At 52.8% G+C, this 57,671-nt stretch carries 50 protein-coding genes (1 of these 50 running past the window's edge); 22 read left to right on the top strand and 28 right to left on the bottom strand.

Annotated features, from left to right (window positions below; genetic code table 11):
- The 6 genes from tsgA to ACLJXE_RS03055 all read left to right on the top strand — a co-directional run.
- Positions 1 to 36, top strand: partial view of an MFS transporter TsgA gene (gene tsgA / locus ACLJXE_RS03030; RefSeq protein ID WP_286629809.1) — the 3' portion only. 1,146 nt of this gene lie to the left of the window's left edge; the window shows 36 of its 1,182 coding nt (coding positions 1,147-1,182); the start codon falls outside the window, past its left edge; it ends in the stop codon at positions 34 to 36.
- Between the two features lie 273 nt (positions 37 to 309).
- Complete coding sequence (nirB, locus tag ACLJXE_RS03035; RefSeq protein WP_286629810.1) at positions 310 to 2,853, top strand: NADPH-nitrite reductase large subunit; 2,544 nt, start codon at positions 310 to 312, stop codon at positions 2,851 to 2,853.
- On the top strand, positions 2,850 to 3,176 hold the full coding sequence (nirD, locus tag ACLJXE_RS03040; protein ID WP_286629811.1) for a nitrite reductase small subunit NirD: 327 nt from the start codon (positions 2,850 to 2,852) through the stop codon (positions 3,174 to 3,176). Before nirB ends, nirD begins: the two co-directional genes overlap by 4 nt.
- Before the next feature lie 142 nt (positions 3,177 to 3,318).
- A complete protein-coding gene (gene nirC / locus ACLJXE_RS03045) occupies positions 3,319 to 4,128 on the top strand; it encodes a nitrite transporter NirC (RefSeq protein WP_410750047.1) in 810 nt (269 codons plus the stop codon).
- Between the two features lie 12 nt (positions 4,129 to 4,140).
- Complete coding sequence (cysG, locus tag ACLJXE_RS03050; RefSeq protein ID WP_410750048.1) at positions 4,141 to 5,514, top strand: siroheme synthase CysG; 1,374 nt, start codon at positions 4,141 to 4,143, stop codon at positions 5,512 to 5,514.
- Between the two features lie 278 nt (positions 5,515 to 5,792).
- A complete protein-coding gene (locus tag ACLJXE_RS03055; protein WP_410750049.1) occupies positions 5,793 to 5,963 on the top strand; it encodes a YhfL family protein in 171 nt (56 codons plus the stop codon).
- Between the two features lie 60 nt (positions 5,964 to 6,023).
- On the opposite strand, the gene ACLJXE_RS03060 is transcribed toward ACLJXE_RS03055, so the two are convergent.
- The 20 genes from ACLJXE_RS03060 to ACLJXE_RS03155 form a co-directional block, all read right to left on the bottom strand.
- Positions 6,024 to 7,124, bottom strand: coding sequence for an aminotransferase class I/II-fold pyridoxal phosphate-dependent enzyme (locus tag ACLJXE_RS03060; RefSeq protein WP_410750050.1), 1,101 nt, complete (start codon positions 7,122 to 7,124; stop codon positions 6,024 to 6,026).
- A 13-nt stretch (positions 7,125 to 7,137) separates the two neighbouring features.
- Positions 7,138 to 8,442, bottom strand: coding sequence for a YhfT family protein (locus tag ACLJXE_RS03065; RefSeq protein ID WP_410750051.1), 1,305 nt, complete (start codon positions 8,440 to 8,442; stop codon positions 7,138 to 7,140).
- Between the two features lie 11 nt (positions 8,443 to 8,453).
- Positions 8,454 to 8,807: a DUF2620 domain-containing protein gene (locus ACLJXE_RS03070; protein ID WP_410750052.1), complete on the bottom strand. Its 354-nt coding sequence runs from the start codon at positions 8,805 to 8,807 to the stop codon at positions 8,454 to 8,456.
- Positions 8,808 to 8,817: 10 nt separating this feature from the next.
- Positions 8,818 to 9,696: a phosphotriesterase-related protein gene (locus ACLJXE_RS03075; RefSeq protein ID WP_410750053.1), complete on the bottom strand. Its 879-nt coding sequence runs from the start codon at positions 9,694 to 9,696 to the stop codon at positions 8,818 to 8,820.
- Positions 9,693 to 10,919, bottom strand: coding sequence for a phosphopentomutase (locus ACLJXE_RS03080; RefSeq protein ID WP_410750054.1), 1,227 nt, complete (start codon positions 10,917 to 10,919; stop codon positions 9,693 to 9,695). The genes ACLJXE_RS03075 and ACLJXE_RS03080 overlap by 4 nt, the downstream gene beginning before the upstream one ends.
- Complete coding sequence (locus ACLJXE_RS03085) at positions 10,919 to 12,082, bottom strand: YhfX family PLP-dependent enzyme (protein ID WP_410750055.1); 1,164 nt, start codon at positions 12,080 to 12,082, stop codon at positions 10,919 to 10,921. Before ACLJXE_RS03085 ends, ACLJXE_RS03080 begins: the two co-directional genes overlap by 1 nt.
- Positions 12,083 to 12,165: 83 nt before the next feature.
- Positions 12,166 to 12,528 carry a PRD domain-containing protein gene (locus ACLJXE_RS03090; RefSeq protein ID WP_410750056.1) on the bottom strand — a complete coding sequence of 121 codons (363 nt, stop codon included), beginning with the start codon at positions 12,526 to 12,528 and terminating at the stop codon, positions 12,166 to 12,168.
- A gap of 15 nt (positions 12,529 to 12,543) precedes the next feature.
- Positions 12,544 to 13,449, bottom strand: a complete 906-nt coding sequence (yhfZ, locus tag ACLJXE_RS03095) for a GntR family transcriptional regulator YhfZ (protein ID WP_410750057.1) — start codon at positions 13,447 to 13,449, stop codon at positions 12,544 to 12,546.
- A gap of 161 nt (positions 13,450 to 13,610) precedes the next feature.
- Entirely contained in the window at positions 13,611 to 14,615 is a 1,005-nt protein-coding gene (gene trpS / locus ACLJXE_RS03100) for a tryptophan--tRNA ligase (RefSeq protein WP_410750058.1), read from the bottom strand.
- Positions 14,608 to 15,366, bottom strand: coding sequence for a phosphoglycolate phosphatase (gene gph, locus ACLJXE_RS03105; RefSeq protein ID WP_410750059.1), 759 nt, complete (start codon positions 15,364 to 15,366; stop codon positions 14,608 to 14,610). Before gph ends, trpS begins: the two co-directional genes overlap by 8 nt.
- Complete coding sequence (gene rpe, locus ACLJXE_RS03110) at positions 15,359 to 16,036, bottom strand: ribulose-phosphate 3-epimerase (protein WP_271454324.1); 678 nt, start codon at positions 16,034 to 16,036, stop codon at positions 15,359 to 15,361. The genes gph and rpe overlap by 8 nt, the downstream gene beginning before the upstream one ends.
- 17 nt (positions 16,037 to 16,053) lie before the next feature.
- The gene (gene dam, locus ACLJXE_RS03115) at positions 16,054 to 16,890 is read right to left on the bottom strand and encodes an adenine-specific DNA-methyltransferase (RefSeq protein ID WP_286629817.1); all 837 of its coding nucleotides are present in this window, start codon (positions 16,888 to 16,890) and stop codon (positions 16,054 to 16,056) included.
- A 117-nt stretch (positions 16,891 to 17,007) separates the two neighbouring features.
- Positions 17,008 to 18,312, bottom strand: a complete 1,305-nt coding sequence (damX, locus tag ACLJXE_RS03120) for a cell division protein DamX (protein WP_410750060.1) — start codon at positions 18,310 to 18,312, stop codon at positions 17,008 to 17,010.
- 96 nt (positions 18,313 to 18,408) lie between these two features.
- The gene (aroB, locus tag ACLJXE_RS03125; protein WP_410750061.1) at positions 18,409 to 19,497 is read right to left on the bottom strand and encodes a 3-dehydroquinate synthase; all 1,089 of its coding nucleotides are present in this window, start codon (positions 19,495 to 19,497) and stop codon (positions 18,409 to 18,411) included.
- A 57-nt stretch (positions 19,498 to 19,554) separates the two neighbouring features.
- Entirely contained in the window at positions 19,555 to 20,076 is a 522-nt protein-coding gene (gene aroK / locus ACLJXE_RS03130; protein WP_003023552.1) for a shikimate kinase AroK, read from the bottom strand.
- 404 nt (positions 20,077 to 20,480) lie between these two features.
- Complete coding sequence (gene hofQ / locus ACLJXE_RS03135; RefSeq protein WP_410750062.1) at positions 20,481 to 21,719, bottom strand: DNA uptake porin HofQ; 1,239 nt, start codon at positions 21,717 to 21,719, stop codon at positions 20,481 to 20,483.
- The gene (locus tag ACLJXE_RS03140) at positions 21,631 to 22,035 is read right to left on the bottom strand and encodes a HofP DNA utilization family protein (RefSeq protein ID WP_410750063.1); all 405 of its coding nucleotides are present in this window, start codon (positions 22,033 to 22,035) and stop codon (positions 21,631 to 21,633) included. The genes hofQ and ACLJXE_RS03140 overlap by 89 nt, the downstream gene beginning before the upstream one ends.
- Positions 22,025 to 22,423: a hypothetical protein gene (locus ACLJXE_RS03145; protein WP_410750064.1), complete on the bottom strand. Its 399-nt coding sequence runs from the start codon at positions 22,421 to 22,423 to the stop codon at positions 22,025 to 22,027. The genes ACLJXE_RS03140 and ACLJXE_RS03145 overlap by 11 nt, the downstream gene beginning before the upstream one ends.
- Positions 22,424 to 22,475: 52 nt before the next feature.
- A complete protein-coding gene (locus tag ACLJXE_RS03150) occupies positions 22,476 to 23,015 on the bottom strand; it encodes a PilN domain-containing protein (protein WP_410750065.1) in 540 nt (179 codons plus the stop codon).
- Positions 23,015 to 23,794 carry a DNA utilization protein HofM gene (locus ACLJXE_RS03155; RefSeq protein WP_410750066.1) on the bottom strand — a complete coding sequence of 260 codons (780 nt, stop codon included), beginning with the start codon at positions 23,792 to 23,794 and terminating at the stop codon, positions 23,015 to 23,017. The genes ACLJXE_RS03150 and ACLJXE_RS03155 overlap by 1 nt, the downstream gene beginning before the upstream one ends.
- A 120-nt stretch (positions 23,795 to 23,914) precedes the next feature.
- Here ACLJXE_RS03155 and mrcA point away from each other — a divergent pair, with 120 nt between their 5' ends.
- Entirely contained in the window at positions 23,915 to 26,467 is a 2,553-nt protein-coding gene (mrcA, locus tag ACLJXE_RS03160; protein ID WP_271441396.1) for a peptidoglycan glycosyltransferase/peptidoglycan DD-transpeptidase MrcA, read from the top strand.
- Between the two features lie 63 nt (positions 26,468 to 26,530).
- On the opposite strand, the gene nudE is transcribed toward mrcA, so the two are convergent.
- Positions 26,531 to 27,091 carry an ADP compounds hydrolase NudE gene (gene nudE / locus ACLJXE_RS03165; protein WP_410750251.1) on the bottom strand — a complete coding sequence of 187 codons (561 nt, stop codon included), beginning with the start codon at positions 27,089 to 27,091 and terminating at the stop codon, positions 26,531 to 26,533.
- Between the two features lie 322 nt (positions 27,092 to 27,413).
- On the opposite strand from nudE, the gene igaA reads away from it, so the two are divergent.
- From igaA to hslO, 4 genes are all read left to right on the top strand, one after another.
- Positions 27,414 to 29,549, top strand: a complete 2,136-nt coding sequence (gene igaA / locus ACLJXE_RS03170; RefSeq protein WP_286629826.1) for an intracellular growth attenuator protein IgaA — start codon at positions 27,414 to 27,416, stop codon at positions 29,547 to 29,549.
- A 62-nt stretch (positions 29,550 to 29,611) separates the two neighbouring features.
- Positions 29,612 to 30,280, top strand: coding sequence for a GMP/IMP nucleotidase (yrfG, locus tag ACLJXE_RS03175; RefSeq protein ID WP_048213552.1), 669 nt, complete (start codon positions 29,612 to 29,614; stop codon positions 30,278 to 30,280).
- Between the two features lie 10 nt (positions 30,281 to 30,290).
- On the top strand, positions 30,291 to 30,692 hold the full coding sequence (gene hslR / locus ACLJXE_RS03180) for a ribosome-associated heat shock protein Hsp15 (RefSeq protein WP_271441393.1): 402 nt from the start codon (positions 30,291 to 30,293) through the stop codon (positions 30,690 to 30,692).
- 24 nt (positions 30,693 to 30,716) lie between these two features.
- Positions 30,717 to 31,595 carry an Hsp33 family molecular chaperone HslO gene (hslO, locus tag ACLJXE_RS03185; RefSeq protein WP_286629828.1) on the top strand — a complete coding sequence of 293 codons (879 nt, stop codon included), beginning with the start codon at positions 30,717 to 30,719 and terminating at the stop codon, positions 31,593 to 31,595.
- Between the two features lie 45 nt (positions 31,596 to 31,640).
- Here the strand turns inward: hslO and ACLJXE_RS03190 are convergent, their stop codons facing one another.
- Positions 31,641 to 33,359 (bottom strand): DUF4153 domain-containing protein, encoded by a 1,719-nt coding sequence (locus tag ACLJXE_RS03190; RefSeq protein WP_410750067.1) that lies wholly within the window; start codon positions 33,357 to 33,359, stop codon positions 31,641 to 31,643.
- A 378-nt stretch (positions 33,360 to 33,737) separates the two neighbouring features.
- Between ACLJXE_RS03190 and pckA the strand changes: the two genes are divergently transcribed.
- Positions 33,738 to 35,360, top strand: coding sequence for a phosphoenolpyruvate carboxykinase (ATP) (gene pckA, locus ACLJXE_RS03195; protein ID WP_286629830.1), 1,623 nt, complete (start codon positions 33,738 to 33,740; stop codon positions 35,358 to 35,360).
- Between the two features lie 64 nt (positions 35,361 to 35,424).
- Here the strand turns inward: pckA and envZ are convergent, their stop codons facing one another.
- The gene (gene envZ, locus ACLJXE_RS03200) at positions 35,425 to 36,777 is read right to left on the bottom strand and encodes a two-component system sensor histidine kinase EnvZ (RefSeq protein WP_410750068.1); all 1,353 of its coding nucleotides are present in this window, start codon (positions 36,775 to 36,777) and stop codon (positions 35,425 to 35,427) included.
- The gene (gene ompR / locus ACLJXE_RS03205) at positions 36,774 to 37,493 is read right to left on the bottom strand and encodes a two-component system response regulator OmpR (protein WP_001157751.1); all 720 of its coding nucleotides are present in this window, start codon (positions 37,491 to 37,493) and stop codon (positions 36,774 to 36,776) included. The genes envZ and ompR overlap by 4 nt, the downstream gene beginning before the upstream one ends.
- Before the next feature lie 225 nt (positions 37,494 to 37,718).
- On the opposite strand from ompR, the gene greB reads away from it, so the two are divergent.
- The 6 genes from greB (at position 37,719) to ACLJXE_RS03235 (ending at position 45,052) form a co-directional block, all read left to right on the top strand.
- A complete protein-coding gene (greB, locus tag ACLJXE_RS03210; RefSeq protein ID WP_410750069.1) occupies positions 37,719 to 38,192 on the top strand; it encodes a transcription elongation factor GreB in 474 nt (157 codons plus the stop codon).
- A 98-nt stretch (positions 38,193 to 38,290) separates the two neighbouring features.
- Entirely contained in the window at positions 38,291 to 40,621 is a 2,331-nt protein-coding gene (locus tag ACLJXE_RS03215) for a Tex family protein (RefSeq protein ID WP_410750070.1), read from the top strand.
- A gap of 430 nt (positions 40,622 to 41,051) precedes the next feature.
- Positions 41,052 to 41,279, top strand: a complete 228-nt coding sequence (gene feoA / locus ACLJXE_RS03220) for a ferrous iron transporter A (protein ID WP_003023519.1) — start codon at positions 41,052 to 41,054, stop codon at positions 41,277 to 41,279.
- An 18-nt stretch (positions 41,280 to 41,297) separates the two neighbouring features.
- On the top strand, positions 41,298 to 43,616 hold the full coding sequence (gene feoB, locus ACLJXE_RS03225) for a Fe(2+) transporter permease subunit FeoB (RefSeq protein ID WP_410750071.1): 2,319 nt from the start codon (positions 41,298 to 41,300) through the stop codon (positions 43,614 to 43,616).
- Positions 43,617 to 43,627: 11 nt separating this feature from the next.
- On the top strand, positions 43,628 to 43,864 hold the full coding sequence (feoC, locus tag ACLJXE_RS03230; RefSeq protein WP_003023516.1) for a [Fe-S]-dependent transcriptional repressor FeoC: 237 nt from the start codon (positions 43,628 to 43,630) through the stop codon (positions 43,862 to 43,864).
- 237 nt (positions 43,865 to 44,101) lie between these two features.
- Positions 44,102 to 45,052 carry an Rpn family recombination-promoting nuclease/putative transposase gene (locus ACLJXE_RS03235; protein ID WP_410750072.1) on the top strand — a complete coding sequence of 317 codons (951 nt, stop codon included), beginning with the start codon at positions 44,102 to 44,104 and terminating at the stop codon, positions 45,050 to 45,052.
- Between the two features lie 44 nt (positions 45,053 to 45,096).
- Here the strand turns inward: ACLJXE_RS03235 and bioH are convergent, their stop codons facing one another.
- On the bottom strand, positions 45,097 to 45,867 hold the full coding sequence (gene bioH / locus ACLJXE_RS03240) for a pimeloyl-ACP methyl ester esterase BioH (protein ID WP_410750073.1): 771 nt from the start codon (positions 45,865 to 45,867) through the stop codon (positions 45,097 to 45,099).
- A gap of 37 nt (positions 45,868 to 45,904) precedes the next feature.
- Between bioH and gntX the strand changes: the two genes are divergently transcribed.
- From gntX to gntT, 3 genes are all read left to right on the top strand, one after another.
- Positions 45,905 to 46,588, top strand: a complete 684-nt coding sequence (gntX, locus tag ACLJXE_RS03245; RefSeq protein WP_286629838.1) for a DNA utilization protein GntX — start codon at positions 45,905 to 45,907, stop codon at positions 46,586 to 46,588.
- A gap of 58 nt (positions 46,589 to 46,646) precedes the next feature.
- Positions 46,647 to 47,222 (top strand): Fe-S biogenesis protein NfuA, encoded by a 576-nt coding sequence (gene nfuA / locus ACLJXE_RS03250; protein ID WP_286629839.1) that lies wholly within the window; start codon positions 46,647 to 46,649, stop codon positions 47,220 to 47,222.
- 388 nt (positions 47,223 to 47,610) lie between these two features.
- Positions 47,611 to 48,927 carry a gluconate transporter gene (gene gntT, locus ACLJXE_RS03255; protein WP_410750074.1) on the top strand — a complete coding sequence of 439 codons (1,317 nt, stop codon included), beginning with the start codon at positions 47,611 to 47,613 and terminating at the stop codon, positions 48,925 to 48,927.
- Between the two features lie 45 nt (positions 48,928 to 48,972).
- Here gntT and malQ read toward each other — a convergent pair whose 3' ends face one another.
- A complete protein-coding gene (malQ, locus tag ACLJXE_RS03260) occupies positions 48,973 to 51,060 on the bottom strand; it encodes a 4-alpha-glucanotransferase (RefSeq protein ID WP_410750075.1) in 2,088 nt (695 codons plus the stop codon).
- Positions 51,061 to 51,069: 9 nt separating this feature from the next.
- Complete coding sequence (gene malP, locus ACLJXE_RS03265; protein ID WP_410750076.1) at positions 51,070 to 53,463, bottom strand: maltodextrin phosphorylase; 2,394 nt, start codon at positions 53,461 to 53,463, stop codon at positions 51,070 to 51,072.
- Between the two features lie 627 nt (positions 53,464 to 54,090).
- Here malP and malT point away from each other — a divergent pair.
- Positions 54,091 to 56,796 (top strand): HTH-type transcriptional regulator MalT, encoded by a 2,706-nt coding sequence (gene malT / locus ACLJXE_RS03270; protein WP_410750077.1) that lies wholly within the window; start codon positions 54,091 to 54,093, stop codon positions 56,794 to 56,796.
- Between the two features lie 41 nt (positions 56,797 to 56,837).
- Here the strand turns inward: malT and ACLJXE_RS03275 are convergent, their stop codons facing one another.
- Positions 56,838 to 57,596 (bottom strand): DeoR/GlpR family transcriptional regulator, encoded by a 759-nt coding sequence (locus tag ACLJXE_RS03275; RefSeq protein WP_003023499.1) that lies wholly within the window; start codon positions 57,594 to 57,596, stop codon positions 56,838 to 56,840.
- Positions 57,597 to 57,671 lie beyond the last annotated feature (75 nt).

Below are 57,671 nucleotides of genomic sequence, written 5' to 3' on the forward strand. Positions count from 1 at the left end.
CGTCATCGCCAGCATGGAACTTCCGCTGCCCACTAAATATGAATGCCGGATAAGGTGCAGCCGCCATCCGGCATATTCTCACTCCCTCTTCATCCGCTGGCGATGTCGGCCAAAACACACTAAACCCCCTTAATTTGTATGCTAATTGTACAAATATGAAAAGCCTGTCAATTCCGTCACTTATAAAAATGCTGACAAATCAGTTATATACCTCTTAAGGAGTATATAAGGCCGAATTTGATTTGTATCAATAAGCGCGGTTGCTGAATCGTTAAGGTAGGCAGTAATAGAAAAGAAATCGAGGCAAAAATGAGCAAAGTCAGACTCGCTATTATCGGTAATGGTATGGTCGGCCATCGCTTTATTGAGGATCTTCTTGATAAATCCGACGCTGCCAATTTTGATATTACCGTCTTCTGTGAAGAACCCCGCAAAGCGTACGACCGCGTACACCTGTCATCCTACTTCTCTCACCACACCGCTGAAGAACTTTCGCTGGTGCGTGAAGGCTTCTACGAGAAGCACGGCGTTAAGGTGTTAGTTGGCGAACGCGCAATTACCATCAACCGCCAGGAGAAGGTGATCCACTCCAGCGCGGGTCGTACGGTCTATTACGACAAGCTGATCATGGCGACCGGTTCCTATCCGTGGATCCCACCGATTAAAGGTTCCGAAACCCAGGACTGCTTCGTTTACCGTACCATCGAAGATCTCAACGCCATTGAAGCTTGCGCCCGCCGTAGCAAACGCGGTGCCGTCGTCGGTGGTGGCCTGTTAGGTCTGGAAGCCGCCGGAGCGCTGAAAAGCCTGGGCGTGGAAACCCACGTGATTGAATTCGCCCCTATGCTGATGGCTGAACAGCTGGATCATATGGGTGGCGAGCAGTTACGTCGCAAAATTGAAAGCATGGGCGTGCGTGTGCACACCAGCAAGAACACCAAAGAGATTGTCCAGGAAGGCACCGAAGCGCGCAAAACCATGCGTTTTGCCGACGGCAGCGAACTGGAAGTTGATTTCATCGTCTTCTCCACCGGTATTCGTCCACGCGACAAACTGGCAACCCAGTGCGGTCTTGACGTGGCACAGCGCGGCGGAATCGTGATTAACGACGCCTGCCAGACCTCTGACCCGGATATCTATGCGATTGGCGAATGCGCCAGTTGGAACAACCGCGTATATGGTCTGGTCGCGCCGGGTTACAAAATGGCCCAGGTCGCCGTTGACCATATTCTCGGTAGCGAAAATGCCTTCGAAGGCGCGGATCTGAGCGCCAAACTGAAGCTGCTGGGCGTGGATGTTGGCGGTATCGGCGACGCACATGCGCGCACGCCGGGTGCCCGTAGCTACGTTTACCTCGACGAAAGCAAAGAAGTCTACAAACGCCTGATTGTCAGCGAAGATAACAAAACGCTGCTGGGTGCCGTTCTGGTGGGTGACACCAGCGATTACGGCAACCTGCTGCAACTGGTACTTAACGCTATCGAACTGCCGGAAAACCCGGATTCACTGATCCTGCCAGCGCATGCGGGCAGCGGTAAGCCGTCCATCGGTGTGGATAAACTGCCGGACAGCGCGCAGATTTGTTCCTGTTTCGACGTTACCAAAGGCATGCTGGTCGCCGCTATCAACAAAGGTTGTCACACCGTTGCAGCGCTGAAAGCCGAAACCAAAGCCGGTACCGGCTGCGGCGGTTGTATCCCGCTGGTGACGCAGGTCCTGAACGCCGAACTGGCGAAGCAGGGTATCGAAGTCAATAACAACCTGTGTGAACACTTCCCGTATTCGCGTCAGGAACTGTTCCACCTGATCCGCGTAGAAGGCATTAAAACCTTCGAAGAATTGCTGGCTAAACACGGTAAAGGTTACGGCTGCGAAGTATGTAAACCAACCGTCGGCTCCCTGCTTGCCTCCTGCTGGAATGAATACATTCTTAAACCACAGCATACGCCGCTGCAGGATACCAACGACAACTTCCTGGCCAACATCCAGAAAGACGGTACTTACTCCGTCATTCCACGTTCTGCTGGTGGCGAAATCACCCCAGAAGGTCTGGTTGCCGTGGGCCGTATCGCCCGTGAATTTAACCTGTACACCAAGATCACCGGCTCCCAGCGTATTGGGCTGTTCGGCGCACAAAAAGATGACCTGCCGGAAATCTGGCGTCAGTTGATTGAAGCGGGCTTTGAAACCGGTCATGCATATGCGAAAGCGCTGCGTATGGCAAAAACCTGCGTAGGCAGCACGTGGTGCCGTTATGGCGTTGGCGACAGTGTAGGTTTCGGCGTCGAGCTGGAAAACCGCTACAAGGGTATTCGTACACCGCACAAGATGAAGTTTGGTGTTTCTGGCTGTACCCGCGAATGTGCGGAAGCCCAGGGTAAAGACGTCGGTATTATCGCTACCGAGAAAGGCTGGAACCTGTACGTTTGTGGTAACGGCGGGATGAAACCACGCCACGCAGACCTGCTGGCGGCCGATGTTGATCGTGAAACGCTGCTCAAGTACCTTGACCGCTTTATGATGTTCTACATCCGTACGGCGGACAAACTGACCCGTACTGCACCGTGGTTAGATAACCTGGAAGGCGGTATCGAGTACCTGAAGTCAGTCATCATCGATGACAAACTGGGCCTCAACCAGCATCTGGAAGAAGAGATGGCCCGTCTGCGTGAAGCCGTCGTGTGCGAGTGGACAGAAACGGTCAACACGCCGTCCGCACAGGTTCGTTTCAAACACTTTATCAACAGCGATAAACGCGATCCGAATGTTCAGGTTGTACCTGAGCGCGAACAACATCGTCCGGCCACGCCGTATGAGCGTATCCCGGTCACTCTGGTGGAGGAAAACGCATGAGCCAGTGGGAAAACATCTGCAAAATCGATGACATTCTACCTGCGACAGGCGTCTGCGCCCTGTTAGGTACTGAGCAGGTTGCTATTTTCCGCCCGTATCACAGCGATCAGGTGTTTGCGATCAGCAATATCGACCCATTCTTTGAGTCCAGTGTGCTGTCGCGTGGGTTGATTGCTGAACATCAGGGTGAGCTGTGGGTCGCCAGCCCGCTGAAAAAACAGCGCTTTCGTTTAAGCGACGGCTTGTGCATGGAAGATGAACAGTTCTCCGTGAAACATTACGAAGCGCGAGTAAAAGACGGCATGGTGCAACTGCGCGGTTAATGACTTTTGGGGAGGCGCAACACCTCCCCTTTTTTGACGTATTTGTAGTTCTTTTATTGGTAGGCCTGATAGGGCATTTATGCCTTATCCGGCCTACGGTTACGATTTCTTTTTATTTTTGTACTTCAAGGATAATCAACACATGTTCACAGACACTATTAACAAGTGTGCGGCTAACGCTGCGCGCATCGCACGCCTGTCGGCAAATAACCCCATCGGATTCTGGGTCAGCTCAGCAATGGCAGGGGCCTACGTCGGGCTCGGTATCATTCTTATTTTCACGCTCGGTAATTTACTCGATCCGTCCGTACGTCCTCTGGTAATGGGTGCAACCTTTGGTATTGCCTTAACGCTGGTTATTATTGCCGGTTCTGAACTGTTCACCGGGCACACGATGTTTCTCACGCTCGGCGTTAAAGCCGGCACCATCAGCCACGGTCAAATGTGGGCGATTCTGCCGCAAACCTGGCTCGGCAACCTCGTGGGCTCTGTATTTGTCGCTCTGCTATACAGTTGGGGCGGTGGCAGTCTGTTGCCGGTAGACACCAGCATCGTGCATACGGTCGCGCTGGCGAAAACCACCGCACCTGCAACAGTACTGTTCTTTAAAGGCGCCCTGTGTAACTGGTTGGTTTGTCTGGCAATCTGGATGGCAATCCGCACCGAAGGCGCGGCGAAGTTCCTCGCAATCTGGTGGTGCCTGCTGGCGTTTATCGCTTCTGGCTATGAACACTCCGTGGCCAATATGACGCTGTTTGCCCTTTCCTGGTTCGGTCATCACAGCGAGGCCTATACCCTGACCGGAATCGGTCACAATCTGTTGTGGGTAACACTCGGTAATACTTTGTCCGGTGTCGTATTCATGGGGTTGGGTTATTGGTATGCTACGCCAAAATCGGAGCGACCAGCTCCGGCAAAAATCAACCAGCCTGAGGCTGCTGCCAATAATTAAGGGGTATTTGTCGTGGATCATTTGCCTATATTTTGTCAACTACGTGACCGCGACTGCTTGATCGTCGGCGGTGGTGATGTCGCAGAACGCAAAGCGCGGTTACTGCTGGAAGCTGGCGCCCGTTTAACGGTCAATGCGCTGGCGTTTATTCCGCAGTTCACCGTATGGGCAAATGAAGGCATGCTGACGCTGGTTGAGGGGCCGTTTGACGAAGCTCTGCTCGACACCTGCTGGCTGGCTATTGCCGCCACCGATGACGATGCCGTCAACAAAAGCGTCAGTACCGCCGCTGAGTCACGCCGTATCTTCTGTAACGTGGTCGATGCACCAAAAGCGGCCAGTTTCATCATGCCCTCAATTATCGACCGCTCTCCGCTGATGGTGGCGGTCTCCTCAGGCGGTACATCCCCAGTTCTTGCCCGCCTGCTGCGTGAAAGACTCGAATCCGTGTTGCCGCAGCATCTGGGCCAGGTCGCACAGTATGCCGGGCAGTTGCGTTCCCGGGTGAAAAAGCAGTTTGCCAGCATGGGTGAACGTCGCCGCTTCTGGGAAAAATTGTTTGTTAATGACCGCCTGGCGCAGTCGCTGGCAAACAACGACCAGCAAGCCGTAGAAGAAACCACCGAGCAGATGCTCAGCGAACCGCTGGATCATCGCGGTGAAGTGGTCCTGGTTGGCGCCGGTCCTGGCGATGCCGGGCTGCTGACGCTGAAAGGGCTGCAACAAATCCAGCAGGCCGATGTGGTGGTGTATGACCGCCTGGTTTCTGACGACATCATGAACCTTGTACGCCGCGATGCAGACCGTATCTTCGTAGGTAAGCGCGCGGGTTATCACTGCGTACCGCAGGAAGAGATCAACCAGATCCTGCTGAACGAAGCGCAACAGGGTAAACGCGTGGTGCGCCTGAAAGGCGGCGACCCGTTCATCTTTGGACGCGGTGGCGAAGAGCTGGAAACCCTGTGTCATGCCGGTATTCCATTCTCTGTCGTACCGGGCATTACTGCAGCTTCCGGCTGTTCCGCTTATTCAGGTATCCCACTGACGCATCGTGATTACGCCCAAAGCGTACGCCTGGTTACTGGGCACCTGAAAACCGGCGGTGAACTGGACTGGGAAAACCTGGCGGCAGAGAAACAAACATTGGTGTTCTACATGGGACTGAATCAGGCGGCAACGATTCAGGAAAAACTCATCGAGTTTGGTATGCAAGCCGATATGCCGGTTGCCCTGGTCGAGAATGGTACTGCCGTAACACAGCGCGTCGTCAGTGGTGCGCTGACACAGCTCGGTGAACTGGCAAAACAGGTTGAAAGCCCGGCACTGATTATCGTGGGCCGTGTTGTGGGATTACGCGATAAGCTGAACTGGTTCTCGAATCATTAACTGAGCCCCAGATAATGCCCTGATATTCAGGGCATTTATGTATAGTACAGAAAAACAAAGACAAAATTAACACACTCCATATATCCACCGCAGTAATCCGTCCGTTAATGATTAGAACAAGACTAATTCTATAAGGCTTTAATTCATTGAATATATAATTTACACAAACATTACCATGTCTTATTCCGGACTACTTAGAGCTTTAATTAGTTGATATCTTAGGCTTCGATAAATGGATTTCATCCATTTAAAAATAGATATCTAATAAGGATTTTGACATGTTGAAATTTGCAAAAATCACCATTGTTGCAGGGATTCTGGCAACGCTGACCGCATGTACTGGTCACATCGAAAACACAAAAAACAACTGTAGCTACGATTATTTATTTCATCCGGCAATTTCAATTTCTAAAATTATTGGTGGCTGTGGCCCAGCGGCAAATCAATAATAGAATCGATTGTGCCGATACAAAAAACCGGGAAATTCCCGGTTTTTCACATTCGATATATCACTCTCTATCACTCGTACTTTGTCTTACGCTTTCCCGCAAAATACGCAGCACGGTTTCTTCTCCGCTACGGTTTGGATTAATACGAATCGCGTAATCGCCCAGTAACGGATTCGCTTCACGGAAGGTCCCGGAGAGGCGATAAAACAGCGGCGGGATTTCATATTTCGACTCCGCCCCTACCGGATAAGGTAGCGCGCCGCGCTTATGCGCCTCTTCCAGCACACTGGCGGCAATTGGCTGGTGAAACTCAACAATCAGCACCTTCGACTGGGCATTGGCGATAACCCCTTTTTTCACCTCGGGTATCGCTCCGCTATCGAGCAGACTCAGCAGGCGCTCAGAAACACCAGCCTGCACCGCATGCATCACCGGAGCGAAAACCAGACCGCGGAGTACCTCCAGCGCCTGTGAACCCTGAATCTGACTGCCGCCGGAATAGAGAGTCGCACGAATTCTGGCGATGGCTTCCGCCTTACCAACAACGACCCCAACCCCTTCCGGACCAAAGAGTTTAAAACAGGAAAAGGTGGACAGCGTCGCCCCACATTCACAGCCAATATGCTCAACTTTCATCACCGCGTAGTTATCATCGGTTAATGTCGGTACGTCACACCGTGTAATTTCCGCCAGCACCTCGGCTAAAATATAGCTGTCCTGTGGTTGTTGCCGCGTATGTTGCACCAGCGCAGCATCGGGGTGGTGCTCTGCGATAGCCCGCCTAATCGCCGAAAGATCGTTGAAATCAGCCCTGACCAGCACGATCCCCATCTGCTCGATAAGCACCTGCGTGGTGGGATAAACAGGCGCATCGTGAACCAACAACCTCTGACCAGGTTTAAGCAATGCCGCAAGACCCGCGCGAATAGCCCCGGTACCCGCGCCCTGAACCAGAACCGCCGCCTCAGCATGAAAAACATCGGCCAACACGTTTTCCACGCGCTGCGTTACCCGGGGTTGGTTCAGCCCCGGTACCAGTCCCAAATCGCCGCCAGCCAGAAAATCAGCACCTGGGAAGTGACGACAGAGCGTATCCACCAGCGCAAACTGCTTCTGCTGCGCTTCTGTAAGCGTCAGGCTTTGCAAGGGGAACGTCTTCATTTTTTACACCTCCTCAGGCCGGGACAAACAGCCCGCACCAGTAGAGAATATTCAACAGAATACCGGTGATCATCACTGCGACTACCGGTGCTGCCATCTTCTGTACAGGGCGTCCAATTGATTCGTTAAGGAAATAAATGGCCACCGCAATAGAGAATCCGGTATAGCCTGCCATCTTGATTGCGGCAAAAATCGAGCCGATCAGCAGCGCCATTTCCATCAGCATATTCATCGCATTACGAATATTGTCCGACGCGTTGCGTATTGACGGATAGCGACCCAGCCATTTACCAATAGAGCGCAGCAGCAGCACTTCCGCTGAAATCACTACAGCGCCAAGGATAGCCGCAATCCACGGGTTCGGCGCCAGATAGCCAACCGAATAAACAAAGGTAAAACCGGCTACCGCGTAAACGCCCGTCGCCAGCGCGGTGGTGGCAATCAGCGGCACGAAACCCAGCCCGCGCATAAACTCCGCCAGCGCCGCCTGATTCACCAGCGTTTGCGACTGTTCCGGCGTTATCCCCGCCGAGTAGGCTTTTTCCAGCGTAAAGATTGATACTTCGCTACCTGCAAATATCTTCATACTGGCGACAGCGGCGATCAGCGCACCAACAATGGCGATATATGGCAGATTTTTAATGATTCGTGAGGTTCGTTCCTCAAACACTGATAGCCCACTGGTATCCATCTCCTCATCACCGCGATGGCGTATATCGTGGAAAATAGCAATCGCCAGCAGCATGACCATCCCAATGAAAATCTCGATTGATTCCGGATTTAGGTGTGGGAAGAAACGAACGACAGCCACGCGAGTCATCAACACCACAAAGGCAGCAACCAGGCTGTGCTTCCAGCCAAACTGATAGAAAATCGCCACCAGAGGAAAGAGCGCAAATGCCGCTACCACCGGAGAACTCAACTCCCCGAGGCTACCCAACACATCTACGGGTAATGCCGTCAGTAACTGGTTCACCGGGAGTAGACAGGTCAGGATCAATACGCCCCAGATAGCCCCCAGACCAAACGCCAGCAAGCTATTAACCGCCAGCACGCCGAGAATATCCGTTGGCAGAAACAACAGCCACGCATTAAGCAGCCCAGTTTTCAGAGTGAACGAGATCCCGACGGAGGCAACAAAACCGATGCTCAGACCAAACGCGATACTCCCCGCCTCACGGCGGTTCATATTCCCCTCAATAAGCTGCGGCAGAATAGGACGGATTCCATCATGAAAAACGGCAGCCGACCGATGCGCCAGAAGTGATGTCATGCCGGTCAGACAGGCCACCAGGATAATCTGAATATACAGATCCATAATAGTGCCTTTTATTTCAGATGGTTAACCAGCATCGGGATCGCATGTTCAACATGTTCGACGGAGAGACCAAAAGCCACCTTCCCTTCCGCAATCATTTTTGCGATATGTTCGTCTTTCGCCTTAATGCCCGGCCTGGCGATAGTGCAGCTTTTGTTGTAGCCAATTACCGCGATGGCAATCGACAATGCGGCACCGGCTCCGGTGTTACAAGCGCCAATGTAGTAGTCCAGTTGCCCGGATTTCACCTTCATTGCCGCGTCCATATCGTTGTGAATTGATACTTCAAAGCAGCCTGGAGCAACCGTTTCGATGGTCTTTTTAATCTGCTCACGCTGTAAGCCAGCAACGCCAATCTTTTTCATGGTTCTGTCCTTATTGGAAAAATTGTGAGGGGTTATCACGTAACATCGTGTCCACATCGGCCAGGTCGAATCCTGACTGGCGTAACTGTGGGATAAAAGTCGTTAACAGGTAGTCATAGCCGTTGCCGCCATTACCTTTTAAATGGGAGCGACGGGTAATATCCATTGAGAGCATCACGCGGTTAAGCAACCCGCGATCGCGTAGCGCATGCAGCATGCCAATGCGTTTCTCGTCGGGGTAGTAGCTGTTTTTACCAATGGTGTCGAACTGTACATACGCACCGAGATCGATCATGCGCAGAATATTGTCGAGGTTATCTTTTAAATCGCAGTGGCCGACAACCACGCGCGCAAGCGAAACACCCTGAGTTTTCAGCAACGCCAGTTGCTCCAGCCCCATAGTGCTGAAAGACGTATGCGTCGAGATGGGACGCCCGGTTTCGTTGTGCGCACGCGCGGCGGCGATGAACACCTTCTCTTCAAGCGGGGTGATCACCCCTTCGCTGGAGCCGATCTCCGCGATGATCCCAGCCTTGAGTTCCGTACCATCAATGCCAATGAGGATCTCATCAACCATCTCCTGCGCGAGCTGTTCCACACTTCGGGTCGCCACATGCTCGGGGAAAAACGCATCCTGGTAATAGCCAGTGCAAGCCACCACATTGATCCCCGTATCGCGCATCAGATCGAGCATAAATTGCGGGTTACGTCCCATGTAGCGGTTGGTCATCTCAATAATGTTGCTGACGCCTAATACCCGCAGATCCTTCATCTCCTGACAGATGAGATCGTACTGATCTAACCGGCAGTCGAGGTTCCCCTTAAAACCAGAGAGATCGATATGCAGATGCTCGTGGACATAGGTGTAGCCCGTCGTATCAATGCTCATAAAACATCTCCTGTGAGTCGTAACGCAGAAAGAAAAGAGGTGCCGTTTTGTGGTGGAGGAGCACCGAAAAACTCGCATACCGTCGCACCAACATCCGACAGCGTGGTACGAACACCTAACTGGCCTGGCTCCAGCTCCTGCTGGTACACCAGCACCGGCACAACTTCACGGGTATGATGGCTATGTCCAATAGTTGGATCGTTACCGTGATCGGCCATGACCACCAGGCAATCATGTGGATCCATAGCGGCCAGAAGACGCGAAAGGTTGAGGTCAACAAGCTGCAACCGTTCGGCATAACGTGCGACATCTTCAGCATGTCCGGCGAGATCGGTTTCCTGGATGTTGGTGCAGATGAAAACCGTAGATTCAGCCTGAAACTCCTCCAGGGTGATATCCATAATCTGCTGACTGTCCACCAGGTTTTGCCAGCTACGTCCGTGAGGGTTACTGACGATATCCGCCACTTTGCCAACTAAAACTGTTGGCACCCCGACCTCATGCAGCTTTTGTGGAGCCTGTACCTGTTCATCTACGCCGTAACCCATATGCCTGACCTGAAAACCACTTTCATACGCGCCGGAACGTGGAGCGTTAATGCCGATAAAACGGCCTTCTTTGGTCTCAGCGGCGTCCAGAATGCGCTGGCTGTCATTAAGCAAACCGCCAAATGCGATCACCCGCCCGACCTGTACCTGCTCACGTACTACGCGACCTATTTCCAGCACCTCATCAAATGGGATAGCGGTAAGATTGGCGGTAATGTTATAGACCTGACCTAAATCTGCTTCGAGGTTATCCCCCACAGCTACAGCTGCGTTGACCCACAGAAATGCAAGATCGCCACCACGTCGTTCCACCTGCCAGCCTGCTGTTTTCAGCGCCAGTTCAACACTGTCAATAACCTGACTAAACGGCATCCGCAGCGGCGATTGTGGCCGTGTACCTAAAATTTCCTGATGCCCCATAAAGGTATCGCCACCTTCATGCTGCAACTCCGCAACGCCCCAGACTGCCGATGCCGAAGGTTTCATCACGCCTGGCGTATAGCCCAACGCATTAATTAATCCCAGTTTTTCGAGGGCCGGAAGGTGTAAATGCGGTACTTCAGCAAGGATATGTCCGCACGTGTTCGCCCCGGCATCCTGGGGTCTGACCAGCGTTACGTCTTTCATTGCACCGACACCAAAGCTATCGATCACCAACACCACGAATCGGGCCATTACTCCTCCAGTACATTGCCAAGGCTGTCGTAACGGGCGACAATTTCAGCCGCGCCACGCTGGATACCAGACACCAGCACCACGTCGCTGCGCGTCACGAAGATCTGTGTGCGGAAGCAGAACACTACCGCGCTGCTCACCGGAAATTCGCCTGCCAGAGGCAGGTAGTAATCGATACTGCTGTCATCTACAGGTTTCAGCGTCGCTGCAATAGGGGCGTTACTCTCTGGCGTGAAGACCAGCGCATTTTGCGCATGGCCGCGACGGTAATAACCGCCGCCATAGCAATAACTGTCTCCACGGAATTGATGGGAAACCTCGCTCAGCCAGAGCATTGCAATACGTTCGGGTTGATCACCCTTCTGATTGGAAGGAACGGTTCCGGTCAGCGCATGTCCAGGCTCGGCGTGAGTTACGCCATATTTCGCCAGTAACGGTAGCGATGCGCAGCTACTGGCGGAAGGAGCATTGAGTTGCTCAATCTCAACTTCCGCCGCCGCTAACTGACGCCGGGCCGACACTAGGGTGTGCAGATTTGGCGTCGGTATCGTTTCTGCGGATTTCTCATCCCACAGCAGACAGGGGAAATGGGTTAGCCCACGAAAATGCAGGCCAGGTAAACCACGTATTTCACTCACAACATCGTTCAGACAGGTCAGCGGAAACCCGCTTTCTTGCCCCGGATATAGAAAGTCATCTTTATCGTACACTTTGAGCATGACAGCCTGTTCTCGGCCAGCTTTTACCGCCGCAGCGGAAACCTCACGCGCTTTCTCCAGCGAAAAAAGAGTAATGACGTCAGTACCCTGAGCTACTGCATCACTAACCTCTCGTGAAGGGATCTGTACGAGATGCCCCTGATGCGCTACCGGTAGCCCGGCACGACGCATGACCCGGCCTTCTTTATAATCCACGACCACAATCCCCGCGTAGCCGAGCTGTAATAACTTTTCCGCCAGCCAGGGATTTCGCCCAAACTGCTTGGTCATCAGATACAACGAGATACCGTGCTGTCGAGCCACGTCTAGCAGGCGTTTGCCATTCTCCATCACCTGGTCAACATCGATGACCCAACTGTCCGGAGCGATCTTTCCCTTCTGCCACAAGCTAACGGCAGCGGTAATGAGTGCAGGGTTCTGGCGTTTCAATGCATGTATAAACATCTGTATGCCTCGTTTCTAATCCTTCAGTTAAATATTCATTTTTTTGAATATTTAGGGTGCACTGCGCCGATATTCGATTTATTTCAGACGCCTTCGTGCGCCGCCATCCACAATCCGTACAGGTTCGCCAACAGATATCCCTCTTCATTCGCATGCAGCGTAAGCGCAAACTCTTTCAGCAGCCCATGATGCACCAATAAAATAGTTGGCCAGAGATGTGATTGCGCCATTTCAGCCAGCAGTTGGTCATCCAGGGCTTCTATGACTTCCCCCCGACGGCTACGCATCAATGCGCTCGCCATATGGGTCATCGCCATCGCCCCTTGATCGGTATGGATCGGTAAACACCACTCTTCATCAAGTTGCTTCACAACCTGCAGCATGCCGCTGCAGATATCCTTGTCGATGACGCCCGCTTCACATAGCAGGTTTAACCTTTTTTCCATGACACTCGCCTTAACTTAATAACTGGGTTCCTGCTCGCCATTTGCTACACGTTGCTGGTGGGCAAGCAGTGCTTCTTTGTTGACGACAGCACGGAGCAACTGCTGCATCGGATAATCATCTGTACGGGTCAGCACCACTGCCTCCGTCGCCTGCAGGAATCGCGGATCGTTGGTCAGCGGAGTGGCTTCCAGCCCTAGTACCTCCAGCTCAGCCTCCGCAACCACGTTCCAAATCACCGCATCCACATCCCCTTTCGCAATGCGCTGCAAGCTCTCATGGTAAGGCAGGTCAATCAATTCAACATCGTGACTACCAAAACAGGCTTCGGTCATGATTTTCTGATCCGCCGAGCGGTTATCCAGCCCCACCCGCTTCACGCGCCCGGATTCACCTTTGCGGCAGATGAGCTGGTGTTCACCTACGTAAGTGTGCGGTCCCAGCGCCAGTGCGATGCGAAGCCCATTTTGCGCAAGGTAGCTTTCCGCCGCCAGACGAGAAACTACCGCCATGTCGTAGACGCCATTGCGCAGGCATTCCACGCGAATATCGGCCCCACGCATGTGTGCGTAATAAAATGGGATCCCGTCGAATTGCGCCTTCAGCCCACTCGCCAGCCCTTCATATAAACGGGTATAGGGCAGCGGCATCGCACAGACCACGTTGTTGATATCGACATGCGTTAACAACGTGCGATTATCCATCTCCACCAGGAAACTGCCGTTACGCCCACGACGCTCAATACGGATCGCCCCTGACGATTCCAGTGTTTTTAGCGCGGCCTGTGTTAATCCCACCGACGAGTGGCATTCGCTCGCCAATTCATCAATAGTTTTCAAACGGTTACCACACTTTTCACCGAGCAGGTAACGGGCCAGGGTTGTCAGTACAACCCCTTCTTTCTTGATAAATGTCCGACTCATTATTTATTTTCAGTAAATTGAATATTTATATCTTCATTAAAGTGAAGATATAACGCAATGACGAGATATACAAACGGCGAGGTGCTTCACATTTTTTATTGTTCGAAAGCACAGGCGAAAAAAAACCGGGCGAACCCGGTTCTTGACGACACAGAATGAATTTACGGCTTAGCGACAAAACCAATTGCTTCGTACACCGCTTTCAGCGTTTGTGCAGCACGCGCGCTGGCTTTTTCTGCGCCCTCTTTCATCACTTTCTGCAGGAAGGCTTCATCGTTACGGAAACGGTGGTAGCGTTCCTGGAGTTCAGTCAGCATGCCAGAAACGGCTTCTGCGACTTCCCCCTTCAGATGACCATACATCTTGCCTTCAAAGTGCTGCTCCAGTTCAGGAATGCTCTGACCGGTCACGGCAGAGAGAATATCCAGCAGGTTGGCGACACCCGCTTTATTCTGCACATCGTAGCGTACAACAGGCGGCTCATCGGAATCCGTCATGGCGCGTTTGATCTTCTTCACCACAGATTTCGGATCTTCCAGCAGGCCGATCACGTTATTACGGTTGTCATCCGACTTAGACATTTTCTTCGTCGGCTCCAGCAGGGACATCACGCGCGCACCGGACTTCGGAATAAACGGCTCAGGCACTTTGAAAATGTCACCATACAGTGCGTTAAAACGCTGGGCGACATCACGGCTCAGCTCCAGATGCTGTTTCTGATCTTCCCCTACTGGTACCAGGTTGGTCTGGTACAGCAGAATATCGGCAGCCATCAGTACCGGATAGTCGAACAGACCGGCATTGATGTTTTCAGCGTAACGAGCTGATTTATCTTTGAACTGGGTCATACGACTCAGTTCACCAAAATAGGTGTAGCAGTTCAGCGCCCAGCCTAACTGTGCATGTTCCGGTACGTGGGACTGAACGAAAATGGTGCTTTTTTCAGGATCGATACCGCACGCCAGGTACAGCGCCAGCGTATCCAGAGTTGCTTTACGCAGTTGCTGGGCATCCTGACGAACGGTGATAGCATGTTGGTCAACGATGCAATAGATGCAATGGTAGTCATCCTGCATGCTCACCCACTGACGCAGCGCACCCATATAGTTGCCAATGGTCAATTCACCTGAGGGCTGTGCGCCACTAAAAACGATGGGCTTAGTCATTTTTCAATTCCTGATTTTCGCTATGCGGAAGCCCGAGAGCGGGCAGTAGTTCATTAATACGGTCGGATATGACGTCAGGCTGGCTCAGCGCAATTGACTCACCATAGTTATAGCCATAAGTCAGGCCAACGGATGGGCAGCCAGCGGCTTTTGCCGCCTGAATATCATTACGAGAATCCCCAACAAAGAGCAATTGCTCAGGTCTGATGCCAAGCTTGCTTGCCACCAACAGCAGCGGGTCCGGATGCGGTTTTTTGTTCTGTACGTCATCACCACCGATGACCACACTAAAATATTTGGCAATATCCAGCGCATCAAGTAACGGCGCGACAAACGGCGTCGGTTTATTGGTCACCAGACCCAGCGGCAATCCGTTGGCATGCAGTGCGCCCAACGTGTCGGCTACATCAGGGAACAGGAACGTCCCCTCTTCGGCGACATCGCCGTAATATCTGTCGAACAGCTTGCGCAGAATTCGCACCTGTTCCGCAGTGGGAATATCGTCATCAACAGGCGGTTTGCCCATCGTTTTACGTAAGGTCGCACGCTCCTGACGAGACCAGGCAAGCGCACGTTCCATCAACACATCGGCACCATTACCAATCCAGGTAATGACACGCTCTTCACCCGCTACCGGTAGCTCCAGCGCATACAGCGCCATATCTACCGCGGCGGTTAATCCCGGCGCACTGTCAACCAGCGTGCCGTCGAGGTCAAATGCTACGCCCCGAATGTCCTGAAATTTATCCATGACTTACCTTCGCCAGTTCATTGCGCATTTCATCAATGACTTTTTTGTAGTCTGGTTGATCGAAAATCGCGGAACCCGCGACAAACATATCCGCACCGGCAGCCGCGATTTCACCAATGTTGTTCACCTTGACGCCGCCATCCACTTCCAGACGGATGTCATAACCAGACTCATCAATACGACGACGGACTTCGCGCAGCTTATCCAGCGTTTGCGGGATAAAGGACTGTCCACCAAAACCTGGGTTAACAGACATCAGCAGGATCACATCCAGCTTATCCATGACATAGTCCAGATAGCTCAGCGGCGTAGCCGGGTTGAACACCAGACCCGCTTTACAGCCATTCTCTTTGATCAGTTGCAAAGTGCGATCGACGTGTTCGGAGGCTTCCGGGTGAAAAGTAATGATGCTGGCACCGGCCGCTGCGAAGTCAGGGACAATTCGATCAACTGGCTTCACCATCAGATGCACATCAATAGGGGCGGTGATCCCATATTTGCGCAGCGATTTCAGTACCATCGGGCCGATGGTCAGGTTCGGCACGTAGTGGTTGTCCATGACGTCGAAGTGAACGACATCAGCACCCGCCGTCAGTGCTTTCGCGGTGTCCTCACCCAGGCGGGCAAAATCAGCCGACAGAATTGAGGGGGCAATCAAATACTGTTTCATCCGCTTCTCCTTGAGAATTATTTTTTCGCAGGCGTTGCGACTCCTGGTTTGTATAGTGCCAGCAGTTCGTTCACCTTTTTACGTGTGCCGCCGTTGCTGCTTATACTGCGCCGCACTTTGACCTGAAAATGTTTCGCCGCTCGATACCATTCACGGGTATCCGGCGTGTCATGATTCGAAATTAACACCGGGATCTGCTTACTGACCAGCTTTTCCGCCATCTCGGCCAGATGCGCCTGCTCTTTCGGGCTAAAGCTGTTGGTATGATACGCGGTGAAATTTGCCGTCGCCGAGAGCGGTGCATATGGCGGGTCACAGTAGACCACAGAGTTGGTATCCGCGCGATCCATGCACTCTTCATAGGAGAGGCAATGGAACTCTGCATTTTGCGCTTTTTCGGCAAAATGGTACAACTCGGCTTCCGGGAAGTAGGGTTTTTTATAACGACCAAAGGGGACGTTAAACTCACCGCGCAGGTTATAACGGCATAACCCGTTATAGCCAAAACGGTTGAGATATAAGAACAGCACTGCACGTCGGAACGAGTCCTGGCAGGCATTAAATTCTTCCCGGAGCTGGTAGTACACCTCAGCCTGATTCGTTTCAGGCATAAACAGCTCACGTGAAGCCTGCACATACTCATCGGTACGCGTCTTCACGATGTTATAGAGACTGATCAGGTCGCTGTTGATATCGGCAAGAATATAACGAGAAAAGTCGGTGTTGAGAAACACCGACCCGGCACCCACGAAGGGTTCAATCAGGCACTCACCCTGAGGTAAATGCCGTTTGATATCATCAAGCAGGGGGTATTTCCCCCCTGCCCATTTCAAAAAAGCGCGATTTTTTTTCATGCTGACTAACTAATTACACCTTCTCCGGCTGTGGAGAAAGCTCCGACAGCATCCTGCGCTTTAGTCTTTGTCCCGCAATTGGGCGAAACAGCAAACCATTGCAGAACATATCCTATCTTACTTCAAATCGGCCTGAACCTGGTGCAGCGGTTTTGCCCACGGATTTTTCGCCTGAATGTCGGCGGGTAACGTAGACACTGCACGTTTCGCATCTTCTTTAGACGCATACACGCCCGTCACCAGAACATACCACGGTTGACCGTTACGCGTCGTCTGGTACACCACGTAGTTCTTCAGGTTCTCTTTCTTCGCCCAACCATTCAGGTTGTCGTAGTTAGAGGAACTGCTGAGCTGCAGCGTGTAGTGACTGGATGGCGCTGATTTTAACGCGCCAACATTCCCAGCACTTTTCGCACCACCGGCAACCGGTGTTGCTGTCGTTGGTGCAGGTGTTGCAGTCTGCTGAGCTGGCGCGGTGCTTGCCGTTGCTTTTGGCTCAGTTGACGCTTTCGGTGTAGCGGTTACCACTGGCGCTTTCGTTGTTGTCGTCGGCGCGGTCGCGGTCACAGTCGGTTTCGCCTGAGCGACAGGTTTCGGCTCTGCCGGCGTCGCTCTTACCGTGGTCTGCGGCTTGCTCTTCGGCTCAATAACAGCCTGTTTGCGTTCCTGATGTGCAGCTGCAGTACGTTCTGCTGGCTCAGTCTTCGCAGTCTGACGCCCTGCATTACCATTGCGAACTGGCGCTACGGTAGCAGGTTCAGTTGGCAGCGTAGAGTTGACTACGACGTTGTTAACCTGTGCCTGACCTTGCGGCTGCGTCAGCGCATTGTTCAGATCGCCCTGAACTTCAACGCGCTGCTGACCTTCTGCTGTGGCAGGTGCCTGGCCTTGAGTCGGGGTAGAGGAAATCGGCGGCAGAGAAACATCCTGCTGCGTATTACCAGCGGTCTGCTCAGCACCCGTCGCAGGCATTGTGGTGTTCGCCTGATCCGTCGCATTGCTGCCAGAAAGATCGATGCTCTTCTCACCAGACGCAACCTGCTCGCTGGAAGAGGAAGATGAGGGGGCCTTCAGCGCGGAACCGATACCGACAATCAGCAGCAGCAGTACCAGAACACCCACACCCATCATAATGTACTGACGGGAGGCTGGTTTACTGACCGCTTTTTTACGCTTGCGTGGGCGACGTTCTACACGTTCTTCATCCACAACATCGTCATCAGATTCATAGTCTTCTTCAATGTCCTGCTCTTCATCACGCTCTTTACGTGCCCGCGCAGGACGGCGATCGTCGGCATCCAGATCAACATCATCAAAATTGATTTGTGGCTCATTATCGCGTTCAGACGATTGACGAGAACGACCAGTACGACGATCGCTGGGATCGGGTTTCAGCTCGTCTTCTGGTTTGAATTCATCCATTTAACACCCCACTCAAAGGTTAATGCTTACGACTTTGCACATAACCTGAAGCTAAAAGACTTACGCTTTACAACGCAAGCCTGACCTTTCTTGTTGTTACGCCTGCTGGCAATCAGCAATCGCGTTAAGAACCACCTCATGCGACACTCCGCCGCGTACTTCACTCTTCCCTATTGCCTGCGGAAGTACTAAACGAATCTCTCCCGCCAACACTTTTTTATCTCGCTGCATGTGCGGCAAATAAGCCTGTGCAGACATTTCACGCGGCCCATTCACCGGTAAACCTGCGCGCTGCAACAGCGTAATAATGCGCTGCGTTTCAGCGGAGGTAAACTGGCCCAAACGTTCTGACGTGCGGGCAGCCATTACCATACCTGCTGCGACGGCTTCACCATGTAACCAATTGCCATAACCCATTTCAGCTTCGATAGCATGGCCAAACGTGTGTCCCAGATTCAGTAAAGCACGTAAGCCCATTTCGCGCTCGTCCGCTGCGACAACTTCTGCTTTCAGCTCACAACAACGGCGAATACAGTACGCCATTGCCGGACCATCCAGACGTAATAATGCGTCCAGATTGTCTTCCAGCCAGCTGAAAAATTCACCGTCAAGGATGATGCCGTATTTGATCACTTCCGCCAGGCCCGATGCCAATTCACGCGCAGGAAGCGTTTTCAGGCAGTCGAGATCCACCACCACGGAGGCCGGTTGGTAAAACGCGCCAATCATGTTTTTACCGAGGGGATGGTTTACGGCGGTTTTACCGCCTACGGAGGAGTCAACCTGCGACAGCAGCGTTGTCGGGACTTGAATAAAACGAACACCACGCTGATAGCTGGCTGCTGCAAAACCGGTAAGATCGCCAATCACGCCGCCGCCAAGTGCGACCAGCGTGGTATCACGACCATGCGGTTTTTGCAGTAACGCAGTGAAGACCGTATCCAGAACCGTCAGGCTTTTATACTGCTCGCCATCGGGAAGGATAACGCTATCAACGTTAACACCCGCCTGTTCAAGTACGCCGCGAACCTTATCGAGATAAAGGGGAGCCAGGGTTTCGTTGGTCACCAACATAACCTGATCGCCCGATTTCAGCGGTAAGAATGAAGCTGGCTCATTAAACAAACCAGCCGCGATGGTGATAGGGTAACTACGTTCCCCGAGAGTGACTGTAATCCTCTCCATTACGCGACATCCACCTTAGTTACTTGTACCCGCAGACGAGTGTGTATTCAGCCAGAATTAGTTGCTTTCCAACATATGAATAATCTGGTTTGCTACGACCTTCGCGCTCTGATCGTCGGTGCGAATGGTCACGTCAGCAATCTCTTCATACAGAGGATTGCGTTCGTCAGCCAATGCTTCCAGAACCTCACGCGGCGGCGATTCTACCTGCAGCAGCGGGCGTTTCTTGTCACGTTGAGTACGTGCAAGTTGTTTTTCAATTGTTGTTTCAAGATAGACCACGACGCCACGCGCGGAAAGACGGTTACGTGTTTCACGTGATTTTACAGAGCCACCGCCAGTTGCCAGCACAATACCCTGTTTTTCCGTCAACTCGTTGATGACTTTTTCTTCGCGATCACGGAAGCCGTCTTCACCTTCTACATCGAAGACCCAGCCCACATCAGCTCCGGTTCGTTTCTCAATCTCTTGATCAGAATCGTAAAATTCCATATTGAGTTGTTGAGCTAACTGGCGCCCAATAGTGCTTTTTCCGGCACCCATAGGCCCAACCAGAAAGATATTGCGTTTCTCTGCCATTTTTTCGGTACTACTAAGACTATTCGTTAATGGTAAACCCGCTTCGCAGACACTCGGCGCAGCAGGACATGAACTGAAACCTCATAAGATATTGCGAGAGTCAGACTGAAAATTATCTCAATACTCAAGCGGGTTTGGCAACTGAATAAATCACCAAACCTTACGCATTTCTGGTCGTGGCAGGCATGCTACCCTGCAAACATCTGACCTGACGACGTGTCGTGTAGCCAAATGACGCCAAATAAGCCTATGACACACCACCGGAAAGGCGAAGCGTATTCACTGCTGTATAAGTAAAGAAAAGTCCCGACACTCAAATCGGTACTCCTTGTATGCTAAATACACCCGCACGTCAAATCCCTGAAACGTGTTCATCGCAAAAACAACGGGTTTTCATGCATAAGTTATTCTGTTGAGACCAGTCTGGGCGTGATAAAAACCACTAACTCTCGCCGCTCATCTTCTTTACCATCATGACGAAAAAAATGGCCTAGCAACGGAATGTCGCCGAGTAACGGCACACTGTCAGCTGCTGATTTATTTTTATGTGAAAAAATCCCGCCCAACGCGATCGTTTCACCACTCTTAACCTCCACCAGGGTTTCAATTTCCTGCTTATCGATGGCCAGCACTTCGCCATCCGCTTGCTGTAGCACCTGTCCGGGAACATTCTGGCTAATATGCAGTTTCAGTCTGATCCGCCCTTTCTGCAGTACGGTTGGCGTTACTTCCATCCCCAGCACCGCTTCTTTAAATTCGACAGACGTTGCGCCGCTTTCACCACTGGAGACCTGATACGGGATTTCACTGCCCTGCTTAATACTGGCAGGTTGCAGATGAGAAGCCAGTAATCGGGGACTGGCGATGATATCGAGTTGCTGTTTTTGCTCCAGTGCAGACAACTCAAGCTCCAGCAAACGACCATTAATGCGGCCAATATTAAATCCCACCCGCGATGTTGCAGTTGACACGGAAAGATCGCTGGCCAGCGTGGTGACATTTCCCACCCCCCCTGGCTGCTGTGCATCTACCAGCGACCACTTCACCCCCAGCTCACGCAAACTTTTTTCATTAATCGTGACGATGTGCGCCGCCAGTTCGACCTGTTCTACGGGCAAGTCCATTTGCGCCACCCACTGTTCCAGTATGTTTAGCGCAACCGCGTTGTCACGCAGCAGCAGGCGGTTGGTACGCTTATCGACCGTTATACTTCCTTTAGTACTCAGCAGTTTTTCACCGGCTTTTGCCAACTCAGTGGCATCCGCGTATAGCAAGATTATGTTGCGCTGTTCCAGCGGCAAACCGGCCTGAATCCGCGCTTGTTCACTCTCCAGGCGAGCTGCATTTTCGTTTTGCCAGCGTACAGTATGCACATGCAGAATGTTTCCCTCCTGGCGTAACACCAGTCCAGCGCTTTTTACCACCGTCTGCAATGCCTGTTTCCACGGCACATCCGTCAAATGCAATGACAGCGCACCGCTCACATCCGGTGACACCACCAGATTTTTCTTCTCCTGCACCGCCAGCGCCTGCAGCACCTGTACAACGGGAACATCATCCACCACCAGCGTCACGTTTTGTGCTTTCCCGGCCAGCACGCTGGGTATAACGGTCATCAGCACGATGACTATCCATCGCTTCATTCACCTCTCCTTGTCGTTGCCACTGCCACCGTGATGGCTCACAATCGTTCCCTGTGTCGATAGTTACGCTTTGGGCTGTCACCTGAGATACCCTCCAGATGCTATTCAGAACATCTCGCTGCTCGACCCTCCGCCATGTGTGTTGACCATCCCGAATAAAACCAATTGAGCGTCCTCCCTGGATCACCGCCCCCTGATAACGCCATGCCGACAACTCAGCCATCCGGCAGAGATCCTCTGGAGGCTGAAAGGGATTGCGCATGCCGGTCAGCAGCAGCACGCTAAAACACGCGAACAGCCAGCGCTTAGTCATCATTCTGATGCTCCAGCTGTATCGTCAACAACACATCAGCATCTTCTGCACTAAGAGAAAACTGACTCGTACTCATCCCCTGTTCCGCCAGTCGGGCAAACACCTGTGGGACCGCATCCCACGCAGTTTTCAGTGCCAGTTCGCCTCCCCGTACGGAGGGCTGCCAGTGGATCAGACGTGTAAGAGAGGTTTGATATACCAATGGGGAAAAAGGAACCGGCCTCGCTTCAGTGGGAGAAAAGGGTTTCCCAACCGATGACGCCAACAGATACAAATTGCGCCATTGTTCTTGAATAGCCACGCGTTGGCGGATTAATGCTGCCTGCTGCGCCTTCCGTTGCTGCTCTGCAGGATAAAAGCACAGCAGCGCAGCCGTGATCAGGACCAACATCCAGCAGCCCCAGCACAAAAGTCGAAACCGTGGCGTCTGCGCTAACCAGCTATCACAAAGCGCCTGCATGCATACCGCTCCGTATCAGACGATAGTGAAACTGCCAGCGCCCCTGCGCATCTTGTCGCGTTTCCCCTGGGCTTCCCAATTGAAACCTGGGGTGTTTGCGTAGCTGCGTCTCCAGTCGATGAAGCGCGGCAACGTTCAGCGCCAGCCCTGTCAGCTCCAGCGTATCCTGCTGCCAGGTCATTCCTGTGAACCACGCCTGTTCTGGCAGCAACTCGGCCACTCCTTGTAAAACAGAGTGCCAGCTTCGCATCTGTTCACGCCGTTTTTCTCTTTGTTGCGCCTGCTGCCATTGTTGTTGACGCTGTTGCAGGCGCGGCTTGAGCGCCATCAGGGTTTCAGCCCGCATTTTTTCGGCATCTGCCAACAGTAATTCGACCCGATTATCTACGCGAGAAAGCGCGTAATAACCCAACGCGATACCCACAATAGCCAGTAAAGATCCACTTAATAGCGTTCCCCACCATTGCAGACAGGCATACCGCCGCGACTGGCGCCAGGGCAAAAGATTGATGGTCGCCGTCATCAGTACATTCCTCCCATCGCCAGCCCAAGCGCAACGGCAAAGTTGTGGCTTTCCGTAGGAATCGGTGGCTGGCGGACGGACACCGCATTTAAGGGATCAAAGCCACCGGCTTCACATCGCGCAATATCCGCAGGGTAAAGAGATAATGCCGCAGCAAGCGCGCCGATATCGTCAATTTCCCCCGTCGATTTACGCCCCCATGCCGTGCGACTCGCCCAGAGCCACTGGGTATCGTCGCGCCATGCCAGACACGATTGATGCACGGGTAAATAAGGAATTAATCGCTGCAAGGCGCTGGCATCCGGCGTAATGGCCGTAACCTGTACTTTCAGGGGATGCATCAGTGTCAGGAGTGCCGATATTTCTTTGCTTTGTGCTGCAGTCACGTTGAACGCCGGGCTTAGCGCGTCTTCGCTATAATCAAAATGCAGCGCATCCGGCTCCATATCCAGTTCACGAGCCATTGCCCCGGACAACCATGCCGTTTGCTCTGGTTCGCGCAGGATCATTGCAGGACGGGGCAACTTTTTTTGTAACGTCCTGTTGGCAGGAAAAGAAAGGTGGATATGGTGCCTGTACGGTAGCTCACGGCTCCACGGCTGGAGCACCGCCGCAAGCTGTTCCGGCTCACGAATGTGACCATCGACGACAACCTGATGTGCCAGCGGCATACGCCACCAGCGGTGTAGGACCCAACCGGACGCGTCACGAACGATAGCGACAGCCAGCACGTCATGTTGCTGAATATGCAGACCAATTTCCCATATACGAAAAGCCATTGCTGATGATCTCCTTATCACCCGTTGCTTCAACGGGTATATCAATGCGTCTGGCTTGCCTTTATACTACCGCGCGTTTGTTTATAAACTGCCCAAATGCCACTAAATGGGAAATCTCCAGTGAAGTTCGTAAAGTATTTATTAATCCTTGCAGTATGTTGCATCCTGCTGGGAGCAGGCTCGATCTATGGCCTCTATCGCTATATCGAGCCACAATTACCTGACGTCGCGACGCTAAAAGATGTGCGTCTGCAGATCCCAATGCAGGTTTACAGTGCTGACGGCGAACTCATCGCGCAGTATGGCGAGAAACGTCGAATTCCGGTCACACTGGATCAAATGCCGCCGGTAATGGTTAAAGCCTTTATCGCTACAGAAGACAGCCGATTCTATGAGCACCACGGGGTGGACCCGGTGGGGATCTTCCGTGCAGCCAGCGTCGCATTGTTCTCCGGCCACGCCTCACAAGGGGCAAGTACCATTACCCAGCAGTTGGCAAGAAACTTCTTCCTGAGTCCGGAACGTACGCTGATGCGTAAGATTAAAGAAGTGTTCCTGGCTATCCGTATTGAGCAATTGCTGAGTAAAGACGAGATCCTCGAGCTTTATCTGAACAAGATCTACCTGGGGTATCGCGCCTATGGCGTGGGTGCTGCCGCGCAGGTCTATTTCGGGAAGACAGTTGATCAACTCAGCTTAAGTGAAATCGCGGTGATCGCCGGTTTGCCAAAAGCACCCTCGACCTTCAACCCGCTCTATTCGATGGACCGGGCAACTGCGCGACGTAACGTTGTACTGTCGCGTATGTTGAGCGAAAACTACATTACCCAGGCCCAATACGATCAGGCGCGTAGTGAAGCGATCGATGCCAACTATCACGCGCCGGAAATCGCTTTCTCAGCACCTTATCTGTCTGAGATGGTGCGCCAGGAGATGTATAACCGCTATGGCGAGAAAGCCTATGAAGACGGGTATCGCATCACCACCACCATTACGCGCAAAGTCCAGCAGGCCGCCCAGCAGGCGGTACGTAACAATGTCATGGATTACGACATGCGCCACGGCTACCGCGGCCCATCAAACGTCCTGTGGAAAGTCGGTGAAGCCAGTTGGGATAGCAAGAAAATCACCGATACGCTGAAAGCGCTACCGACCTATGGCCCACTGCTGCCCGCGGTTGTCACCAGCGCCAACCCGCAGGAAGCGACCGCTGCGTTGGCGGATGGAACATCGGTCTCATTACGTATGGAAGGTATGCGCTGGGCGCGTCCTTATCGTTCCGATACACAGCAAGGCCCGACGCCACGTAAAGTCACCGATGTGGTTCAGGCCGGTCAGCAAATCTGGGTACGCCAGGTTGGCGACGCCTGGTGGCTGGCACAAGTGCCGGACGTTAACTCCGCACTGGTTTCGATTAATCCGCAAAACGGCGCAGTGCTGGCACTGGTGGGTGGTTTTGATTTCAACCAGAGCAAATTTAACCGTGCGACCCAGGCATTACGCCAGGTGGGTTCGAACATCAAACCCTTCCTCTATACCGCCGCGATGGATAAAGGCCTGACGCTGGCAAGTATGCTGAATGATGTACCGATTTCCCGTTGGGATGCCGGTGCAGGTTCTGACTGGCAGCCGAAAAACTCACCGCCGCAATATGCTGGCCCTATCCGCTTACGTCAGGGGCTGGGTCAGTCGAAAAACGTGGTGATGGTTCGTGCCATGCGCGCAATGGGGGTGGATTACGCGGCAGAGTATCTGCAACGTTTCGGCTTCCCGGCACAAAACATTGTGCATACTGAATCACTGGCGCTGGGTTCAGCCTCGTTCACTCCGCTGCAGGTTGCTCGCGGTTACGCGGTAATGGCGAACGGCGGATTCCTGGTCGACCCGTATTTCATCAGTAAGATTGAAAGCGATATGGGTGGCGTTATCTTTGAGGCGAAGCCAAAAATTGCCTGCCCGGAATGTGATATCCCGGTGATTTATGGCGATACGCAGAAGTCTAACGTGCTGGAAAACAGTAACGTCGAAGATGTTGCTGTATCTCAGGAACAACAGAACGCCGCCGTGCCAATGCCACAGCTGGAACAAGCTAACCAGGCGCTGGTCGCACAAAGCGGAACGCAAGAATACGCACCACACGTCATCAACACGCCGCTGGCCTTCCTGATCAAGAGCGCATTGAACACCAATATCTTTGGTGAACCAGGCTGGATGGGAACCGGCTGGCGTGCAGGACGTGATTTACAACGCCATGACATCGGCGGGAAAACCGGGACAACCAACAGCTCGAAAGATGCATGGTTCTCCGGCTATGGCCCAGGGGTTGTGACCTCGGTATGGATCGGGTTTGATGATCATCGTCGCGATCTCGGACATACGACGGCATCCGGCGCGATCAAAGACCAAATCTCCGGCTACGAAGGCGGTGCGAAGAGTGCACAACCTGCGTGGGATGCCTACATGAAGAGTGTATTAGAAGGCGTCCCTGAGCAGCCGCTGACACCACCACCGGGTATCGTTACAGTCAATATCGATCGTAGCACCGGGCAACTGGCGAACGGCGGTAACAGCCGTGCAGAGTATTTCATCGAAGGTACTCAGCCAACGCAACAGGCGGTGCATGAGGTGGGGACCACCATTATCGATAATGGTGAAACGCACGAACTGTTCTGATCAAAAAAAGGCGCTTCGGCGCCTTTTTTATTGCGAGCGTATTACCACGCCATCCTGTTCAGCCTACAGCCGCCCTTGCCCTTTCAGCCATTCGCGTACCAGGAACAGCGCACTGACATTACGCGCTTCGTGGAAGTCAGGGTCTTCTAACAGATCCATCAAATGCGCCAGCGGCCAGCGCACCTGTGGCAATGGCTCAGGCTCATCACCTTCCAGCGACTCAGGATAAAGTTCCTCTGCGACCACAATATTCATCTTGCTGGAGAAATAGGAAGGCGCCATGCTGAGTTTTTTCAAAAACGTCAGATCCTTCGCACCGTATCCCACTTCTTCTTTCAGTTCCCGGTTAGCCGCTTCAAACACGCTTTCACCCGGATCGATTAATCCTTTGGAAAAACCAAGCTCGTAGGATTCGGTTCCGACCGCATATTCGCGAATGAGGATCAGGTGGTCATCCACAATCGGCACAATCATTACCGCTTCGCGCGTGGATGGGCGCATACGCTCATAAACACGACGTACGCCGTTGCTGAACTCAAGGTCCACGCTTTCGACTTTAAACAGCCGGGATTGTGCGACGGTTTCCACTTTCAAAATCGTGGGTTTTTGTAATGATTTGCTCATCATGAGGATCTTTGCTGTGAAATCTGGGGTTATTGTGCGATATACAGCACGGTTTCGGCAATGTGAATTGCCGTTTATTTACATTTATGTAACGCACTAAAAGTTAATCCCTATTTCAAATTAAAAGTCAATAGGTTGAAATAACTCCAGGAATTTGCTGATATTCCATTTTTGGTGATTTTGCTATTATTCGCATTTATTGGGCTGTACTTAAAGATGCTCAAGTTCAACTCCACACTTGCCGATAGCCAACCACAGAATCACGAATATTGAACAGGGTGCGACTGACCACGCCTGACAGACTAAGTAAGATGGGGAAAGCATGAGCACCATTCTGATTTTTTTAGCTGCTTTGCTGGCCTGCTCATTGCTTGCAGGGTGGCGATTCAGATCAAAATTCAGACAACAAAAATTACCGTTAAGCAACGTCTTCTCTGACGCGTCTAAGCGTAAACTCACACCCGAAGAACGTGGTGCGGTCGAAAACTATCTCGAAAACCTCAGTCAAATTCAGCAGGTGCCTGGCCCAACAGGTGCCAGTTCGGCACCGATATCGTTAACCCTGAATGCCCAAAGTAATAGCGTCATCGTACTGACGCATTCAATTACGCGCTATGGCATCACCACCGACGATCCGAACAAATGGCGCTACTATCTCGACTCCGTCGAAGTACATTTGCCTCCCTTCTGGGAACAATACATCAATGATGAAAACAGCGTTGAGCTGATCCACACCAATACGCTGCCGCTGGTTATCTCGTTAAACGGTCACACGCTGAAAGAGTATATGCAGGAAGCGCGCGGCTACGCCCTACAGCACACCGCATCGACTCAGGCATCTATTCGTGGTGAAGAAAGCGAGCAGATCGAACTGCTGAATATTCGCCAGGAAACGCATGAAGAATTTGCGCTCAGCCGCCCGACGGGCCTGCGTGAAGCATCGCTAATCGCCATATCGTTCCTGTTATTCTTTTTCTGTTTAATCATGCCAGACGCGTTCGTACCGTGGACCGCCGGTGGGGCGGTGTTGCTGCTGGCTGCGGGTCTGTGGGGCCTGTTTGCACCGCCGTCTAAAACGGCCCTACGAGAAATCCACTGTCTGCGTGGCACTCCACGTCGCTGGGGGCTGTTTGGTGAAAACGATCAGGAGCAAATTAATAATATCTCGCTGGGCATTATTGACCTGATTTATCCACCACACTGGCAGCCTTACATTGCACAGGACCTTGGCCAGCAAACGGATATTGATATCTATCTGGATCGCCATGTTGTCCGCCAGGGGCGTTTTTTATCTTTGCATGACGAGGTGAAAAACTTTCCGTTGCAACACTGGCTACGCAGCGCCGTCATTGCCGGCGGTTCGTTGCTGGTATTGCTAATGCTGCTGTTTTGGGTCCCGTTGGATATGCCGATTAAACTTACGCTTTCCTGGATGAAAGGGGCGCAAACTATCGAGGCCACCAGCGTTAAGCAACTGGAAAAGGCGGGCGTTCGCGTGGGTGACACGCTGCATCTGAGTGGCACGGGGATGTGTAATATCCACACTCAGGGGAGCTGGAACGCACAACCCGCGACACCTTTTATGCCTTTTGATTGTTCGCAGATTCTCTGGAATGACGCGCGCGCCCTACCGCTGCCCGAATCTGACCTGGTCAATAAAGCGACTGCGCTGACCCAAAGTGTTAATCGCCAACTGCACCCCAAACCCGACGATGACTCTCGCGTCAGCTCATCGTTACGCTCAGCCATTCAGAAGTCCGGCATGGTATTGCTGGATGATTTTGGCGATATTGTCCTGAAAACCGCCGATCTGTGTGCCGCCAAAGATGAATGCGTACGCCTGAAAAATGCCCTGGTTAACCTGGGTAACAGTAAGGACTGGAACGCTCTGGTTAAGCGAGCAAACGCCGGGAAACTGGATGGTGTGAATGTGCTGTTGCGCCCGGTCAGCGCCGAATCACTGGATAACCTGGTGAATACCTCTACGGCACCGTTCATTTCACGCGAGACCGCCCGGGCCGCTCAGGCACTGAATAGCCCTGCCCCCGGTGGTTTCCTGATTATCAGTGACGAAGGCAGCGACCTGGTTGATCAGCCCTGGCCGGCGACCTCGCTGTACGACTATCCGCCACAAGAACAATGGAACGCCTTCCAGCGCCTTGCCCAGATGCTTATGCAAACGCCATTTCGTGCTGAAGGGATTGTCACCAACATCTCGACCGACGCCAACGGTACCCGGCACATTGGCCTGCACCGAATCCCGGATCGTTCAGGTTTATGGCGTTATCTTGGCACCACGCTGCTGATGCTCTCCATGCTGGGATGCGCTATCTACAACAGCGTTCAGGCATTCAGACGCTACCAGCGTCATCGTTCCCGCATCACGGAAATTCAGGAATATTACGAGAGTTGCCTGAATCCAACGCTGATTGAAGACCCGGAAAGCCTGATTCGATAACACGCCCGCGCGACGGAATATGCTACCCTGTCGCGCATCTTGTTTTCCTCTGGGGAGTTTCCATGCACATAGATATTGCCTGGCAGGACGTCGACACCGTTCTGCTGGATATGGACGGTACGCTGCTCGATCTGGCATTCGATAACTATTTCTGGCAAAAACTGGTGCCGGAGACCTACGGCGCGCAACAAGGTATCTCTCCCCAGGAAGCCCAGGAATTTATTCGTCAGCAGTATCATGCCGTACAACATACGCTAAACTGGTACTGCCTGGATTACTGGAGCGAACGCCTGGGTCTGGATATATGCGCTATGACAACCGCACAGGGACCACGCGCCGTACTGCGTGAAGATACGGTACCGTTCCTGGATGCCCTGAAAGCCAGCGGCAAACGTCGCATTTTGCTCACCAATGCGCATCCGCATAACCTGGCGGTGAAGCTTCAGCATACCGGTCTGGCCTCACACCTTGATTTATTACTTTCCACCCACACATTTGGTTATCCCAAAGAGGATCAGCGGTTATGGCACGCTGTCGCTGAAGAAACGGGAATGAGTGCAGAGAAGACGTTGTTTATTGACGACAGCGAACCCATTCTCGACGCCGCTGCTCAATTCGGTATTCGTTACTGCCTCGGCGTAACCAATCCCGACTCCGGTACAGCGGAAAAACAGTATGCACGCCATCCGTCACTGAATGACTACCGCCGACTGATCCCCTCACTGATGTGAAGGAGACGCCATGAAAGAGAAGCCCCTTGTCGAAGTCAGGCTGGATAAATGGCTGTGGGCAGCACGCTTTTATAAAACGCGCGCAGTCGCCCGCGAAATGGTTGAAGGCGGTAAGGTGCATTACAACGGGCAGCGCAGCAAGCCGAGTAAGATTGTCGAGCTAAATGCGACCCTCACCCTGCGCCAGGGAAATGACGAACGGACGGTCATTATTAAAGCCATTAGCGAGCAGCGTCGCCCGGCTACGGAAGCCGTTATGCTGTATGAAGAAACCGCGGAAAGCGTGGAAAAACGCGAAAAAATGGCGCTGGCGCGTAAACTTAACGCGTTAACCATGCCGCATCCGGACAGGCGACCGGACAAAAAAGAGCGCCGCGACCTGTTACGATTTAAACACGGCGACAGCGAGTGACTGTCACCTGCAAGAGAGATGATTATGCCGCAACATGACCAATTACATCGTTATCTGTTTGAAAACTTTGCCGTGCGCGGCGAGCTGGTAACCGTTTCGCAAACCCTGCAACAGATCCTCGAAAATCATACTTACCCGCAGCCGGTCAAAACCGTACTGTCGGAGCTGCTGGTTGCCACCAGCCTACTGACCGCGACGCTGAAGTTTGCCGGTGATATCACCGTACAACTGCAAGGCGACGGTCCGTTGAGCCTGGCGGTAATTAACGGCAACAATAACCAGCAAATGCGTGGAGTGGCTCGCATACAGGGCGATATCCCTGAAGATGCCGATCTGAAAACACTGGTTGGCAACGGCTACCTGGTGATCACCATTACACCGGAAGAAGGCGAACGCTATCAGGGCGTGGTCGGTCTGGAAGGTGACACGCTGGCGGCCTGCCTGGAAGATTACTTCATGCGTTCAGAACAACTGCCGACGCGTCTGTTTATCCGTACTGGCGACGTCGACGGTAAACCTGCTGCTGGCGGTATGCTGTTGCAGGTCATGCCAGCGCAAAACGCACAGGCAGATGATTTCGATCACCTTGCAGCACTGACAGAAACCATCAAATCCGAAGAGTTGCTGACGCTGCCAGCCAACGAAGTTCTGTGGCGTTTGTACCACGAAGAAGAAGTCACCCTCTACGATCCGCAGGATGTTGAGTTCAAATGTACCTGTTCACGCGAACGCTGCGCAGGCGCGCTGAAAACGCTGCCGGATGAAGAAGTTGACAGCATTCTGGCAGAAGAAGGTGAGATCGATATGCACTGCGATTATTGCGGTAGCCACTACCTGTTTAACGCCATGGATATTGCAGAGATCCGCAGCAACGCCTCCCCTGCCGATCCGCAGGTACACTAAGTTCTGAGCCCGGCAGGCAGTCCAGTCTGCCGGGCAATATCATGCTTACTCGTCGTAGAACGTCATCTTAAGCCGCTCGCCATTAATGGTGATATCCCGCCAGACTTGGGGAGCCGAATCCAGTTGATGATTCGCCAGCGTCTGCAGCAGTTGATCCTTATTGAATCCCTCCGGTAGCCGGGCTGTTGCAATCAACACCCATTTGTTCTCCTTAACGCCAAAGACCAGACTCTCCCCATCACCAAAAGCATACAATACTTGCTCGGGCTGCCCATCCGCGTTGAGATCCTGATCCACCAACACACACGCATCCTGCTCAATACAGGAGGCGATCCGGTAGCGTTGCCCCTTTAAAAACGTCCAAAACGCGTCATCGGGCTTCTTGCTTCCCGGAGCAATCATCACCTTCGGCGCTAACTGCGTTGCTGTCAGCTCATTTACCGGATCGCGATGCCCCCGCAGAATGGCATTTAAATCACGCCTGCGCTTGCTGTCTTTGTTGAACGCATCGTCTTTTTGTAATGCTTCCAGTGCGGCGCGACCGGGTTTTCCGCTGTGATCCAGCATATACAGACTGACCTGGTCAGCCGTAATTTTCCCGCTGTAGTAGCGCCCCATATGGCTGTTGACGCTAATACGCCAGACATCAATGACCGGCGACGTCAGCAGAATCAACAGGCCCAATGTCAGGAGCGAAACGCCGAGAGTGACCTTTCCCTGAATATCGAGCGGGTTGCCTCCAGCGCGCAAAATACTCACCAGAAAGCCGAGGGACCACACCAGTAATACAAAGACCACCAATGCGCCATACAAACGCTCAGGCGTCCAGCCATACTGATGAATTCTAAGCCACATTGCCCAACCGGCAATCAGCATATAGAAAGGAGCAACAACCAGGGAAACGTTAATCAAATAACGTAATGCACCAGGATAAGGTAACGCCTCTTTGTGCGGCTCGCGCACGATGGCCACCAGCAACAGGAAGATCAGCGTCAACGTGGACATCAAACCAGCCGCTGACACGCGCTGTGAGATAGCGTCCAGTCCGGTGAAAGGCAGGGTCAGCATAAACATCAGCGCTAACAGTGCAACCAGCGGGAGTAAACCTGTGGCGAGGAACGTCAGCAACTTTTGCACCGCAGCAACCAGGCGCGACTGCGTACGCGCCAGCACCACTGCCAGTGCAGTAATCAGGCCAAGCGCCAGATAGACAAACCAGTCAGTCTCAAAGAAAAGCGTGTTGAAGAAAGTGATGCCGACCAGTTGAAACATTTCACTCCACAACAGGAGCACCAGCCAGAACAGGCCGTTGGCCACAAAAGCAATCAGCAACGTCAGCGAATTAAGCCACAGGTAGGTATAAAACTGCGGATAGCGGGCCTGTTCACGACGGGCGTGAAGTTGATATTGAATCCACGGCAAAGCCAGCATCGCCATCAACAGTAAGCGCCAACCGTAGGCAAAAAAAATGTCATCCTGTCGCCATCGGTCACTGCCCGCCACACTCCACTTCAGCCACACACTCATCGCCAGCACAACCACGCAGATCAGCGTCATCCAGCACCATAGCGCGCGTTGCTTAAATGAGACGACAGTCAGCAAAAGCGCTGAGGAGAGTGCAATCGTTACGGGCATCCCATAGAACAGCCAGTCACTGTTCTGCGGCGCGAGATACGCCATCAGCAGATAGCACACACACCCTTGTAGCAGTCCGATAAAGACCATGCCCCAGCGGGTCGTTGGTGAAAGCTCAACACTGTCCATGTCGTTTTCCAGAAAGAAGAGAAAATCTAATTATCGCATCAACTTCACAAATATGAGTATTCGTCAGTCCATTTCGGCCCCCAGCTGCGCGAGGTGAATCGATATTGTTTATGTTTGAGTTACGTTTTTTTCTTACATGAATGCGATTACACTCACAAGATCCCCGCCAAAAACACTCTCCATTAACGTTTTAAGAACATTTTCCACAACAAAAAAAGGTTTCCTGCCATAATATCCACCTCTTTGTGACAGGAGTCGCAGCGTATTCAGTTATCTGTGATTTTGCCGGATGCGTAAATCTATGAGCCTTGTCGCGGTTAGCAATCCCTAAAAAACCTTACTATTCCAGGTAATACATATTGGCTAAGGAGCAGTGAAATGCGTGTGAACAACAGTTTAACCCCGCAAGATCTCAAGGCTTATGGTATCAATGACGTTCAGGATATCGTTTACAATCCAGACTACGACACGCTTTATCAGGAAGAACTTGATCCAAACCTGGAAGGTTATGAGCGTGGCGTGTTAACGAATCTGGGCGCCGTTGCAGTTGATACCGGTATCTTTACCGGACGTTCGCCAAAGGATAAGTACATTGTCCGTGACGACACCACACGAGACACACTCTGGTGGTCCGACAAAGGTAAAGGTAAGAACGACAACAAACCGCTTTCCCAGGAAACCTGGCAGCATTTGAAAGGGTTAGTCACCCATCAACTCTCTGGCAAACGTCTGTTTATCATTGATGCTTTCTGCGGGGCTAATGCGGATACCCGTCTTTCCGTGCGCTTCATTACCGAAGTCGCCTGGCAGGCACATTTTGTCAAAAACATGTTCATCCGCCCGAGCGACGAAGAACTGGTTGGTTTCAAACCTGATTTCATCGTGATGAACGGTGCGAAATGCACAAACCCACAGTGGAAAGAACAGGGGCTGAACTCCGAAAACTTCGTGGCGTTCAACCTGACTGAACGCATTCAGTTAATTGGCGGCACCTGGTACGGCGGCGAGATGAAGAAAGGTATGTTCTCCGTCATGAACTACCTGCTGCCGCTGAAAGGCATTGCATCGATGCACTGCTCAGCAAACGTCGGTGAAAAAGGTGATGTGGCAGTCTTCTTTGGCCTGTCCGGTACCGGTAAAACCACGCTGTCCACCGACCCGAAACGCCGCCTGATTGGCGATGATGAGCATGGTTGGGATGACGACGGCGTATTTAACTTCGAAGGCGGTTGCTACGCGAAGACCATCAAACTGTCTAAAGAGGCTGAGCCGGAAATCTACAACGCAATCCGCCGTGATGCCCTGCTGGAAAACGTCACCGTGCGCGAAGATGGCTCCATCGACTTCGATGATGGTTCCAAAACCGAGAACACCCGCGTTTCCTACCCGATTTATCACATCGACAATATCGTTAAGCCGGTGTCAAAAGCGGGTCATGCAACGAAAGTTATCTTCCTGACCGCCGACGCCTTTGGCGTACTGCCACCGGTTTCTCGCCTGACGGCCGATCAAACCCAGTATCACTTCCTGTCTGGCTTTACCGCCAAACTGGCTGGCACTGAGCGTGGCGTAACTGAGCCAACACCAACCTTCTCTGCCTGTTTCGGCGCGGCATTCCTGTCACTGCACCCAACGCAGTACGCAGAAGTGCTGGTGAAACGCATGCAGGCGGCTGGCGCACAGGCTTATCTGGTTAACACCGGCTGGAACGGCACCGGCAAACGTATCTCCATTAAAGATACCCGTGCCATTATCGATGCCATCCTGAACGGGTCTCTGGATAACGCAGAAACGTTCCGTCTGCCGATGTTTGACCTGGCAATCCCGACCGAACTGCCGGGTGTGGATACACGTATTCTCGATCCGCGTAATACCTACGCGTCACCAGAGCAATGGCAAGAAAAAGCCAATGCGCTGGCGAAACTGTTTATTGAGAACTTCGAGAAGTACACCGACACCCCTGCGGGCGAAGCGCTGGTTAGCGCCGGACCGAAGCTGTAACGAATATTGCCGAATCAGGTAGTTAAGCAACAGCAACAAAAAGGGAGGCGTTTCGCCTCCCTTTTTACGCGTCTTTGGTTGTTCCCGGTATACGAGAGACTGGAACCGGAAGCCAGGCGCGTATCGACAGCCCACCTCGCTCACTGGTCCCAATTTCCAGCATACCGTTATGGTTATCAATAATACGCTGCACAATAGCCAGTCCCAGCCCCGTGCCGCTGGTGCTACGCGCGCTGTCGCCGCGTACAAACGGCTGGAACAGGTGTTGACGCTGTTCCGGTTTGATACCCGGACCATCATCTTCTACCTGGAACCAGGCGCGATGCGGCTCTGTGCCGCTACTGACCTTAATCCAGCCATTACCGTAGCGGGCGGCGTTAACCACCATATTAGCAACCGCGCGTTTGATAGACAGTGGGTGCATCTTCACCTGAATGACGCCAGGGCGTAATGCAGTATCAATTTCACGCTCGTAACCACTTTCTGCCGCGATCACTTCACCTAATACCGAGTTCAGATCGGCCATCTCCATCGGCATCTCCTGACCCGTTCGCAGGTAATCGATGAACTGTTCGATAATGGCATTACACTCTTCGATGTCCTTGTTGATGGACTCCGCGAGGTATCCGTCTTCTTCGCCCATCATTTCCGTCGCCAGACGGATACGCGTAAGCGGGGTGCGTAAATCATGGCTCACGCCCGCCATTAGCAGTGTACGGTCATCGGCCAGCTGTTTTACGCCGGCGGCCATATGGTTGAAGGCACGGGTCACCGATCGCACCTCAGAGGCGCCATACTCGCGCAGCGGCGGCGGAATAATGCCTTTCCCCACCTGTAACGCTGCATGCTCCAGATCCACCAACGGCCGGTTCTGAATTCGGATAAACAGCCACGCGCCACCGATAGCCAGCAGCATGATCGCCAGCGTATAGCGGAACAGCGGCGAGAAGTCACCCTGATGGATTTCAGTGAGCGGCACACGTACCCAGATGTTGGGCGACAGCCAGGTTTTCAGCCAGACGACAGGCGAGCTCTTGTTGACCTCAACACGTACTTCCGTTGGGCCACCCAACTGCTGCGCCATCTGATGGCTTAAGAATTCATAGTGTTGTGCCCAACGCAGACCCGCTTCTTCAGCGGCTTCGTTGGAATAGAGGGAAATACCGAGCTCACGGTAAATTTCCCGACGGAATGCAGGTGGCACGACCAGTTGCGTACCGTCCTCCAGTTGCAGTTTATCAGTCATCAGCATACGGACTTCGTAGGCCAGGACCTTATTAAACTGCTGGAGGCTCGGCAGAATCGCGAAGTTCAGCACCACAAGGTAGGTCGTCACCAGGCTGGCAAACAGCAAGGTGACGATAAGCAATAACGTGCGAGCAAACGAACTTCGTGGCGAGAAGCGCATTCGCCTCATGCTTTAGAACCGTCCGGAACAAAAACGTAGCCCAGACCCCATACAGTCTGAATATAACGCGGATGCGCCGGATCTTCTTCCACCATACGACGCAGACGAGAAATCTGCACATCGATGGAACGTTCCATCGCAGAGTACTCGCGACCACGCGCCAGGTTCATGAGTTTATCGCGGGACAGCGGTTCACGTGGGTGGCTGACCAGCGCTTTCAGCACCGCAAATTCACCACTGGTGAGCGGCATAGGCTCATCTTCGCGGAACATTTCACGAGTCCCCAGGTTCAGCTTAAACTTACCGAAAGCGATAACCGCTTCTTCCTGAGAAGGCGCGCCCGGCAGTTCGTTCGCCTGACGACGCAATACAGCGCGAATACGCGCCAGCAGTTCACGTGGGTTAAAGGGTTTCGGGATGTAATCGTCAGCACCGATTTCCAGTCCAACGATACGGTCAACCTCTTCGCCCTTCGCCGTCACCATAATGATCGGCATTGGGTTGCTTTGACTACGCAGGCGGCGGCAAATTGACAGGCCATCCTCCCCTGGCAGCATTAAATCCAGAACCATCAAGTGGAAGGACTCACGGGTCAGCAGACGATCCATCTGCTCAGCGTTTGCGACGCTTCGAACCTGGAAGCCCTGCTCGGTCAGATAACGTTCCAGAAGCGCACGCAGGCGCATGTCGTCATCGACCACCAGAATCTTATAGTTCTCTTGCATTGTTATTACTCCCAAAGGTTCGCAACAATTAAGTGTATATTCTTAAGAAAGCTCGCGTGAGTCACCAGCGAATTCTGGTATGAATTCCAGGCTAAATTGTTACAAAGCATATTAAACAGCAGCTTAAGTATACAATGTTTCTCGCAATACATTATTTATTCTGTTGATATGCTCACGTAATACTAATTGTGCGCATCATCACAGAGTCGAAGGTAAAACAATAAGATGAAAACGCCCCTGATAACCCGTGAAGGGTATGAAAAACTCAAACAAGAGCTCAATTATCTCTGGCGTGAAGAGCGCCCGGAAGTCACCAGGAAGGTTACCTGGGCCGCAAGTCTGGGCGACCGCAGCGAAAATGCTGACTACCAGTATAATAAAAAGCGCCTGCGCGAGATCGACCGTCGCGTCCGTTATTTGACCAAGTGCATGGAGAATCTGAAAATTGTCGATTACTCCCCGCAGCAAGAGGGCAAAGTCTTCTTTGGCGCGTGGGTCGAGATTGAAAACGACGATGGCGACATCCGCAAATTCCGCATTGTTGGCTACGATGAAATTTTTGGCCGTAAGGATTACATCTCTATCGATTCCCCCATGGCGCGTGCCCTGCTGAAAAAAGAGGTCGGCGATCTCGCGGTGGTGAACACTCCTGCCGGTGAAGCCAGCTGGTACGTGAACGAGATTGAATACGTGAAGTGAGACCGGAACAATCCGAAGCCCCTGTAGATGACTGGCATTTTTGCCAGTCAGTCCGTATAACTATCCCCTGATTTTTTATCCTATAGACGAAGCTATCCATGATGAATGATTCTTTCTGCCGCATTATCGCCGGTGAAATTCAGGCTCGTGCTGAACAGGTAGAAGCTGCCGTTCGCCTGCTTGACGAAGGGAACACCGTGCCGTTTATCGCACGTTATCGTAAGGAAATCACCGGCGGTCTGGATGATACGCAACTGCGTAATCTGGAGACCCGTCTGGGGTATCTGCGTGAACTGGAAGACCGCCGTCAGGCGATCCTGAAATCTATCGGTGAGCAAGGTAAACTGACCGACGACCTGGCAAAAGCGATCAACGGCACGTTAAGTAAGACCGAACTCGAAGATCTTTATCTGCCGTACAAACCTAAACGCCGCACCCGTGGGCAGATCGCTATTGAGGCCGGACTGGAGCCGCTGGCAGACCTGTTGTGGAACGAACCGTCTCACGACCCGGAAACGGAAGCCGCAAAATATCTCAACGCCGAAAACGGCGTGACAGATACCAAAGCCGCTCTCGACGGCGCACGTTATATCCTGATGGAACGCTTCGCTGAAGATGCCGCGCTGCTGGCGAAAGTGCGTGACTACCTGTGGAAAAATGCCCATCTGGTCTCCACCGTGGTGAGCGGAAAAGAAGAGGAAGGCGCAAAATTCCGCGACTACTTCGACCACCACGAACCGATTTCTACCGTTCCGTCTCACCGTGCGCTGGCCATGTTCCGCGGCCGTAACGAAGGCATTTTACAGCTGTCCCTGAATGCCGACCCGCAGTTCGATGAGCCACCGAAAGAGAGCCATGGCGAGCAAATCATTCAGGATCACCTTGGCCTGCGACTGAACAACGCACCGGCAGACAGCTGGCGTAAAGGCGTTGTCAGCTGGACATGGCGAATTAAGGTGCTGATGCACCTCGAAACCGAACTGATGGGTACCGTGCGCGAACGCGCGGAAGATGAAGCCATCAACGTCTTTGCCCGTAACCTGCACGACCTGCTGATGGCGGCCCCGGCCGGACTGCGCGCCACAATGGGCCTCGATCCCGGTCTGCGTACCGGTGTAAAAGTGGCTGTTGTTGACGGTACCGGCAAGCTGGTCGCTACCGACACTATCTACCCGCATACCGGTCAGGCAGCCAAAGCCGCCGTTGCCGTTGCGGCGTTATGTGAGAAATACAACGTAGAGCTGGTCGCAATTGGTAACGGTACGGCGTCGCGCGAAACCGAACGCTTCTACCTTGATGTGCAAAAACAGTTCCCGAACGTTACGGCGCAAAAAGTGATCGTCAGCGAAGCAGGTGCATCAGTTTACTCTGCATCTGAACTGGCGGCGCTGGAGTTCCCGGACCTCGACGTGTCGCTGCGCGGTGCGGTGTCTATCGCCCGTCGCCTGCAGGACCCGCTGGCTGAGCTGGTGAAAATTGATCCGAAATCTATCGGCGTGGGCCAGTATCAGCACGACGTTAGCCAGACCCAGCTTGCCCGTAAGCTGGATGCGGTAGTAGAAGACTGTGTGAACGCCGTCGGCGTCGATCTGAATACCGCCTCCGTACCGCTGCTGACCCGCGTTGCCGGCCTGACGCGCATGATGGCGCAAAACATCGTCGCCTGGCGTGATGAGAACGGCCAGTTCCAGAACCGTCAGCAGTTGCTAAAAGTCAGCCGTCTGGGGCCAAAAGCCTTTGAACAGTGCGCGGGCTTCCTGCGTATCAACCATGGCGATAACCCGCTGGATGCCTCAACGGTTCACCCGGAAGCCTACCCGATAGTGGAACGCATTCTGGCAGCAACCGAGCAATCGCTGCGCGACCTGATGGGCAACAGCTCCGAATTGCGCAATCTAAAAGCCTCCGACTTTACCGACGAGCGTTTCGGGGTGCCGACCGTCACCGACATCATCAAAGAGCTGGAAAAACCGGGTCGCGACCCGCGTCCTGAATTCAAAACCGCGCAGTTTGCTGATGGCGTTGAAACCATGAACGATCTGCTGCCGGGAATGATTCTGGAAGGGGCTGTCACCAACGTCACCAACTTCGGCGCGTTCGTGGATATCGGCGTTCACCAGGACGGTCTGGTGCATATCTCTTCGCTGTCGAATAAGTTCGTCGAAGATCCACACACCGTGGTGAAAGCGGGCGACATTGTGAAGGTGAAAGTGCTGGAAGTGGACCTGCCACGTAAGCGTATCGCGCTGACCATGCGCCTGGACGAACAGCCGGGTGAAACCAATGCCCGCCGCGGCGGCGGCAACGATCGTAATCAGGGCAACCGCCCGGCTCCGAAAGCCGCAAAACCACGCGGTCGTGACGCGCAGCCTGCTGGCAACAGCGCGATGATGGATGCGCTGGCGGCGGCAATGGGTAAAAAACGTTAAGTAGTAATCTTGTGCCGGATAACGGTATAAACACCTTATCCGGCCAGGTTGTCGTAATTAATGTGTATGTCGGATAAGGCGCTTAAACATCGCCATCCGGCATATTTAATCTATTTCCCGTTTTTTTCACAATATATTTATCACTTCATTAACAGATGAAACCTTAATTAAACATTAAGAATGTCAATAATTACGGCCCCAAATAATCTATTCCAAACCAGAATAAATGTTGAGGCATATCAAAATTGACGCAAATTATTATCTAATTCCACATTCCGTCACACTTATTCTATTGATGATAGAAACCATTCTCATTATCATTGTTTTGTTGATTATTTACTCTTTCCTTCGTTGGCTAATCATCTGGTCTCATGCCGCCTTTCCGCCCCATGAGGTAATCATCCAGTTAGCGAGATATAAGTAGGTCCCTATGCAATTCACTCCTGACAGTGCGTGGAAAATTACCGGTTTTGCTCGTGAAATCAGCCCGGCTTATCGACAGAAACTGTTATCCCTCGGCATGCTGCCCGGGTCGTCCTTCAATGTGGTTCGCGTCGCCCCGCTCGGCGATCCTATTCATATTGAAACGCGTCGCGTAAGTCTGGTATTGCGTAAGAAGGATCTGGCGTTATTAGAAGTGGAAGCGGTTTCCTGTTAATACAGTGAGTCTATAAAAATGAAAAAACTAACCATTGGTTTAATTGGTAATCCTAATTCCGGCAAGACAACCTTATTCAACCAACTCACCGGTGCACGCCAGCGTGTGGGTAACTGGGCGGGCGTAACCGTCGAGCGTAAAGAAGGTCATTTCGCGACCACAGACCATCAGGTCACGCTGGTCGATTTACCCGGCACCTATTCTTTGACGACAATCTCATCTCAAACCTCTCTCGATGAGCAGATTGCCTGCCACTATATTTTAAGCGGCGACGCGGATCTCTTGATCAACGTGGTCGACGCTTCCAACCTTGAGCGCAACCTCTACCTGACGTTACAACTGCTGGAATTGGGCATCCCCTGCATCGTCGCGCTGAACATGCTGGACATTGCGGAGAAGCAGCAAATCCGTATCGATATCGACGCCCTTTCTGCCCGTCTTGGCTGCCCGGTGGTGCCACTGGTTTCCACCCGTGCGCGAGGCATTGAAGCGCTGAAGCTGGCGATTGATCGCTACAAGGAAAACAACACCGTCGAGCTGGTCCATTATGCCCAGCCGTTGTTGCAGGAAGCGGATTCCCTCGCCGATGCAATGGCCAAAGACATGCCACTGAAACAGCGCCGCTGGCTGGGCCTGCAGATGCTGGAAGGCGATATCTACAGCCGCGCTTACGCCGGTGATGCCGCGCAAAATCTGGATGCTGCCGTTGCTCGTCTGAGCGAAACGATGGACGATCCGGCGCTGCATATTGCCGATGCGCGTTATCAGTGCATTGCCGCTATCTGCGATACCGTCAGTAACACCCTGACCGCAGAACCCAGCCGTTTCACCACTGCGGTCGATAAAATCGTTCTTAACCGTTTCCTCGGCCTGCCGATTTTCCTGTTCGTGATGTACCTGATGTTCCTGCTTGCCATCAACATTGGTGGCGCACTGCAGCCGTTATTTGATGTCGGCTCTGTAGCGCTCTTTATTCATGGTATTCAGTGGATTGGTTATACGCTGCACTTCCCGGACTGGTTAACCATCTTCCTGGCGCAGGGTCTTGGCGGCGGGATTAACACCGTCCTGCCGCTGGTTCCGCAAATCGGCATGATGTATTTGTTCCTCTCCTTCCTCGAAGACTCCGGCTACATGGCACGTGCTGCGTTTGTTATGGACCGTCTGATGCAGGCGCTGGGACTGCCGGGGAAATCATTTGTACCGCTGATTGTAGGCTTTGGCTGTAACGTACCGTCAGTGATGGGCGCACGTACACTGGACGCCCCGCGTGAGCGTCTGATGACCATCATGATGGCGCCGTTTATGTCCTGTGGCGCACGTCTGGCAATTTTTGCCGTCTTCGCCGCTGCATTCTTTGGTCAGAATGGTGCGCTGGCGGTCTTCTCACTGTACGTGCTGGGTATCGTTATGGCGGTGTTGACCGGCCTGATGCTCAAGCACACCATCATGCGTGGTGAAGCAACGCCGTTCGTGATGGAACTGCCGGTGTACCACGTGCCGCACGTTAAGAGTCTGATCATTCAGACCTGGCAGCGTCTGAAAGGCTTTGTCCTGCGTGCCGGTAAAGTCATTATCATCGTTAGCATTTTCCTCAGCGCATTCAACAGCTTCTCGCTGAGCGGAAAAATCGTCGACAACATTAACGATTCTGCTCTGGCCTCCGTCAGCCGCGTCATTACGCCAGTGTTTAAACCGATCGGCGTTCACGAAGATAACTGGCAGGCAACCGTCGGTCTGTTCACCGGTGCGATGGCAAAAGAAGTGGTGGTTGGGACACTTAACACGCTCTATACCGCTGAAAATATTCAGGAAGAAGAGTTTAATCCGGCAGATTTCCACCTCGGTGATGAACTGCTTGGTGCAGTAGATGAAACCTGGCAGAGCCTGAAAGACACCTTCAGCCTCAGCGTTCTGGCCAACCCTATCGAAGCCAGTAAAGGTGACGGTGAGATGGCAACTGGCGCAATGGGCGTCATGGGCGAGAAATTCGGCAGCGCTGCTGCGGCATACAGCTACCTGATTTTCGTTTTGCTGTATGTACCGTGCATTTCCGTTATGGGCGCCATCGCTCGTGAGTCCAGCCGTGGCTGGATGGGCTTCTCGGTTTTATGGGGGCTGAATATCGCTTATTCACTGTCAACACTGTTTTATCAGACGGTTAGCTACAAAGAGCACCCGACATACAGTCTGGTGTGCATTTTAGCGGTCATCCTGTTTAACATCGTATTACTGGGTCTGTTACGCCGCGCGCGCAGCCGTGTAGATGTAGCGCTGCTGGCAACCAACAAGACGGTAAGCTCTTGCTGTGCCAGCACCACTGGCGATTGCCACTAGGGTGGTGGATGATGGCATCGCTTATCCAGGTGCGTGATTTACTGGCTCTGCGGGGGCGCATGGAGGCAACACAAATTAGCCACACGCTGCATACCCCGCAGCCGATGATTGACGCCATGCTGAATCAGTTAGAAAAGATGGGTAAAGCGGTGCGGATTCAGGAAGATGCCGACGGGTGTCTTTCCGGAAGCTGCAAAAGTTGCCCGGAAGGTAAAGCCTGCCTGCGCGAATGGTGGGCTTTACGCTAGTTGTATGCCGGATGGCGCTGCGCTTATCCAGCTTACACCAAGCCCCAGTCCCCGAGCCGGATAAAGCGTTTACGCTGATATCCGGCTTTTTGCGTAATGGATTCCACTAAGAGGTCTCTGTTTCAGCAAAACAGATCTCTCCTTCAGCCTACCGCGCACCGTTATTAATTCGTGGATGCTTACTGGCGACCAGGTAAGTAGAGTCTCGTCATCTCGTTTCTCAGGTGACGGATCGCCATGAATACTGACACAACAGCTACACCGCATGACGCGATTTTCAAAACGTTCTTAAACCATCCTGCGACCGCACGCGACTTTATTCAGCTTCATCTTCCAGCCTCTTTACAAAAACTTTGCGATCTTAAAACGCTGCAACTGGAATCGGGCAGCTTTATTGAAGACGATTTGCGCACCTACTATTCTGATGTGCTGTGGTCGTTAAAAACGCGCGAAGGCGATGGCTATATTTACACCGTCATTGAGCATCAGAGCACCGCCGACGCCCATATGGCATTTCGACTGATGCGTTATGCCATTGCAGTAATGCATCGTCATTTGGCTGCAGGTCACAAGAAACTCCCACTGGTGATACCCATGCTTTTTTATCATGGCGCAACAAGCCCCTACCCCTACTCACTTTGTTGGCTGGATGAGTTTGATGACCTTGAATCCGCCAGACAACTTTATACCACCGCGTTTCCACTGATCGATATCACCGTTGTACCCGATGACGAGATCATGCAGCATCGCCGGATGGCGCTGCTGGAACTCATCCAAAAACATATTCGTAAACGCGACTTGATGGGGCTGGTAGAAAAACTGGCCATCCTGCTTGTTAAAGGACACGCTAATGACAACCAGTTGAAAGCCTTGTTTAATTATTTAATGCAGGCCGGGAACACCACACATTTTGGCGAATTTCTTCATGAAGTCGCCGAACGTTTACCCCAACATAAGGAAAAGTTGATGACTATCGCCGAAAGATTACGTCAGGAAGGGCACCTTAATGGTATCCAGGAAGGTCATAGAAAAGGGTTACAAGAAGGGTTACAAACGGGCCTGCAACAAGGTAAACGAGAAGAAGCTTTACGTATTGCATCAACCATGCAGGCTGATGGTATTGACCCCCTCACTATCCTCAGAATTACCGGACTGACCGCAGACGATTTGATACAACAGAGCCATTAATTTTTTGCCCGGCTCGCAGCGTGCTACCGGGCAAACTCAGCACACTATAGCTGCTGTTTTAACGCCACCAGCGCTGCGCAGAACTCTGTAGGATGTGAGATAAAGGGCGCATGAGCGGCTTTAGCAAACACCAGTGACTCACTCTGTGGCCACAGAGCATCCAGCATTGGCACCACTTTACGCGGGACCAGGCCATCAAGATAACCGTATAAGCGCAGGAACGGCAGGTTCAACGCACACAACGGTTCACGCAGATCGGCCGTTTTCAGGATCTCCAGCCCGCCATTGAGCACCTCGACGTCCGGCATGGGGAGCGCCAGTACCGTTTTTTTCAACGCCCGTGCATCCTGACGCGCGGTTTCCGTGCCCATCGTCTGCAATGCCAGAAAGCGCTCTACCGTTTTCTGGAAGTCTTCGCTTAGCTGCTGCTGGAAGCCAGCGAGTACCTCCGGTTTAATGCCCGGCCACGTTTCGCGCGCGCTAAAGCAGGGAGAAGAGGCAACCGTCACCAGCGCCTGAACGCGCTCAGGATGGGTCAATGCTACCTGACTCGCCACCAGACCGCCCAGACTCCAGCCGAGCCAGATGGCTTTTCCAGGAGCCTGTCTTAATACCCGTTCGGTCATTTCTTCCAGCGACATCGCGCCAAAACCCTGACTACGGCCAAATCCCGGTAAGTCGACAAGATGCAGTGTAAAATGCGAGCTCAGTTCCTCGCTTATGCAATGCCACACTTCTGCATTCAGCCCCCATCCGTGCAGCAGCACAAGATGGCAATTTCCCGAACCCTGGGTCTGCCACCAGATGTCATTCATCAGTTACTGTTCTCTTTTAGCTAACAAGGATGTCTCTATGCTAACAGTACCAGGATTATGCTGGCTATGCCGAATGCCGCTGAGGTTGGGGCATTGGGGGATTTGCTCTGTCTGCACACAGGCAATACGCCAGCATGACAGTCTGTGCCCGCAGTGCGGACTACCGGCCATTCACACCTCGGTTCCCTGTGGTCGCTGCCTGCAAAAACCACCGCCGTGGCAACGCCTGGTTTCAGTCAGCGACTATGTTCCTCCAGTAAGTGGGCTTATCCACCAGCTTAAATTTTCACGGCGCAACGAAATAGCCCCTGCGCTTGCACGTCTGCTGTTGCTGGAGGTATTGCAGGCCCGACGCACTCACGGTTCCCCCCTGCCAGACAGGCTCATCAGCGTACCGCTCTGGCAACATCGTCATTGGCGCAGGGGATTTAATCAAAGCGACTTGCTATGCCGTCCTTTAGCACGTTGGCTGGGCTGTGACTGGGATCGCCAGGCCATAACACGGGTGCGGGCGACAGCTACACAACACCATCTCAGCGCCCGGTTACGCAAACGTAACCTGAAAAACGCCTTTCGCCTTGAATTGCCGGTGCAGGGACTCCATATGGTTATTGTGGATGATGTCGTCACTACCGGAAGTACCGCCGCGGAAATCGCGCAGCTGCTTTTACGCAATGGCGCGGCGACTGTCCAGGTATGGTGCCTGTGTCGAACCTTGTAGAGCCTCGATGATGGGCGTATTATAACCAAGTAAAATAGTCAACTATTAGGCCATTACTATGATCCATATTTCCGATGCTGCACAAGCGCACTTTGCCAAACTGCTGGCAAATCAGGAAGAAGGGACACAAATTCGTGTATTTGTGATCAATCCCGGCACGCCTAACGCTGAATGTGGCGTTTCTTATTGTCCGCCGGACGCCGTGGAAGCAACCGACACCGCCATTAAATTTTCTCTGCTGACCGCATATGTTGATGAACTGAGCGCACCGTATCTGGAAGATGCAGAAATCGATTTCGTCACTGACCAATTAGGTTCTCAGCTGACCCTGAAAGCACCTAACGCGAAAATGCGTAAAGTATCTGATGATGCACCGCTGATGGAACGCGTGGAGTACATGCTGCAGTCGCAGATTAACCCGCAGCTGGCTGGCCACGGTGGTCGTGTCTCTCTGATGGAAATTACCGATGAAGGCTTCGCCATTCTGCAGTTTGGCGGCGGCTGTAACGGCTGTTCAATGGTCGACGTTACGCTGAAAGAAGGTATCGAGAAACAGCTATTGGCTGAATTCCCCGAACTGAAAGGCGTTCGTGATTTAACCGAACACCAGCGTGGCGAGCACTCTTACTACTAACGACCAGACCAGTAGAGTATTCGCAGCCCCGATAAGACGCATCAGCGTCGTCATCAGGCATTGATGCCGGATAGTAGCGTTAACGCGTTATCCGGCCCTCGACCTAACCGGGCCAACATTCCTCTGTTACATTTCTGCAATAAAACCCTCCATAATTTGACCAGCTTCTCATAATTTAAATTTTGCCTGCCCAGGTGATTTTCAAGCGCAGCATGTTACCCGTATCATTCGTATCAGCACCCAAGACGCACATAACAGCCAGCTAAACTGATTAGTTTTAAAGGCAATCAGCATTGGTGCTGTGAATACTCTGTTCCCGGTCGGGACAATCGGAATTTGTCATCTAAACACTGACGTTACCCATAACAAAGTAAAGGCCAGGTAAATCATGCCATTAGTCATCGTTGCTATCGGTGTAATCTTGTTACTCCTCCTGATGATCCGTTTCAAAATGAACGGTTTCATCGCTCTCGTCCTGGTGGCGCTTGCTGTCGGATTGATGCAAGGGATGCCACTGGATAAAGTCATTGGTTCTATTAAAGCCGGTGTTGGCGGAACCCTTGGCAGCCTCGCCCTGATTATGGGTTTTGGCGCCATGCTGGGCAAAATGTTGGCAGACTGCGGCGGCGCGCAGCGCATTGCGACCACGCTGATTGCTAAATTCGGCAAAAAACACATTCAATGGGCGGTGGTATTAACCGGCTTCACCGTTGGTTTTGCCCTGTTCTACGAAGTCGGCTTCGTGCTGATGCTGCCGCTGGTGTTCACCATCGCTGCTGCTGCGAATATTCCGCTGCTGTACGTTGGTGTGCCGATGGCCGCTGCACTGTCCGTTACTCACGGCTTCCTACCGCCGCACCCAGGTCCGACCGCTATCGCGACCATTTTCCACGCAGATATGGGTAAAACCCTGCTGTTTGGTACGATTCTGGCAATCCCGACTGTCATTCTCGCAGGTCCGGTCTACGCACGTTTCCTGAAAGGCATTGATAAGCCGATCCCGGAGGGTCTGTACAGCGCAAAAACCTTCACTGAAGAAGAAATGCCGGGCTTTGGCGTCAGCGTCTGGACCTCTCTGGTACCGGTCATTCTGATGGCCATGCGCGCCGTAGCAGAGATGATCCTGCCAAAAGGTCATGCTTTCCTGCCAGTTGCAGAATTCCTCGGTGACCCGGTGATGGCAACACTGATTGCCGTTCTGATTGCGATGTTCACGTTTGGTCTGAACCGTGGACGCTCAATGGATCAGATTAACGATACGCTGGTTTCCTCAATCAAAATTATCGCCATGATGTTGTTGATCATCGGTGGTGGCGGTGCCTTCAAACAGGTCCTGGTTGATAGCGGCGTCGACAAATACATCGCTTCAATGATGCACGGCTCTAACGTTTCTCCGCTGCTGATGGCATGGTCTATTGCTGCGGTACTGCGTATCGCACTGGGTTCTGCAACCGTTGCAGCAATCACTGCAGGTGGGATTGTGGCGCCGCTGATTGCGACCACCGGCGTAAGCCCTGAGCTGATGGTTATCGCAGTAGGTTCCGGTTCCGTCATTTTCTCCCACGTGAACGATCCTGGCTTCTGGCTGTTCAAGGAGTACTTCAACCTGACCATCGGTGAAACCATCAAGTCATGGTCAATGCTGGAAACCATTATCTCCGTCTGCGGTCTGGTAGGGTGTCTGCTGCTAAATATGGCAATCTGATGTAAAAAAGCCGGGTGGCGCTAGCGCCTACCCGGCTTGATTTCTTTATTTCTTCTTCACAACTGCCCTTCTACGTTTATCCAAATCTTTAATCAGCTTGTTCACCCCGTCATTGGCAAACATCTGCTCAAGCGTGGCGGTAAGCTTACGCCGCCAGTTTTTGTACTGATCGCTGGTGCCCGGAATATTGACCGGTTCCGCCATATCCAGCCAGTCTTCCGGCTGTAGACCCAGGAGTGCACTGTTACTGTCGGCAATATAACGCTGCATCCCGCGATTGAGGATCGGCGTCATCGACATCAGCGATGCCTTATGCCCGGCACGTTTTGGCAGACAACCGTACTTATGCAGCGCATCCAGCAACCCCTGCTTGGCCAATTCCCGGTCCTGATATAAGCCGCGCAGCACAACTTCGTCCGGGTACAGGCCCAACGTTCTGCCGAGCGTCAGATCGCCGCTATCCCAATAACCTTTAAGCGTAGGAAGGTCATGCGTCGCCGCGACTGCCATTGATTGTTCCGGGTACGCTTTCGGCGCACGGAAGTTCTTCTCATGGTCATTCTCAAAATAAAGTACTTTGTAGGAATACACGCCGCTGTCGCGCAGCTTGCTGACGATCTCCACCGGCACGGTACCCAGATCTTCACCAATCACCATGCAGTGATGGCGTTTACTTTCCAGCGCCAGAATAGAGAGCAGGTCGTCGACCGGATAATGCACGTAGGCACCGTGGTCAGCGGTTTCGCCGTAAGGGATCCACCACAGACGCAGCATCGACATCACATGATCGATGCGCAACGCACCGCAGTTCTGCATATTGGCACGCAGTAGTTCGATAAACGGTTCGTAGGCCCGTGCCGTGATGATGTGCGGATCCATCGGCGGTAGCCCCCAGTTTTGTCCAAGCGGGCCAAGAATATCCGGCGGTGCGCCAACGGAGGCTTTCAAACAATACAGTTCACGGTCACACCAGGTCTCTGCCCCACCTTCTGCCACACCAACCGCCAGATCACGATACAACCCAATCGGCATGGCAAAGCCCTGACTGGTTTCCCAACAGTCCGCAAATTGGGTATATGCCAGCCACTGCAGCCACAGGTAGAAATCCACCTCATCGCGATGCTCTGCACAGAACTGTTTGACCTCCGGCGAATCTACCGACTGAAAAGCTTCCGGCCACACCGGCCATCCCCAGCGCAACGCATCCTCTTTCACCTGATGCGCATGCAGCGCATCAAAGGCTGCCTGCCAGTACAGGCTGTCGCCTTCCTGAGTCACAAACTGGCGAAATGCTGCCATCTGCTCATCATCTCGGGCAGAGAAGCCTTTCCACGCCATACGTAGCGCCGTCATCTTCAGTGCGGTAACGGCGGAATAATCAACCCATTCGGCATCCCGCGCGCGTTGCAGGGTTTGCTGAGTTGTGGGCTTCAGCCACCAGCGTTGCGCCTCTTTGCTCAGATGAAAATCCTCCACTGCATTGACGTCGATATAAATAACGTTCAACCAGCGGCGCGAAGACGGACTGTACGGACTGGCGCTCTCCGGGTTAGCCGGATACAGCGCATGGATCGGGTTGAGGCCAATAAATGCCCCGCCACGTTTCGCGACTTCCGGCAGCATCGCCTTCAGATCGCCAAAGTCGCCAATCCCCCAGTTTTTCTCTGAACGCAGGGTGTAGAGCTGAACGCACGCGCCCCACAGTTTTTTCCCCTCCAGCAGCGCCTGCGGTTCATAGCAGCGCTTTGGCGCCACAATAACGCGACAGTGGGTGCGCAGCTCGCCCTGCGTCAATGTCAGCGTGTGATAGCCCTCCGGCAGTTTCGTCGGAAGGTGAAAAGACTTGCCGCCGATGGCATGCCCTTTGTGCTGTACGCCATCTTCAGTGGTCAGCAGCCAGCTAAACTCCCCACTACCTTCAACTGCCAGTGGCATTTTCTTACCCGCGGTATACACCATGACATTCGGCACCGGGGTCACCGCCACCTGCGTGGCGGCGGTGGTGCGATGCATGGCGTCAAGCAAACGCCGCTTGGTTTCGGCGCCAATAGACTGCGGTTTGCCGTGAGCGTTGATGTAATTGGGGCTAATCCCCGCCGCCAGCGCGGCATTATCCAGACGTTTGCTTTCCATCGCGATTCCTTAGCGTTTCGCCTGCCAGATACGAGCCTGATAATCGCAGATGGAGCGATCCGAACTGAACATGCCGCAGCGCGCGGTATTCAGAATCGCTGCCCGGGTCCAGGCTTCCTGGTCACGGTACAACACATCAACCTGCTTCTGGGCTTCAACATAGGCTGAGAAGTCAGCCATCACCAGATACGGATCACCGCCCTGCTTACCTATGCTGTGCAGCATCTGGTCAAAAGCATGTTTATCGCCGTCGCTGTATTTACCGCTTTCCAGCTCTTTCAGAATCGCATCCAGCACTTTGTCTTTCTTACGCCATTTCACCGGGTCATAGCCTTTCGCTTTCAGGGCTTTTACCTCTTCCACGGTATGACCAAAGATAAAGATATTTTCGTCACCCACCTTCTCGGCGATTTCGACGTTAGCGCCATCCAGCGTACCAACCGTTAACGCGCCGTTCAGCGCCAGTTTCATGTTACCGGTGCCAGAGGCCTCTTTGCCCGCAGTCGAGATCTGCTCGGAGATATCCGCCGCCGGGATCAGCATTTCCGCCGCCGAGACGCAGTAATCTGGCAGGAACACGACCTTCAGCTTATCGCCAACTTTCGGGTCGCTATTGATGGTTTCCGCTACCTTGTTTATGGCGAAAATGATGTTCTTCGCCAGGTAGTAACCCGGAGCCGCTTTTGCCCCAAACAGGAATACGCGCGGTACGCGATCCGCCTGCGGGTTTTCACGGATTTCTTTGTACAATGCCAGAATATGTAACAGGTTCAGGTGCTGGCGTTTGTACTCATGCAGCCGCTTGATCTGAATATCAAAGATAGCGTGGGTCGTTATCTCAATACCGGTACGCGCTTTAATAAACTTCACCAGCCGCTCTTTGTTCGCCAGCTTGATATCGCGGTACTGCTGACGGAATTTCGCATCGTCGGCGTATTTTTCCAGGTTAATCAGTTGGTCTAAATCGTTGGCCCACTCTTTTTTCAGCGACTTATCCAGCAGCGCTGCAAGCGCCGGGTTGCACTGCTTGATCCAACGACGCGGGGTAATTCCGTTCGTCACGTTATGGAATTTGTTCGGCCACAGCTGGTGGTATTCCGGGAACAGATCTTTCACCACCAGATCAGAGTGCAGTGCCGCCACACCATTAACCGCAAAGCCGCTGACGACGCACATATTCGCCATGCGCACCTGCTTGTTGTGCACCACCGCCAGCTTCGCCCAGACAGCAGCATCGCCCGGCCAGGTTTTATCGACCAGTTTCTTAAAGCGGTCGTTAATCTCTTTGATGATTTGCATGTGTCGCGGCAACAGCGCTTTTATCAGCTTCTCATCCCAACACTCCAGCGCCTCTGGCATCAGGGTGTGGTTGGTGTAAGCGAATGTTTTGCTGGTAATGGCCCACGCGTCATCCCAGCTCATCTGGTGCTCGTCAATCAATACACGTAGCAGTTCAGGGATCGCGATGGTCGGGTGCGTATCGTTCAGTTGAATGACTTCGAAATCAGCAAGCTCATGCAGTTTGCGCCCTGCCAGATGATGACGGCGCAGAATGTCGGCCACGGAGCAGGCGCACTGGAAATACTGCTGCATCAGGCGCAGTTTTTTCCCCGCCGTATGGTTGTCGTTCGGGTACAGCACTTTGGTCAGTTTTTCGGCGTCGATCCCCTGCTGCTCTGCGCGCAGGAAATCACCATCGTTGAATTTGGTCAGGTTAAACGGGTGCGCGTGGCTGGCCTGCCACAGACGCAGCGGTTGCGCCACGCCGTTGCGGTAGCCGAGAACCGGCAGATCCCAGGCCTGACCGGTGATGATGAATCCCGGCTCCCAGTGGCCTTCTTTACTGACTTTACCGCCAATACCGACCTGCACATCCAACGCTTCGTTGTGACGGAACCATGGATAGCTGCCACGATGCCAGTCATCCGGTGCTTCCATCTGCTGACCATCAACAAACGACTGGCGGAACAAACCGTACTGGTAATTCAGGCCATAGCCCGTCGCGGATTGACCCACCGTTGCCATCGAGTCGAGGAAGCAGGCCGCCAGGCGTCCCAGTCCGCCGTTACCCAGAGCCGGATCGGTTTCTTCTTCCAGCAGGTCGGTCAGATTGATGTCGTGCGCCTTAAGCTCATCGCTCACCCCCTGATACCAGCCCAGGTTGAGCAGGTTGTTCCCCGTCAGACGACCAATCAAAAACTCCATTGAGATGTAGTTAACATGACGCTGATTTTTTGCCGGTTTCACCGCAGGCTGGGCACTGAGTAATTCAGCCAAAGCCCCACTCACGGCCTGCCACCACTGGCGCGACGTCATTTCGTGAGCCGACGATAAACCGAAGCGCTGCCACTGACGTGTCAGGGCAGCCTGAAAGTGATCTTTGTTGAAAGTAGGCTGTGACATAGGGATTCCAGGTCCTTAGGTAATAAACAACGTTATCGCTAGTTTGCCAGGCTCGTTGTTGACCTTCCTCATCCTGCCAGGGATTAGGCAGGGAGGAGGAGCGGGGATGAGCGTTAAAATGTGATCGCCGCCACTTTAAGAGGGGAGTTATGGCCGATAAATACGCAGGCTCTCCGCATACCCCTGAAATGCATCGCGGTTTTCACATTACTCAAAAGAGATTATCCGGACAATATCAAACAGAAAGATGACATTTAGAAAAAATATGTAAACGAAGAAATAGTTTCTAACCTGAAATACATATTCTGCTTGAGATATTTCACATGAAAGTTTTAAGTCGAGCACAAAATTCATCGACTTTTATTCATCCTTACAGTAGCCACACAAGAAAAGAGGAATTTTTCCACCCCGTAAAAATAACGCGGGATCCAGTCACCATGCCTGTTGCGACTCTTTAAAACAATTATTGCAATAGATGTATAGATTTGTGACATAGTGCAAAATCAGACACACAAAAAGTCCACTTAGCTTGCAATAAATCCCGTTCTGGCCGACCTTATATCTATTAATTACGAAGCGCAAAAAAAATCGTTTTCCCCCATATTCACACAGTGAAGTGACTAACTTATGTTGATTCCGTCTAAATTAAGTCGTCCGGTTCGACTCGACCATACGGTGGTTCGTGAGCGCCTGCTGGCTAAACTTTCCGGCGCGAACAATTTCAGGCTTGCCCTGATAACAAGTCCTGCTGGTTATGGAAAAACAACGCTTGTTTCACAATGGGCGGCGGGGAAGAACGAATTAGGCTGGTACTCTCTGGATGAAGGAGATAACCAGCAAGAGCGCTTCGCCAGCTATTTGATTGCGGCAATCCAACAGGCGACCGGTGGGCACTGCACCACCAGCGAAGCCATGGTGCAAAAACGCCAGTATGTCAGCCTGACCTCACTGTTTGCCCAGCTCTTCATTGAACTGGCGGAGTGGCATCGTCCACTCTATCTGGTAGTGGATGATTATCATCTGATCTCCAATCCAGCCATTCACGAAGCCATGCGTTTTTTCCTGCGCCATCAGCCGGAAAATCTGACGTTAGTCGTGCTGTCGCGTAACCTACCGCAACTGGGCATTGCCAACCTGCGCGTACGCGATCAACTGCTGGAAATCGGCAGCCAGCAACTGGCCTTTAACCACCAGGAAGCCAAACAATTCTTTGACCGCCGTCTGTCCTCCCCGATTGAGGCTGCGGAAAGTAGCCGCATGTGCGATGACGTTGCAGGCTGGGCCACGGCGTTACAGCTGATCGCCTTATCTGCCCGTCAGAACAACCATTCTGCCCACCAGTCGGCACGACGTCTGGCCGGTATCAACGCCAGCCATTTATCCGATTATCTGGTCGATGAAGTACTGGACAGCGTCGATATCGGAACCCGCCATTTCCTGCTAAAAAGTGCCATCCTGCGTTCGATGAACGATGCGCTGATTGTTCGGGTCACGGGCGAAGAAAACGGTCAAATGCGGCTGGAGGAAATTGAGCGCCAGGGATTATTTCTGCAGCGGATGGATGATGTCGGCGAATGGTTTAGCTATCACCCGCTATTTGGCAGCTTTTTACGCCAGCGTTGCCAGTGGGAGTTAGCTGCCGAACTTCCCGAAATACACCGCGCCGCCGCTGAAAGCTGGATGGCGCAAGGTTTTCCGACTGAAGCCATCCACCACGCGCTGGCGGCAGGTGACGCCCATATGCTGCGTGACATTCTGCTGAACCATGCGTGGGGACTGTTTAACCACAGCGAACTGGCATTACTTGAAGAGTCATTGAAAGCTCTGCCGTGGGAAAGCCTGCTGGAAAATCCACGCCTGGTGCTGCTGCAGGCCTGGCTGATGCAAAGCCAACACCGCTACAGCGAAGTTAACACCCTGCTGGCTCGCGCAGAGCAGGAAATGAAAGGCGATATGGAACAGACGCTGCATGCCGAATTTAACGCTTTGCGTGCGCAGGTGGCGATTAATGACGGCAACCCGGACGAGGCTGAACGTCTGGCAAAACTGGCACTGGATGAATTACCGATTGCCTGGTTTTATAGTCGTATTGTAGCCACGTCAGTGCACGGTGAAGTCCTGCACTGTAAAGGCGATCTCACACGCTCACTGTCGTTGATGCAGCAAACAGAGCAAATGGCGCGTCATCATGACGTCTGGCATTACGCGCTGTGGAGTCTGATCCAACAAAGCGAAATTTTATTTGCCCAGGGCTTTTTACAGGCCGCCTGGGAGACACAGGAAAAAGCGTTCCAGCTGATTAAAGAGCAGCATCTGGAACAGCTACCCATGCATGAATTCCTGGTACGCATCCGCGCCCAACTACTGTGGGCATGGGCGCGTCTGGATGAATCAGAAGCTTCTGCCCGTAGCGGCATTGAGCTGCTTGCAACCTTCCAGCCACAGCAACAGCTTCAGTGCCTGGCGCTGCTGGTTCAGTGTTCACTGGCACGGGGCGATCTTGATAACGCTCGCAGCCTGCTCAACCGTCTGGAAAACCTGCTGGGCAACGGACATTATCACAGTGACTGGATTTCCAATGCCGACAAAGTCCGCGTGATTTACTGGCAAATGGTGGGTGACAAAAACTCCGCCGCCAACTGGCTGCGCCACACGCCGAAACCAGAATTCGCGAATAACCACTTCCTGCAAAGCCAGTGGCGTAACATCGCCCGCGCGCAGATCCTGCTGGGTGAGTTTGAACCGGCAGAGATTGTGCTGGAAGAACTCAACGAAAATGCGCGCAACCTGCGCCTGATGAGCGATCTTAACCGTAACCTGCTGCTGCTTAACCAGTTGTACTGGCAGGCGGGACGTAAAAATGATGCACAGCGGGTGTTGCTCGACGCCCTGCAACTGGCGAACCGCACCGGGTTCATCAGCCACTTTGTGATCGAAGGCGAGGCCATGGCGCAGCAGTTACGCCAGCTGATTCAGCTCAACACATTACCGGAACTTGAGCAGCATCGTGCGCAGCGTATTTTGCGCGAGATTAACCAGCATCACCGCCATAAATTCGCCCACTTTGATGAAGGGTTCGTTGAACGCCTGCTCACCCACCCGGACGTCCCGGAGCTTATCCGCACCAGCCCGCTGACTCAGCGAGAATGGCAGGTTCTCGGTCTGATTTATTCTGGCTACAGCAACGAGCAGATTGCCGGTGAGCTGGCTGTTGCCGCGACGACTATTAAGACGCATATCCGCAACTTGTACCAAAAGCTTGGCGTGGCGCACCGCCAGGATGCAGTGCAACATGCGCAGAAGCTGCTGAAAATGATGGGGTATGGCGTTTAGTTAACGCCTGATACGCTACGCGTATCAGGCCTGGAATTCGCTTAGCACAGCTCTAACTGGATATGATGGTCAGCAATGACCTGCATCACGCCAGCAGGCGGCAGCGTGTCGGTATATACCGCATCGACCATGCTGATACTGCCCATGTTCACCATCGCATTACGACCAAACTTCGAATGATCCACCACCAGCATTACATGACGTGAATTCTCAATAATGGCGCGTTTGGTGCGAACTTCGTGATAATCAAATTCCAGCAGCGAACCATCGCTGTCGATACCGCTTATCCCTAAGATGCCAAAGTCCAGACGGAACTGTGAAATAAAGTCGAGGGTCGCTTCACCCATAATCCCACCATCGCGGCTTCGCAGTTCGCCACCGGCCAGAATAATGCGGAAATCCTCTTTTGCCATCAGCGTATTAGCCACATTGAGGTTGTTGGTCACAATGCGCAGGTTGCTGTGATTAAGCAGGGCGTGAGCGACCGCTTCCGGCGTGGTGCCAATGTCGATAAACAGCGTGGAGCCGTTCGGGATCTGCGTGGCGACTTTACGGGCAATACGCTCTTTTTCCGCCGTCTGTGTCGCCTTACGGTCATGCCACGGGGTATTCACAGAGCTGGACGGTAACGCTGCGCCGCCGTGATGGCGCAGAATCATGTTCTGATCGGCCAGATCGTTGAGATCCCGGCGAATCGTTTGTGGGCTGACGGAGAAATGCTCCACCAGCTCTTCGGTGCTGACGTATCCCTGTTTTTTTACCAGCTCGATGATCGCGTCATGTCGTTGTGTTTGCTTCATTATGATTCCCTGAAATTTTGCCGGAGGCGCTAACGCTCATCCGGCCTACAAAGAGGTCCGACCGTAGCGCCTTCC

Origin of the sequence: Citrobacter sp. U14242, from assembly GCF_046555775.1 — a bacterium.
GTDB lineage: Bacteria > Pseudomonadota > Gammaproteobacteria > Enterobacterales > Enterobacteriaceae > Citrobacter.

Coding starts and splice junctions, on each gene's coding strand:
- nirB (WP_286629810.1), top strand. CDS start 310: ATGAGCAAAGTCAGACTCGCTATTATCGGTAATGGTATGGTCGGCCAT.
- nirD (WP_286629811.1), top strand. CDS start 2,850: ATGAGCCAGTGGGAAAACATCTGCAAAATCGATGACATTCTACCTGCG.
- nirC (WP_410750047.1), top strand. CDS start 3,319: ATGTTCACAGACACTATTAACAAGTGTGCGGCTAACGCTGCGCGCATC.
- ACLJXE_RS03055 (WP_410750049.1), top strand. CDS start 5,793: ATGTTGAAATTTGCAAAAATCACCATTGTTGCAGGGATTCTGGCAACG.
- ACLJXE_RS03060 (WP_410750050.1), bottom strand. CDS start 7,124: ATGAAGACGTTCCCCTTGCAAAGCCTGACGCTTACAGAAGCGCAGCAG.
- ACLJXE_RS03065 (WP_410750051.1), bottom strand. CDS start 8,442: ATGGATCTGTATATTCAGATTATCCTGGTGGCCTGTCTGACCGGCATG.
- ACLJXE_RS03070 (WP_410750052.1), bottom strand. CDS start 8,807: ATGAAAAAGATTGGCGTTGCTGGCTTACAGCGTGAGCAGATTAAAAAG.
- ACLJXE_RS03075 (WP_410750053.1), bottom strand. CDS start 9,696: ATGAGCATTGATACGACGGGCTACACCTATGTCCACGAGCATCTGCAT.
- ACLJXE_RS03080 (WP_410750054.1), bottom strand. CDS start 10,919: ATGGCCCGATTCGTGGTGTTGGTGATCGATAGCTTTGGTGTCGGTGCA.
- ACLJXE_RS03085 (WP_410750055.1), bottom strand. CDS start 12,082: ATGTTTATACATGCATTGAAACGCCAGAACCCTGCACTCATTACCGCT.
- ACLJXE_RS03090 (WP_410750056.1), bottom strand. CDS start 12,528: ATGGAAAAAAGGTTAAACCTGCTATGTGAAGCGGGCGTCATCGACAAG.
- yhfZ (WP_410750057.1), bottom strand. CDS start 13,449: ATGAGTCGGACATTTATCAAGAAAGAAGGGGTTGTACTGACAACCCTG.
- trpS (WP_410750058.1), bottom strand. CDS start 14,615: ATGACTAAGCCCATCGTTTTTAGTGGCGCACAGCCCTCAGGTGAATTG.
- gph (WP_410750059.1), bottom strand. CDS start 15,366: ATGGATAAATTTCAGGACATTCGGGGCGTAGCATTTGACCTCGACGGC.
- rpe (WP_271454324.1), bottom strand. CDS start 16,036: ATGAAACAGTATTTGATTGCCCCCTCAATTCTGTCGGCTGATTTTGCC.
- dam (WP_286629817.1), bottom strand. CDS start 16,890: ATGAAAAAAAATCGCGCTTTTTTGAAATGGGCAGGGGGGAAATACCCC.
- damX (WP_410750060.1), bottom strand. CDS start 18,312: ATGGATGAATTCAAACCAGAAGACGAGCTGAAACCCGATCCCAGCGAT.
- aroB (WP_410750061.1), bottom strand. CDS start 19,497: ATGGAGAGGATTACAGTCACTCTCGGGGAACGTAGTTACCCTATCACC.
- aroK (WP_003023552.1), bottom strand. CDS start 20,076: ATGGCAGAGAAACGCAATATCTTTCTGGTTGGGCCTATGGGTGCCGGA.
- hofQ (WP_410750062.1), bottom strand. CDS start 21,719: ATGAAGCGATGGATAGTCATCGTGCTGATGACCGTTATACCCAGCGTG.
- ACLJXE_RS03140 (WP_410750063.1), bottom strand. CDS start 22,035: ATGATGACTAAGCGCTGGCTGTTCGCGTGTTTTAGCGTGCTGCTGCTG.
- ACLJXE_RS03145 (WP_410750064.1), bottom strand. CDS start 22,423: ATGTTGGTCCTGATCACGGCTGCGCTGCTGTGCTTTTATCCTGCAGAG.
- ACLJXE_RS03150 (WP_410750065.1), bottom strand. CDS start 23,015: ATGACGGCGACCATCAATCTTTTGCCCTGGCGCCAGTCGCGGCGGTAT.
- ACLJXE_RS03155 (WP_410750066.1), bottom strand. CDS start 23,794: ATGGCTTTTCGTATATGGGAAATTGGTCTGCATATTCAGCAACATGAC.
- nudE (WP_410750251.1), bottom strand. CDS start 27,091: ATGAGCAAATCATTACAAAAACCCACGATTTTGAAAGTGGAAACCGTC.
- igaA (WP_286629826.1), top strand. CDS start 27,414: ATGAGCACCATTCTGATTTTTTTAGCTGCTTTGCTGGCCTGCTCATTG.
- yrfG (WP_048213552.1), top strand. CDS start 29,612: ATGCACATAGATATTGCCTGGCAGGACGTCGACACCGTTCTGCTGGAT.
- hslR (WP_271441393.1), top strand. CDS start 30,291: ATGAAAGAGAAGCCCCTTGTCGAAGTCAGGCTGGATAAATGGCTGTGG.
- hslO (WP_286629828.1), top strand. CDS start 30,717: ATGCCGCAACATGACCAATTACATCGTTATCTGTTTGAAAACTTTGCC.
- ACLJXE_RS03190 (WP_410750067.1), bottom strand. CDS start 33,359: ATGGACAGTGTTGAGCTTTCACCAACGACCCGCTGGGGCATGGTCTTT.
- pckA (WP_286629830.1), top strand. CDS start 33,738: ATGCGTGTGAACAACAGTTTAACCCCGCAAGATCTCAAGGCTTATGGT.
- envZ (WP_410750068.1), bottom strand. CDS start 36,777: ATGAGGCGAATGCGCTTCTCGCCACGAAGTTCGTTTGCTCGCACGTTA.
- ompR (WP_001157751.1), bottom strand. CDS start 37,493: ATGCAAGAGAACTATAAGATTCTGGTGGTCGATGACGACATGCGCCTG.
- greB (WP_410750069.1), top strand. CDS start 37,719: ATGAAAACGCCCCTGATAACCCGTGAAGGGTATGAAAAACTCAAACAA.
- ACLJXE_RS03215 (WP_410750070.1), top strand. CDS start 38,291: ATGATGAATGATTCTTTCTGCCGCATTATCGCCGGTGAAATTCAGGCT.
- feoA (WP_003023519.1), top strand. CDS start 41,052: ATGCAATTCACTCCTGACAGTGCGTGGAAAATTACCGGTTTTGCTCGT.
- feoB (WP_410750071.1), top strand. CDS start 41,298: ATGAAAAAACTAACCATTGGTTTAATTGGTAATCCTAATTCCGGCAAG.
- feoC (WP_003023516.1), top strand. CDS start 43,628: ATGGCATCGCTTATCCAGGTGCGTGATTTACTGGCTCTGCGGGGGCGC.
- ACLJXE_RS03235 (WP_410750072.1), top strand. CDS start 44,102: ATGAATACTGACACAACAGCTACACCGCATGACGCGATTTTCAAAACG.
- bioH (WP_410750073.1), bottom strand. CDS start 45,867: ATGAATGACATCTGGTGGCAGACCCAGGGTTCGGGAAATTGCCATCTT.
- gntX (WP_286629838.1), top strand. CDS start 45,905: ATGCTAACAGTACCAGGATTATGCTGGCTATGCCGAATGCCGCTGAGG.
- nfuA (WP_286629839.1), top strand. CDS start 46,647: ATGATCCATATTTCCGATGCTGCACAAGCGCACTTTGCCAAACTGCTG.
- gntT (WP_410750074.1), top strand. CDS start 47,611: ATGCCATTAGTCATCGTTGCTATCGGTGTAATCTTGTTACTCCTCCTG.
- malQ (WP_410750075.1), bottom strand. CDS start 51,060: ATGGAAAGCAAACGTCTGGATAATGCCGCGCTGGCGGCGGGGATTAGC.
- malP (WP_410750076.1), bottom strand. CDS start 53,463: ATGTCACAGCCTACTTTCAACAAAGATCACTTTCAGGCTGCCCTGACA.
- malT (WP_410750077.1), top strand. CDS start 54,091: ATGTTGATTCCGTCTAAATTAAGTCGTCCGGTTCGACTCGACCATACG.
- ACLJXE_RS03275 (WP_003023499.1), bottom strand. CDS start 57,596: ATGAAGCAAACACAACGACATGACGCGATCATCGAGCTGGTAAAAAAA.